Here is a 57034-nt window from a genome sequence, read left to right on the forward strand (position 1 = left end):
GTGCAAAGATAAAATAATTTTTTCATATTAGATACCCCACAATCATGAAGAGTGCAGCTAAAACGGCGAAAATTCCCAAAGTAGTGAATCCTAGTTTTTTATAACTAATAGGTAAAATCCCATTCACTTTACCCGTTTGTCCATTCATCGCATAATAGAAGACTTTTTTTGACTGGTCGTTGCTACGATAAGTGACTAACCAAACAGGAAGTAAAACGTATGCATTATTTTCTTTAGTCAGTTGGAAATTTTGATGACCTCTTCTAAAACTAGTGTAGCCACTAACAGAGTTACTTAGTAAATTTTCACCATAATCTGCTAATTCATTATGCACAGCAGTTTGAATGTTTGAATAGTCAATATCACGTTTTTCTGCCTGAAAGCCGGCCAGGTATTGATTTTTAAATTCTACCGCTTTTTCTAGTTGAAAAGGTTGGACGCCTTCAACCATTTTTTGCTGTGTATTTTTAGATAAGGCATTTTTAATTAGCTCTTTAAAAGATAATTTCCCCTTACGCAGGACATCGTATTGTTTGGTTTCAGTATATTCCAAGTCACCTACACGCCATACTCGAATGGATGTCGCCGTTCCTGATAACTCACCATCTGCTTCAGCATCAACAGCCCAATAAGGGAAATAAACACCTGTTAATTTTTCGACTTGAGCTTTGTTGAAAAAGTCTCGTGGAACAAACCATTTTTTTTGTGCCCATTTCAAGAAATTTTCTGTCGCAACTTCTTTTTCTATGGCAAAAGGTAAAACTTTATTGGGTAAAAATTTTCCACTCAAACGGCCAGAAAGAACGACCGGGTTATGGCAAAAATAACAATAGGTTGCCGCAGTCGTCGAATCAGTCACAATTTCTGCTCCACAACTGGGGCAGAGAAATAAATCCATGGTATTCTCATCGGTAGTTTCGGCTTCTTCTTCAATAGTTTCAGTCACATCGGCGGTATCTTGAAGGCGAGCTTCTTTTTGACTAGCTTCAAAAGCAGTTACTTCTTCTTCTGTGAAGACGCTTAAACAATAGGGACAGTGGAACTTTTGATCGCTAGGATCAAAAGTTAAGGCACCGTCACAGTTGGGACATTTATGTGTAATTACTTCCATACCAACAACCTCCTAAATTTAGATTGGTACTCCTTGGAATGGTTTGCCACATTCTGGACAGAATTTTGGTACACCGTTTGATAAATCAACCACTGCATCACAAGACGCACATTTCATTTTAACGCTCGCTACCTTAGCTTCAGGTTTTGCAGTCCCACAGTTGCTACAGAATTTCCCTGTGTTTTCGGTGCCACAGTCTGGACAAGTCCAAGTGTTTTCTTGTTTAGCCGCTTGTTGTTGCATTTGTTGTTGATTTGTTTGCGAAGCTTGGTTAAAGAAACCACCAGCTGCATTCATACCTACACCCATCCCCATGAAGCTTTGTGCTGCTCCGCCAGGATTATTGCCGGCTGCTTCCATGCCTTTCGCAATTGAGCCTTGGACAAAACCTTCACGAATATTAGCATCACCTAACATAGCGCCTTGGTTACGCATATTGATTAATTTAACTGAATCATCCGTGTAAGAAATACTTGAGACTGCTACAGCAACAATCTCCATGCCACGTAAATCACGCCAGCTATCATCTAGAACATCACTCATATATTTGCTTAGTTCCATACTTTTAGATGGTACATAAGAAATACGTTCGCCATCAGCAGACATTTTGTTAATCGTTGCTTGTAAAGCTGTTAAAAATTCAGCTAGATATTGCTCATTAATATCATCAATTTCGACTTGTGTTTTATTACGAGGAATCGCATTTGTATAAAATAAAATTGGATCACTTACTTTAATAGAATAGGTTCCATGTGTTCGTAAAAATAACTCTGCATTATAAAAATTATCAAAATAATTTAACGGAGAAGAAGTACCAAAACGAATGCCTTTAATTTCTTGTAAATTAATATAGAAAACTTGTTGCTTTTGTGGCGTAACGCCACCGAACTTGAAGCGATCAAAAGTTTCTGCAATCGCTGCTTTTAAGGAGCCGTTAAACATGGATGGCGCAGAATTGTTTTGTACTGTGTAATAGCCTTCTTCTGCTGTATAATCGATAATTTTTCCACCATCAACTAAAAGCATCATCATATTTGGATACACATGTACAACCGAACCATCTGTAATCACGTCATCGGTTCCTTTACGGTTTGAGCCACGCTTGTTGTCTTTTCTAACTTTAACACCTTTTGTCATGACGGTTGTGTCACCCATATTATCTGGTTCGATAATCTCTAGCCATTGGTCAGCAAGACCGCCACCAATTGTACTTGTTGCTGCTTTAATTAATCCCATGATGTTTCCTCCTTTAGTGAGTTGAAAATTAGTATTAAACAACTATAACCAAATTATACCACAAGACGAATTATTTCTTGTATCCGTCGTAAGTCGTAAAAAAGTTAATAAGAGTTCTTTCGAGTTGGTAGTTTTTTTTGCAAAAGTTTCGTATAATGATAGATAGCGAATTTTGAAAAGAGGTGGGCAAGTTTGGCTTATCAAGCACTTTATCGCGTCTGGCGTTCGCAACGCTTTGACGATGTTGTCGGGCAACAAGCGATTACCCAAACATTGAAAAATGCGATTATCCAAAATCAGATTTCTCACGCCTATTTATTTACGGGCCCACGAGGAACGGGAAAGACCAGTGCCGCAAAAATTCTTGCTAAAGCAGTCAATTGTCCGCACAGTCAAGACGGTGAGCCATGTAATGAATGCGAGATGTGCCGTTCGATTACAGCGGGTAGTCAAGAGGATGTCATTGAAATTGATGCTGCCAGTAATAACGGCGTAGAAGAGATTCGCTTTATTCGTGATCGAGCAAATTATGCACCGACACAGGCAAAATATAAAGTGTATATCATCGATGAAGTCCATATGCTTTCCACGGGTGCGTTTAATGCGTTATTAAAAACTTTGGAAGAACCACGAAAAAATGTGATTTTTATCTTAGCAACAACTGAACCGCATAAAATTCCGGCAACGATTATCTCGCGAACGCAGCGTTTTGATTTTAAGCGTATTCGCACAGAAGACATCGTTGAGCATTTAGTCCATATTTTAGCTGAGAGCAACATCGACTACGAAGAACAAGCCTTGCAAGTGATCGCTCGTTCGGCAGAAGGTGGTATGCGGGATGCTTTAAGTATTTTAGACCAAGCAATTTCTTTTAGTGATGGTAAAATTACGATGGAAAATGCGATGGAAGTAACGGGAAGTTTAACTTTTGAAATGATGGATCAGTTTATTCAAAACTGTGCGCAAAAAAATGTAGCGGGCGCTTTAGAAATGCTAGGAGAGATGTTGGCTTCTGGAAAAGAAGCACGACGCTTATTGGAGAATCTCTTAGTCTACTGTCGCGATTTATTAATCTATCAACAAGCACCACAATTGTTAAAGGAAAAGTCTGGTTATCTAACTGAAGCATTTCAACAGCTTGCAAAACAAGTAACACCATCACACTTGTATCAATGGATTGATGTTTTGAATGACACACAAAATGATGTGCGTTTTACAACTAATCCTACAATTTATTTGGAAGTGGCGACAGTCAAATTAGCAAATGGTGGTACCCAAGCACTCACAGCAACTTCTGAAACGGTCGTTGATAGTCAGGAAATTCAACAGTTAAAAAAAGAATTACAAAATTTACGTCAAGAATTGCAACAAATCAAACAAAATGGTGTGACGACACAATCAGAAACACCAAAAGCACCTAAACGAAAACCACAAGCGAGTGGGTATCGTATTCCCAAAGAACGAGTCTTTCATGTATTAAAAGAAGCGACCAAGCAAAATTTAGTGAATGTTAAGATGGTTTGGGAAGATTTGTTATCAAGCTTAACGATTACACAAAAAGCTATTTTGCGTGCCAGTGAACCTAAAGCGGCTAGTCCAAATGGTTTAGTGATTGCATTCGATTATGAAATTATTTGCCAAAAAGCGGCGAATGATCCAGAATTTGGTTTAGCGGTACATAATAATTTGAGTCGAATGATTCCGGATTATGCACCTGATCCAATCTTTATTACAATTGATAGTTGGCCGGAGCTACGTCAAGAATTTCTATCGAGTAATCACGAAATTGAAGTAGAAGAAGTCTTTGAAGAGGCCGGTGAAGTTTCTTTATTACCAGAAGAACCGGAAGATGAAACACTGGTTACCAAAGCGCAAGAGTTATTTGGTGATTTAGCAACAATTGAAGAAAATTAAATTAGAAATGGAGCGATGAACAATGATGCGAGGCATGGGAAATATGCAAGGCATGATGAAACAAGTACAAAAAATGCAAAAGAAAATGGCAGAAGAGCAAGAAGTATTAAATGCCAAAGAATTTAAAGGTGAATCAACTAACGGATATGTAAAAGCTACAGCAACGGGTGACCGTAAAATTACAGATATCGTGATTGATCCTGCTGTCATTGATGCAGATGATGCAGAGATGTTACAAGATTTAGTTGTGATGGCAGTTAATGATGTATTAAGTAAAGTAGAAAAAGAGACCGAAGCGACTATCGGTAAATATACCAAAGGAATCCCAGGATTCTAATAAAAAGGAGTCTTGACTTGTGCAATATCCGGAACCAATTGCAAGATTAATTGCTAGTTATATGAATTTACCAGGGATTGGTCAGAAAACGGCAACTCGTTTGGCTTTTCATACGATTGATATGAAAGATGAAGTAGTTAACGAATTTGCCAAATCATTATTAAGTGTCAAGCGTGATTTGACCTTTTGTAGTGTATGTGGGAATATTACAGAAGAAGATCCTTGTAGCATTTGTTCGGATACAACGCGTGATCGTAGCACGATTTTAGTTGTTGAAGAACCAAAAGATGTGATGGCTTTGGAGAAAATGCGCGAGTATCGAGGTCTATATCATGTTTTACATGGTGTTCTTTCTCCAATGGAAGGGACTGGACCAGAAGACATCAACATTCCCAGCTTGATTCAACGCTTGCATAACGATGAGGTGACTGAAGTTATCTTAGCAACGAATGCGACGACTGAAGGAGAAGCAACTGCGATGTATCTTTCTCGTTTAATCAAACCAGCTGGTATCAAAGTAACACGCCTAGCACATGGGCTATCCGTGGGTAGTGACATTGAATATGCAGACGAAGTAACTTTATTAAAAGCAGTCGAAGGCAGAAGAGAACTATAAAAATGTTTATTCAGAAAATGAATTGATGGAGGAAACCCTAGTGAATGGATTATTCATAACAATTGAAGGACCAGATGGCGCAGGTAAAACAAGTGTCATCAATGAACTGTACCCTCGTCTACAGTTAATAGCTAAAAAAGGAATCGTAAAAACCAGAGAACCTGGAGGCGTGCTGATTTCAGAAAAAATTCGTCACATCATCTTAAATCCAGAGCACGACGAAATGGATGAACGAACAGAAGCATTGCTTTATGCAGCTGCTCGTCGTCAACATTTAGTTGAAGTAGTTTTACCTGCGTTAAATGCTGGTAAAATTGTCATCTGTGATCGTTTTGTGGATAGTTCATTAGCTTATCAAGGAGCAGGGCGTCGTATTGGCATGGAAGAAATTGCTGCGATTAATGAATTTGCAACAGAAGGAACCACGCCTGATTTTACGCTTTATTTAGATATTGATTCTGATTCAGGCTTAAGAAGAATTCAACAAAATAGAGCCGATCAGATTGACCGATTGGACTCTGAAGGGTTAGAATTTCATCAAAGGGTGCGTCACGCATATTTAAAACTAGCTGAAGAAAATCCATTCCGCATTCATCGAGTGGACGCACGTATGAGTTTACCTGACGTGGTAGAAGCTAGTTATTCTGCTATCGTTGAAGCTTACCCACAATATTTTTAATTATCAAAACTAAGGAGATGAGAACATGAAACTAATTATGGCAATTGTTCAAGACAAAGACAGCAACCGTTTAGCAAACGAATTTATTGATGCAAATATTCGTGCAACAAAACTATCTTCAACAGGTGGTTTTTTGAAAGCTGGAAATAGTACCTTTATTATTGGGATTGAAGATGAACGTGTAGATGAAGCATTGGAATTGATCAAGAAAACATGCCAATCAAGAAAACAATATGTATCAACACCTATGTCTTTAGATGTTTCATTGGATGGGCAAGTTCCTTATCCAGTTGAAGTAGAAGTTGGTGGCTCAACCGTATTTGTTTTACCAGTTGAAGGTTTTCATCAATATTAAGGAGGGTTAGTATGGAGGAAGGCAAGTTTTTAGCCGAATACCAACCTCTTGTCTACTCTCAAATGAAAAAAAATGTTGAGCATGAGCGTCTGGCTCATGCTTATCTTTTTGAAGGGGACAATGGGACTGGCAAACATGAAATGAGTACCTGGTTAGCAAAATATATTTTCTGTGAACAGAAACAAGAAAATGAACCTTGTAATCAATGTATTAATTGTTTGCGAATTGAACTGTCTGAACATCCCAATGTGCAGACAATAACCCCTGATGGTCAGAGTATTAAAGTCGATCAAATTCGTAAGCTTCAAGCAGAGTTTTCTAAGAGTGGATTTGAGCAGCGTCAGCAAGTATTCATTATTCAACAAGCAGAAAAAATGAATGCTAGTGCAGCGAATAGTTTACTCAAATTTTTGGAAGAACCTCCAGGAAGTTTCTTAGCCATTTTAGAAACGGATAGTTTAGGAAGAATCTTGCCAACGATTCAATCGCGTTGTCAAGTGATTCATTTTTCACCATTACCAAAAGGAAAATTACGTGAAAAATTACAAAATGATGGGATTGGTCAACAGACGGCAGAACTTCTTGCAAGTCTTACAAATAGTTATGACAAAGCAGTTGAAATCTCCCAAGATGAATGGTTTAATGGTGCTAAGGACATTGTTTCAACTTGGTTTGGCTATTTGCGAAAGAAGGATCCTCAGAGTTTTATTTTTGTTCAAAAAAAATTATTGGCAATTGCGAAAGAAAAAAGTCAACAACGTCAAATCTTAGCGATAGTGTTATTTTATTTTCAACGTGAGCGCAATCAATTTTTAACGCAAGAGCTTCAAACAGAAGGATTAAATCGTGAACTTGAGTTGATTCTACAAGCTCAACAAAAATTAGAAGCAAATGTTTCTTTTCAAGGTGTCGCTGAACAGTTGGCCTTGCGAATCATTACCTGAAATAAGTCCATAAGAAAGGAGGAGACACATGGTTAAAGTAGTGGGTGTTCGTTACCGACAAGCTGGACGAATCTATTATTTTTCTCCTGGTGAAACTGAATTTTTATATAATGATAAGGTCTTGGTGGAATCCCAGCAAGCAAAATATATAGCAACTGTTGCTATCCCCAATAAAGAGATGGCTGCAGAAGATTTGCCGGATGACATTAAACCAATCATCCATAAAGCAACAGATTCTGAGTTGCAACAAGATGAAAAAAACAAACAAGATGCAAAAGAAGCATTACGAGTTGGTAAAAACAAAATCCGTGAGCATGAATTAGAGATGAAATTGGTCGATGTGGAATATACATTTGATCGTAGTAAAATGATTTTCCAATTTACTGCTGATGGGCGAATTGATTTTAGAGAATTGGTCAAAGATTTAGCTGCCATCTTCCGTACACGAATTGAGTTACGTCAAATTGGGGTTCGTGATGAAGCAAAAATCTTAGGCGGGATTGGTCCATGTGGTCGTCAATTGTGTTGTTCAACTTTTTTAGGCGACTTTGTACCTGTATCAATTAAAATGGCAAAAGATCAAGGATTATCGTTAAATCCAACGAAGATTTCTGGCTTATGTGGTCGTTTAATGTGTTGTTTAAATTATGAAAATGATGAGTATGAAGCAGCGAAAAAAGAATTACCTGATTTTGGTACTGAAATTGTGACTCCCGACGGCAAAGGTCGTGTGGTCGGTTTAAATTTATTAAGTCGTATCATTAAAGTGCGATTATTCGGTAAAGAAACGCCTGTGGAATATGATTATGAAGAGATAAAAGAAGTTGCCAAAGCAGGTGAAGCTAATGTCAATGGATAAGCGTTCGATATATGATGGATTGAATGAGTTTGAAAGTGATTTGCAAAGTTTATTGACAAATCTTGCGGAAATGAAGGATTCACTACAAGAAGTTGTGGAAAAGAATACCACGCTTGAACTAGAAAATCAACGTTTACGTGAGCATATTCGTGAATTAAATCAAGCCAATGAACAGCCTTCAGGCAAGGCAAAACAAGAAAATTCATCTGCATTATCAAAATCGCGCATGAATTTAGAAAAAATTTACGAAGAAGGATTTCATGTTTGTTATGATTTATACGGATCAAGACGCGAACATGATGAACCATGTGCATTTTGTTTAGAAGTAATTTATCGCGAAAGTGGCAGGTAAGATAAAAGACTGGCAGAATTTTTTGCTCAGTCTTTTTATTTTAAGGAGGGAACAAGTTGAAGAAACAGCGCAGTTTTAAAGATAAAACGTTTGGCATCCTTTATTTAGTTCCGACACCAATTGGGAATTTAGAAGATATGACATTTCGTAGTGTAAGAATATTACAAGAAGTTGATCTAATTGCTAGTGAAGATACGCGAAATACCCAAAAATTATTGAATCATTTTGAAATTACCGTGCCGCAAAAGAGTTTACATGAACATAATTATAAAGAACGCGTGCCGCAATTGGTTGAGTTTTTAAAAGAGGGAAAATCCATTGCACAAGTCAGTGATGCAGGCATGCCTTCCATCAGTGATCCTGGTCACGAGTTAGTTCTCGCATGTATTAGTGAAGATATTTCAGTGGTCTCGTTGCCAGGGCCAACTGCTGGATTAACAGCTTTAATCGCTTCTGGATTGACCCCACAGCCAAATTATTTTTATGGTTTTTTAAGACGCAAGAAAAAAGAGCAAGTAGCAGAATTACAAGCACTTGCTTACCAAAAAGCAACGATGATTTTTTATGAGTCACCCTATCGTTTAGGTGCAACCATCGAAAACATGATGGAAGTTTTTGGTTCAGATCGTCAAGCGGTGGTTTGTCGTGAATTGACTAAAATTCATGAAGAATATTTACGAGGAACCTTAGCAGAACTAAAAGAATATCTTGAGCAGACAACTGTCAAAGGAGAATGTTGTTTGCTGGTTGCTGGAGCAAAAGACGAAGAGCCGACAGAAGTAATTATTGGCACAATTGTCGAGCAAGTGGCAGCACTAATTGCTGATGGTATCAAACCAAATGTCGCAATTAAAGAAGTTGCCAAGAAAAATGGATTAAAAAAACAAGTCGTATACAATGAATATCATGGATTAAACGAAGAACTGTGATATACGCCTAGCTAACAATAAAATATCCGAGCTATATAGAGTTTGCATTGTGGTCAAGCAGGTCTTTGACACAAAGTTACCAGAAATTGCAATTTGCACTCTAAACAGCTTGGGTATTTTTATTTGTGTCACTCGTTCTTAGCTTTTTATTAAAAATCCATAGGAGGATATTTGCAGGGGAATGTTCGTTCGTATATAATGGAAGAGAGGTGAGCCTAATGACCGGATTGCAGTTTCCATTAAAAAATGATACGTCCCGTAAGATTATACATATTGATATGGATGCTTTTTTTGCATCCGTCGAAGAGCGTGATCAGCCAGAGCTTGCTAAGCATCCATTAGTGATTGCTCGTCATCCAAGTGATACGGGAGGACGTGGTGTTGTTACGACGGCGAACTATCTAGCACGTCAGTATGGAATTCATTCAGCAATGAGCGCCCAAAAAGCTTATGAGTTGTGTCCACATGCACTATTTGTTCCCGGAAATCATCAAAAATATCGAGAGATTTCCCAGCAAGTCCGAGCGATTTTTTATCGTTATACGGATTTGGTCGAAGTTGTTTCGATTGATGAAGCTTACTTAGATGTCACTGAAAATAAAATTCAGAGTACATCTGCTATTAAAATCGCTAAATTGATTCAGTATGATATTTGGCAAGAAGTTCAGCTCACGTGTTCAGCAGGAGTCAGTTACAATAAATTTTTAGCTAAACTAGCTTCAGATTATGAAAAACCACGTGGATTGACAGTTGTGATGCCTAAAGATGCCGTTGCTTTCTTAAAAAAACTACCGATTGAAAAATTTCATGGGGTAGGGAAGAAGACGGTTCCCAAAATGTATGAATTAGGCATTTTTACAGGAGCAGATTTGTATGAACGCAGTGAAACAGAGTTGATGCAACATTTTGGCAAAATGGGGTATTCGTTGTATCGTAAAGTCCGTGGTATTCATAATGCCCCCGTCAATATTTCGCGTGAACGAAAATCTGTAGGGAAAGAAAACACATATGGACAACCTTTAGCTACAGAAGATGAGTGTTTAGCTCAATTACGCCAATTATCGAATGCAGTAGCTGAAGCATTAAAAAAAGAGCAAAAACATGGCAAGACGGTTGTTGTAAAAATTCGTTATGCAGACTACACCACGATTACTAAGCGGGTCACCTTGCGTGAATATGTTTATCGCAAAGAAGAGATTTTTTCACAAGCTAGTTTAATTTGGGAAGAGATTCTAGGTGTTGAAAAAGGTATCCGTTTATTAGGTGTGACTGTCACCAATTTGGATCCATTAACTTATGAAAATATCGTTTTACCTCTGTGGGAAACTGGGAATCCTTATGAAAAAAGCAAGCACTAAATGAGCGCTTGCTTTTTGATTTGTTCATATTGTTGTTCTGCATCGATACATTTTTCCCAAATAACTGCTTTGCCAGCAGCTAATGATTTTGGAACATCAAGGATGCGCTGATTGCTACTGCCACGAAATTGTAAATTGAGGTTACGTTTACTTAATTCAAAACGACCGTCAACCAAAATATCGATTTGATGCAATAACGCCAACTTATCGTCGGTTTCTTGCAATAGTTCTTCAAAGGTATATCCTGACCAACTCCAAATATCTTTTTTTGTTCCGAATGTTTTTCGAATCCGATGAACCAATTGAAGACAAACGGCAGTATTTAAAAATGGTTCACCACCTAATAAAGTGAGCCCTTGTACATAGTCATGAGAGAGGTCCTCAATAATTTGATTTTCTAATTCTAAGGTATAGGGGATGCCGTAACGAAAGTTTTGAATTGCTTTATTGAAGCAGCCCTCACAAGCAAAAAGACAACCACTCACATATAAACTATTACGAACTCCTTCACCATCGACAAAATTAAAAGGTTTATAATCAGCGATACGCTGTTGACTGTATGCTTCGCTACGCCATTCTTTTGGTTGTGGATTTCTCATTATATCACGTCCTTATTTCATGTGTTTAACCCGTGCCGAAATCTCTTTGTGACGTCCATGTACCATAGGGCGTGCTTGTGGATTACCTAGATAACCACATGTTCGTTTAACGACATCGCAAGTTTTTGGATCATTATTTCCACATTGTGGGCATTGGAAACCACGCTCTGTTGGTTCAAAATCTCCTTCATATCCACATTCATAGCAATGATCAATCGGAGTGTTTGTTCCTAGATACCCAACACGGTCATAAGAATAATCCCAGACTGCTTCTAACGCTTTTGGATTTTGCTGTAGCATTGGGTATTCACAGTAATGGATGAAGCCACCACTACAGTAGTGTGGATAATCTTTTTCGAAGTCTAGCTTTTCAAAAGGTGTTGGATTTTTACGAACATCGTAGTGAAAGCTATTTGTATAATATTCTTTGTCAGTAATATTTTCAATTACGCCAAATTTTTCAGTATCTAGATGACAGAAACGATCGGTCAAACTTTCACTTGGTGTAGAATAAACACTAAAATGATAACCATATTTTTCTCCCCAGTCATCTGCATGGTTTTTTAGAGTACGTAAAATTGCTAAAGTGAATTCTTTGGCTTGTTGATTAGATTCCCAGTCGCCATTATAAAATGCTGCAGCAACTTCGTATAATCCGATATATCCTAGAGAAACGGTCGCCCGACGGTGATTAAACAATTCATCGACTGAATCGTTGGGTGCTAGTTTTTTTCCAAAAGCACCATGCATGTATAATATAGGTGCATTCGTTGGTGTAGCTTCTTTGCAACGTTCAATTCGGTATACAAGAGCATCTTTTACAATTTGTAGACGTTCTTCCAGAATTTGCCAGAACCTTTCTTGACTGTGTTGTGCCTCGATGGCAATTCTTGGTAAATTCAAGGTGACAACTCCTAGGTTCATACGTCCAACATTAACTTCTTGTCCATTCGCATCTTTCCATCCTTGTAGGAAAGAACGACAGCCCATAGGCACTTTAAAACTCCCCGTTAATTCCACGATTTTATCGTAATTTAAAATATCAGGGTACATCCGTTTAGTTGCACATTCTAACGCCAATTGCTTGATATCGTAATTAGGATCTTGTGGTTGAAGATTCACGCCTTTTTTGATGGAGAAAATTAACTTAGGGAAAATAGCTGTTCGATGCTCGCTACCTAAACCATTTATGCGATTTTGTAAAATGGCTCGTTGAATTTCTCGTTCAAACCAATTTTCCCCTAATCCAAAACCAAGAGAAGTAAAAGGCGTTTGTCCATTTGATGTAAATAGTGTATTGATTTCATATTCTAAACTTTGCATGGCATCAAAAATATCTTTTTTAGTCTTTTTACGAGCAAAAGCTGTTTGGCGCTCCTCCCCTTCAATCCATTCTTGTGCATCTGCTAAATGTTTTTCATAGTTTTTCTTAGCAAAAGGAGCTAAAAGCTCATCAACTCGATCAGCAGAACAACCACCATATTGACTTGAGGCAACGTTAGCAATAATTTGTGAGATTTGGGCTGTCGCTGTTTGAATCGATTTAGGAGCTTCCACTTCAGCATTGCCCATTTTGAAACCTTCATTTAACATTTTTTTAAAGTCAATCAAGCAGCAATTAGTCATTGGTGAATAGGGGTGATAATCTAAGTCATGATAATGAATATCCCCTTTTTGATGTGCATTGGCTACATGAGGCGGTAACATTTTTAATCCGATTGATTTTCCCACGATTCCGGCAGTTAAATCACGTTGAGTGTTAAAAACATTACTGTCTTTATTGGCATTTTCATTGACGATACTCTGTTCCTTGTTCATTAATTTTTCAATAGTAAAGTTAATATCTGTTGCCTGGCTCCGTTCGAAATCACGTTGGGTGCGATAATGGATATATTCTTCAGCAAGAGCATAGTCATGTTGTTGTAAAAGTATATGTTCAACGATATTTTGAATCTCATAAATTTTAACAGTTTTTTGAAAACGTGCATCGATTTCATGGTTAATTTTAGTTACAAGATAATGTAATTGTTGATGATCCATGGGTGATAGTTTTCCTTGTACTTGTTGTTTCGCTTTAATCAAGGCATTGTAAATCTTTTGGTCATCAAAAGGAACTGTTCTGCCATCACGCTTTATGACTGTTATCTTAATTTTGTGCGTTGATGAGAAAGATTGTTCATCTTTTAATTTAGTTGCCATCATGCTGGTTCACTCCTTTGTTTGGTTCTTCTCTATCATAAAATAAAAAAAGTAGAATTTCAACTACATATAGTGTTTCAGTTTGTTTTATACGCTATATGTAGTATTGTTCAAAAGGCGATAAGGGTGATGATAACAAGCTTTTTCATTGTTTTGTTTTACACAAAATGTATAAAATTTTCTTTGTAGATTTTAGAGAATTAATTGAAAATATGCTAAGATACAAGAAAGAAAAGAGGCGAGGATCGTGAAAAAAATAATTGATGTCAAACATTTAACAAAAACTTATGGCACTCGTTTTAATCAAACGAAGGTGTTAGATAATTTATCTTTCAGTGTTGATCAAGGAGAATTTGTTGGTATTATGGGTCCAAGTGGAGCTGGCAAAACAACTTTGATGAATATTTTATCTTCGATTAGTCTACCAACGATGGGATCGGTATATATTGACGGCAAAGATATAACTCGAATGAAAGAAAATGAACTAAGTGATTTTCGTCGACAAAAAATAGGCTTTATTTTTCAAGACTTTAATTTATTGGACACACTCACAAGTAAAGACAATATTTTATTGCCTTTAGCAATTGATAAATTACCTATCAAAGAAATGGAAAAACGCGTACAAGATGTTGCTAATTTATTAGGTATTTCGTATTTGTTAAATCGTTATCCGGATGAGCTATCAATTGGTCAAAAACAACGAGTAGCCGCTGCAAGAGCGATTGTTGCACAACCATCTGTTATTTTTGCAGATGAGCCAACAGGATCATTAGATTCTAAATCAGCAACAGAATTGCTTCGTTATTTAAGTGAAGTCAATTTACACAATGATACCACCATACTCATGGTGACGCATGATCCATTTACAGCTAGTTATTGCAATCGCATTTTATTTATTAAGGACGGGGTATTTTTTGCAGAAGTCGTTCGTCGTGGGACGCGTAAAGAGTTTTTTGAAAAAGTAATTGATATGCAGGCGACAATTGGGGGAGGTGGTCGGCGGAATGCTCTTTAAAATTATTTGGCGTAGTTTTTTACGTCAAACACGGAACTACATTGTTTATTTTTTATCTATGACGACTGCCGTAATGATTTTTTATTCGTTTAGTGCAATGACATACGACCAGCCTTTAACCTTACGTGCTCGCCAAGATATTCAAATTGAAGGAGTCTTGACACTGGGAAATGTGTTTGTTGCCATGGTTGTTTTATTTTTTATGTTAGGTGCAAATCAGTTTTTTATCCAGCAACGACAAAAAGAGATAGGTTTGTATCAATTGTTTGGGTTAAGAAAATCACGGATTATCTTTCAATTTTTAATGGAAGTTATCGTTTTAAATGTTTTTTCTTTAGTTATAGGAATGATTATGGGGATTATCTTTTCAAAATTTTTCGCTATGATTTTAATTAAAGCGATGGATTTAAATATTGAAAGTCGCTTTTTTATTTCTTGGGCATCAGTTTTAACAACGGTAATAATGTTTCTCGTTGCTATTGGTTTAATTTCTTTACAGAATATGTGGTTAATTTGGCAAAAGCAGTTGATTGATTTATTTCAACCGAAAAGTGTGGTGTCTAGTCGGCGTTTAACAGTTCGATGGAGTACTTATTGTATTGGAATTTTTAGCATCTTATTGATTGGCATTGGTTATTACATTGCTGTGAATTTTACCGGCGTATTAAATGGTTATATTCAACAAACAGAAGACTTTTCTTCTGTTTTATGGGTACCACTATTGATTCTCTCTCTTTGCGTGTTTGGGACATATTTATTTTTTGCATATGGTATTCAAGCATTATTATATTTGTCAACAAAATGGCGCAGGATTAGCTATCGTCAGTTACGGTTTTTTACGTTGAATCATACACGTCATTTATTATCAAAAAGTTGGCGCACACTTTCACTGATTTCAGTTATTGTAGGAATTGCTATTTCGTTAATTGGTGGCGCTATTGGTATCTTTGCAATGTCCTATCGCTATACAGATTTAAGTCAACCGGTTGATTTTCAAATCACTGCTGAAGAATCCACTCATCTAGAAGAATTACTTCAACAAAGTGGTGGGGAAATTACTCAAAAACTTACAATTCCATTAAAAGCGCTAGGTACTCATTCATTACAACCTGTGCAATTTCTAGATGATGAAACATATGAAGATATTGCTATTTTTGATTTGATATCGGAACAAACGTATCATGACATTCGTACGATGATTCCTCATTTACCTCCAGTCACTTTAGAAAAAAATGAGGAGGCGGTAATGCTGGTTTTGAATCCAGCCATATTGAACAACCGCCAGCTTACAAAAGCTGAACAAGAAATTTCTTTACCAGATGGGAGGAACGTTCATCTTACGCAACGCTTTTCGAATTTAATTGGGGATCGTCTGTTGCGATATGGTTCAAACTTATTAGTAGTAACGGATACGCTCTACCAGCAAGCAAAAGGTGTTGAGTATCAATTAGTTTACTTAAATGCGACAGGGTACAATGAAGAGCAGTTTCAAAAAACCTATGTTTCCCAATTGCCAACAGATTGGAATCATGAGGTTAGCTACCATTATGAATATACGAATGGTCAATTAAAAGGCGAAATCAAACCTGTCGATGCTGAGAGTTCACCAGAGAATGCCAATGATCAACGTGTGAGTCGTTTAAATCAAACGAGTCGCTATCCTAATGTACGTTCTGATCGACGACAAGGTGGAATTTTCTTGTATGTAACACTTTTTGTTGGAATGATTGTGCTAATTACCACAGTGAGCACATTAATGGTACGCCAATTTTTTGAAGCGGGGCGTGAAAAACAAAATTACCAACTATTACAGCGAATTGGGATTCCCAAAAAATCTTTGCATCGGGCAGTTTATCAACAAAATGCCTGGATTTTCTTTCCAACGATGTTACTTGCAACGAGTCATGGTTCATTTGCCATTTATATGTTGACTCAACTAGTGCAGGATGCTAATTATTGGGTGGCTTATCTTTTTTGCTTCATTACAATATTTATTTTTACATCAGCTTATTTTTTAACGACAAATTTTTATTTGCGGATTGTAGAGGAGTAAATGATGACCAATCAAAAAAACACACAACTTTATTCAATTGGTGCCTTTTCCCAGTTAGTTAATTTGAGTATCGATACGTTGCGCTATTATGAAAAAGCCGGCTTAATTATGCCGGCTCGTAATCAACAAAATCAACGAGTTTATACTGAAACTGATGTTAATTGGATTGCTTTTATTTTGCGTTTGAAGAAAACAGGCATGTCTATTAACGAAATTAAAAGCTATGCTAAGCTACGTTATCAGGGCGATCGAACAATTCATCAAAGGTTTGAATTATTGTATCAACAACAAAAAGCATTAGAAAAACAACGACAAGAGATTGATGAGCATTTAATCTTTCTTGCAGAAAAAATGAAGACGTATAAAAAAATGATTGACATGGAGTGAACTCCAGCATGTATCCTTCGAGTATGAAGGAGGAGATATCATTGGAAAAATACCATGTCATTACAGGTGCTAGTTCGGGAATCGGTGCTGCTATAGCAATGGCTTTTGCTCAAAGAGGGAAACATGTCATTTTGATTGCACGTCGCCAAGAAAAATTAAATGATCTCAAACAACAGATTCAACAACAATACCCAGCAGTGGAGGTAATCATACAACCATTTGATTTAACTCGGATGTCACAACTCGAAGATCTGTTTCAGCAATTAACACGCTACAACATAGAAACTTGGATTAATAATGCAGGTTTTGGTTATTATACAAAAATTGAGGAACAGTCAGTTGTTCACACAACTAAGTTGCTCCGGCTAAATATTGAAGCACTCACGATTCTCTCTCTACTGTATGTACAAAAATACCACGATCAACCCAATACACAACTGATTAATATTTCATCGGCGGGTGGTTATACGATGGTTCCTAAAGCAGTCACTTATTGTGCATCAAAATTTTATGTGAGTGCTTTTACAGAAGGATTGGCCTTAGAATTACGAGGATTAGGTTCACCCTTGCAAGTCAAAGTATTAGCTCCTGCCGCAACTAAAACGGAATTTGGAAGAGTGGCTAATAACGTCGCTACTTATGACTATGACCAAGCATTTACTCGATATCATGACGCAGACGAGATGGCTCAGTTCTTAATGCAACTCTATGACAGTGACTGTATGGTAGGGTCAATTGACCGAGAAAACTTTACCTTTTTACTAAGCGATCATAAGTTTTCTTATGCAGGTGGAAGTAAAAATAATCAACAGTTAAAATGAGAAAAATAGTGAGAAAAAATTAATTTAGACCTAACCAACCTCCGCTGTTCTTTCATTAATTGCGTGCTATACTTAATTTGTAGTCTAAAAAAAGGAGCGTATGTGATGTTAGAAAAAAAAGATGAACAATTATTGATTGATTTAACTTCTGCTCGTGGTGTACCTGGCAACGAAGAAGAAGTTCGTGAGGTCTTTAAAGCGTATGCCAAAGATTTTGCCGAAGATATTTTTTTTGATGGCTTAGGTAGTGTTATTGCCAAACATTCTGGAAAAGGCGGCGGTCCTAAAGTCTTTATTTCTGGACATATGGATGAAGTTGGTTTTATGGTCACCAAAATTACTGAAAAAGGATTTATTGAGTTTCAAACATTAGGTGGCTGGTGGGGCCAAGTTATGCTCGCACAACAAGTTGAAATTAAAACACAAAGCGGCAAATTAATTCATGGGGTTATTGGTTCAAAACCACCACATGTATTATCAATGGAAGCACGTAAAAAACCATATGATGTGAAAGATATGTTTATTGATATTGGTGCATCAAGTGAAGAAGAAGCGAAGTCTTGGGGAATTCGACCAGGCGACATGATTACACCATATATCGAATACAAACGTATGAATGATAGCAAATTTTTATTAGCCAAAGCGTGGGATAATCGTGTAGGAACGGCTGTTTCTTTACGAGTTCTAGAAAACTTAGCTAATGAAGGGCATCCCAACTGCTTGTTTGCTGGAAGTGATGTGATGGAAGAAGTTGGTTTACGTGGTGCACGTACAAGTACGCATTTAGTTAATCCAGATATTGCGATTGCTCTAGATACTGGTACTGCTGGTGATACACCAGGCATGACACCAAAAGAAGCAGATTCTGTTCTTGGTAAAGGACCACAAGTTTTAATTTTTGATGCTTCGATGGTTCCACATAAAAAACTATTGAATTTTGTTATTAATGTTGCAGAAGAATTAGACATACCTTTCCAATATACCGTGATTGCTGGTGGTGGAACAGATGCAGGGCAAATGCATTTAACAAGAGATGGAATTCCATCGATTGCAATTACTGTCCCAGTGCGTTACCTACATTCACATACATCAATCATTCATGAAGATGACTACTTAAATACTGTAAAATTAGTGACAGAAGTGGTTCGTCGCTTAGATGATAAAAAAGTAAGTGAATTAAGAAGTTATTAGCATAAAAATAGTAGCAACCTTCTAAATGGAGATTGCTACTATTTTTTCGTGTCATGCAACTCTCTATCCGAAAAGAGCGGGTTTGTAGCTGCTAAAAGAGATAGTTATAGGTAGTCAGCATGTGACGAATGAAAAGTTGCGACCTTCTATTAAGGGGACAAGCGTAAAAGCGTATCTTCTTAACGCCAACCAAAAGCGTCAGTGGGAGCATTTAAATAGTCTAACCAATGCTTGTTTTCTAATGCAAAGAGGGATAAAGATAATCCTTCAGTATTATAAGCGGTCAGGTAATTTCCCACTTGTTTATAATCAATTAAAACATCCTCAATTTCTAGTAATTGCTGAACGTCATTCATGAATACATTTAGTTCAAATAACGGTGTTCCACCCAAGCCGTTCACCAACACCGCAACATGCGCTAACTCTTTTTTATTAAATTGCTTAATTAATTTATTGACTAGTTCGATTGCAATTCTTTCCGAAGATTTCATTTTTTCTATACGGTACCCAGGCTCGCCATGAATTCCAATACCAAAATACATTTCATCTTCTGCTAATGTATAGCTAGATTCGTTGGCATGAAAAGTAGCAGCGGATGAAAAAGCAACACCTAGCGTTTTAATTTTAGAAATAATTTCATTCCCCAAAAGTTGAAGCTGTTTTAAATCAAGTCCTTGATTGGCGGCTGCTCCCAGTATTTTATGAACTAATACAGTCCCAGCGACACCACGTCTTCTTTTTTCAAAGCTATGACTTTCAATGGAACAATCATCAGAGACAATCACATGTGCAACTTTGAGCCCTTTTTGATGTGCTAGCTTTTCAGCTTCAAGAAAACTAGCTAAATCTCTTTCAAAATTTTTAATAATCAATAGCGTACCGTTTGGGTTGTATGTTTGCTCAATCGCTTGAAGGATTTCTTTACTAGTTGGTGGAACAAATATTGGCCCCATGACTGCACAATCTAACATATTTTCTCCAATGTAACCAATATGTGCGGGTTCATGACCACTACCACCACCACTAATTAAAGTAACTTTTTCTTCAGTAAGCTTCTTTTTTATAAAGATGCCAGTATCTGGCAAATGTTTTAGGGTATTATTATGTGAAAAAGCAATACCCGATAGAAATTGTTGTTGTACTAGCTTACTCGAATTAATCAATGTTTTCATGTATATCCCTCTTATCTTTTTCTTCTATTCATATTATACGTTGTCTTTTTACTTAAAACAATTATCAAACAGTAACGGACACATTTCCTTATTTGTCCGTTGAATTTGTTTGCAATATCCATTATTGTAAACGTGTACAAAAAAACAGATGGAGGGAATACAGTGAAAAAAATAATTAATCAGCCTCAAAATGTTGTGTCGGAAATGGTAAATGGTTTGGTTCGAGCAAATGAAAAATTAGTAGAAATCGTCCCCGATACTTTTGTAGTCAAACAAAAAAATATACCAAATCAAGTTGCTTTAGTCAGCGGTGGTGGTAGTGGTCATGAACCTGCACATGCTGGATTTGTTGGTGATGGAATGTTACAAGCTGCTGTCTGTGGACAAGTATTTACTTCACCAACACCCGATCAGATTTACGAAGGAATGAAAGCGGTTGAACAAGGTGCCGGTGTTGTTTTAATTGTAAAGAACTACTCTGGTGATATCATGAATTTTGATATGGCAAAAGATTTAGCTGAAATGGAAGGGATTACTGTTGGCACGGTCATTGTTGATGATGATATTGCAGTGGAAAATAGCACATACACTCAAGGTAAGCGTGGTGTTGCTGGGACTGTACTTGTCCATAAAATATTGGGAGCTGCAGCACGTAAAGGGGCTTCAGTAGAAGAATTAGTTGCTCTAGGAAATAAAGTTGTTCAAAATTTGAAGACAATCAGTGTTGGTTTGACTGGTGCGACAGTTCCTGAAGTTGGTAAACCAGGTTTTACCTTAGCAGAAGATGAAATTGAGTTTGGTGTAGGTATTCATGGCGAGCCCGGTTACAAACGTGAAAAAATGAGTACATCTAAAGAGATGGCACAAGGGTTAATTGAAAAATTAAAAAATGATTTACAATGGCAAACTGGTGAGCGTTACGCTATTTTAGTGAATGGTTTAGGTGGAACACCACTGATGGAGCAATATATTTTTTACAATGATGCAGTAGAAATTTTAGAAAATGAAGGTATTGAGATTGTTTATTCCAAAGTAGGGAACTTTATGACATCTCTTGAGATGGCAGGATTGTCACTTACTTTATTAAAATTAGAAGATGACTGGAACACAGAACTAGAAGAGTCTGTTGTAACTCCAGCCTGGTAAGGAGAAAAAAATGTTTACAAAAGAGAATTGTTTAGAAGCAATGCAAAAATTTAGTGAGAAAATTGAAGAAAACAAAGATTACTTAAGTGAGTTAGATACGCCTATTGGAGATGGCGATCATGGAAATAATATGTCACGTGGCATGATGGCAGTTATGGAAAGCTTAAAAGAAAAGCAACCAAATTCAGTTCAAGACGTTTTTAAATTAACAGCAATGGCGTTAATTAGTAAAGTAGGCGGGGCATCAGGCCCATTGTATGGGACAGCTATGCTAGAAATAGCAAAAGCAGCAGCATCTTCGACTGACGTTCTACCATTGTTAGAAGCAGGTTTGGCAGGTATTAAGAAGCGTGGGAATAGTGATCTTGGCGAAAAAACAATGATTGATCTTTGGCAGCCAGCAATTGAAGCGATTAAAGAAGACCAGTTAACAGAAGAACAACTGTCAGTTTTAGTAACTAATACGAAAGAATTAGTAGCAACTAAAGGTCGAGCTTCTTATGTAGGTGAACGTTCAGTAGGACATATTGATCCAGGTGCGATGTCTAGTAAATATCTTTTTGAAGCGTTGATGGAAGCAGGTGTAATTAGTGAGTAAAACAGGAATTTTGGTTATCTCTCATGTGAAAGAAATTGGTGAGGGGATTTACCGTTTAATTCAGGAAGTAGCAAAAGATGTACCAGTAACTGTAGCAGCTGGTTTAGAAGCTGGTGAAGTAGGAACTTCTTTTGAAAGAATCATGGAAGCCATTGATCGTAATGAAGCAGATAGTTTACTTGCATTTTATGATTTAGGAAGCGCTAAAATGAATTTAGAAATGGCAATGGATATCACAGAAAAAGAAGTGGAATTGTTTGATACGGCATTAATAGAAAGCGCTTATACAGCAGCAGCATTACTACAAGTAGATACAGAGTTAGCATTAATTAAGGAACAATTAGCACCTTTAAAAATAAAATAATTATTTGATAGATTGGAGAAAAAAAAGATGAGAAAAGCATTTATTAGTCCAACAAAATATGTTCAAGGTGAAGATGAGTTATTAAATTTAGGGTACTTTGTAAAAACATTTGGAGAAAAAGCATTACTAATTGCGCATAAAGATGATGTAGAACGGGTAAAGGATAAATTGGAAAAGACGGCTGCTACTTTTGGTATCTCATTTGTAGAAAGTGGTTTTCGAGGAGAAGCTTCTCGAATTGAAGTCGCTCGTTTGCAAGCTTTAGCTGCAGAGCATCATTGTGATTGTATTGTAGGTTTAGGTGGCGGAAAAGCGATTGATACATCCAAGTGTGTGGCAGAAGGTCATAACTTAATTATTGTACCAACAATTGTAGCTACTGACGCACCGACAAGTCACTCTGCTGTTTTATATACAGAAGATGGCGAGTTTGATGACTATGCTTACTTTGTACAAAGTCCAAGTGTTGTATTAATTGATACAGTTGTAATTGCTAATGCGCCTACTCGTTTCTTAATCTCTGGTATTGGTGATGCATTGTCCACTTACTTTGAAGCACGAGCTACACGCAATTCTTACTCTCGAGTAAATGCAAGTCTTCCTTGTGGCGCAAGAGAGGGTGTTTGTCCCCCAGCAATTGGAACTAATGCGGCTTTTGCTATGGCGAAATTATGCTATGATACAATTTTGGAAGATGGCTTAAAAGCTAAAGAAGCATCAGATAATAATGTAGTTACTCCAGCCTTAGAGAATGTTATTGAAGCAAATATTCTCTTGTCAGGTTTAGGATTTGAAAGTGCTGGCTTGGCAGCTATTCATGCTATTCATGATGGATTGACTGTTTTACATGATGCACATGGAGCTACGCATGGCGAAAAAGTTGCCTTTAGTACTATTTGTCAGCTTGTATTAGAAAACGCACCAAAAAGTGAATTATATGAAGTGTTAGACTTTGCTGTATCCATTGGCCTTCCTGTTTGCTTAGAGGATTTAGGTGTCAAAACAATTACTGAGGAAGAATTAACAGAAGTAGCAGAAAAATCTTGTATACCTGAAGAGTCTATCCATTCGATGCCGTTTCCAGTAACTGTAGATCAAGTGAAATCAGCGATTATCGTAGCAGACAAAATTGGAGCAGCTTATAAAAATAAATAAAGGAACTACTTAGCGAGCAATCTCTGTGTTGACTAGAATGGCTAATTGCATTTGATGGGCAAAATCGGTTGCTGATAGGGGACAGCCATCAAGAATCCAATTGGTTGTCATTATCATATAAGCATTTGCATAAAAATCTTCTAAAAAGAGTTGTTCTTGCTCGCTAAGTGATTGATTCTGTAGTTTCATTGTAAGTGCTCGATTGATTAAGTGTTTCAGATGTTGCGTGTAGTATTCATGAAAAGAATTTTGTCCTTTGAAGGATAGAATATTACTGTAAAATAGCTGATTTTCTTCAAAATAAATGAATAAATCTTCTAGGATGGTTTGCCAAGTTTCATATTCTAGATTGTCTTCAATTTTTTCAATAGCTTCTTGTTGGAAAATCCAATCGGCTAGTTCATACTTATCTGCAAAATGGTCATAATACGTTTGACGACGCATATTGACTGCTTTCATAATTTTAGAGATAGTAACTTTATCAAATCCAATATCTACTACTAATTTTTTAAAAGCTTTTGCGATTTTCTTTTTTGTAATCAATGATTCCATCATATTTACACCTACATCTGTTTATTATCTATATTATAACAAAAAAAGATTTCGTTTTCATATTGAAAAAAGAATGAAACCAATTATTTCTTTGTAAATAATTGGTTTCATTTTTTAATACATAGTGAGTTGTTTTTCTCTTAAACTACTTTCTGTCTACTGGATAATAATTAGACATGTTTTATCCAAAGTAGAGTCTAACAAATAGCAAAATCAAGTAGCCTTAACCCAATGATAAAATTGTTTTTAAGAGCTACTAGATTATTTATGAATAAATCAGTAAGGTTTTGCGGTGAGTCGTTAGAAGGTAAGCTATTATGACGATTCTTTCGAAAAATAACTTGATTTATTTGCGTGTCATTAGTGGAACGTTTACACTAAGAATAAAAGTAAGGAGGAATTTTTATGAAACTAACAGTTTTAGGTTGCCTTGGCGCATATCCTTATAAAGGTGAAGGTACAACGAGTTTCCTATTGCAATCAGAGGGCTATAATTTATTACTTGATGCAGGAAGTGCGACATTGATTCAATTGGAAAAAGTGCTTAATCCATTAGATTTAGACGCAGTAATTCTTAGCCATTATCATCCAGATCATGTAGCTGATTTAGGGGTACTACAACATTACTGGCAGTTATTCCCCAAAAAAACTGAACGCCCAATTCTACCAATTTACGGTCATGGCGAAGATGCAGAACAATTTGCTCGTTTAACCTTGCCAAATGTCTCTGAAGGGCATGATTATCTAGAAGTAGAACAGTTGAACTTAGGTCCTTTTTCTGTTACATTTATGAAGACGATTCATCCTGTTGTTTGTTACGCAATGCGATTTGTAGAGAATAGTACAGGTAAAATATTTGTATTTACTGGTGACTCTGGTTATTTAGAAAGCTTTGTTGATTTTGCGAAAAATGCCGATTTATTTTTAGCAGATACGTACCTATTTGAAGGCAATGAAAATCATATTGCGCATTTCACTTCTAAAGAAGCTGGAGAAATTTCACGTCAAGCAGGTGTCAAAAAATTAGTTTTAACTCACTTACCTCAATTCGGTGATTTAGAACAACTACGTACCGAAGCAAGTGTAGCAGCACAGCATGAAGTGCCTGTCGAATTAGCAAAAATTGGGAAAACTTTTGAAATTTAGGAGGAACGAAACATGATTTTTGTACCGAATGATTTAAGAGATCCGCGAGTAAACTTAGCGATTGAAACTTTCTTATTACAAGAAATGGCTGTTGATGAGCCGATTTTACTTTTTTATATTAATGAACCTTCAATTATTATTGGCCGTAATCAAAACACGATTGAAGAAATCAACAAAGAATATGTGGATGAAAAAGGAATTCATGTTGTTCGTCGCTTTAGTGGTGGTGGAGCCGTTTATCATGACGAAGGAAATTTGAACTTCAGTTTTATTATGCCGGATGATGGCAACTCATTCCGTGATTTTGAAAAAGTAACAAAGCCAATTATTCAAGCACTGCATGACATGGGTGTTGAAGGGGCACAATTAAAAGGCCGCAATGATTTAGTCATTGATGACATGAAGTTTTCAGGGAATGCAATGTATGCCACTAATGGACGTATGTTTGCGCATGGAACAATCATGTTTGATAGTGATGTAAATGAAGTGGTGAACTCATTGAAAGTTCGTAAAGATAAAATTGAATCAAAAGGTATCAAGTCGATTCGTTCACGCGTAACGAATATCAAACCATTCTTGCCAAAAGAAAATCAAGAAATGACTACAGAAGAGTTTAGTCAAGAAATCTTATTGAAAATCTTTGGTGTGGACTCAGTAGATGAAATCAAAACGTATACCTTAACAGATGATGACTGGAAAAAAGTCAAAGCAATCTCTGAAAAATATTATGCAAATTGGGACTGGAACTATGGAAAATCACCAGCTTTCGATATTGAACGTCGCAAACGATTCCCGATTGGTTCAATTGAAGTCCGTTTAAATGTTGTAGAAGGTAAAATTACCGATGCAAAAATCTACGGTGATTTCTTCGGCTTAGGGGAAGTAAAAGATGTAGAAGATGCTTTGGTAGGGACAAAATACGAAAAGAATGCCTTAAAAGAAGTCGTAGATGCTATTGATGTGAAAAAATATTTTGGAAATATTGAAACAAACGATTTATTTGAATTAATTTATTAATGTTGGAAATCTGCAAAAACAAATTGTTATTGCAGATTTTTTCTATAGGAGGGAACTTCAATGGTAAAAATCAATCAACAATCTGTTTTTCCAATTGGTTTAGGAACTTGGCATATGGGAGATAATCCTCAAAAGAGAGCCCAAGAAATTCAAGCGTTACGCACCGGGATAGAACATGGTGCGACAGTGATTGATACTGCTGAGATGTACGGTGAAGGAAATGCGGAACGTTTAGTTGGGGAAGCAATTCGACCTTATCATCGTGAAAATCTATATTTAATTTCGAAAGTGTACCCATGGAATGCTTCTTTTGAACAACTACCGATTAGTTTAGAAAATAGTTTACAACGCTTAGAGACAGATTATCTAGATATGTACTTATTACATTGGCGGGGGAATATTCCCTTATCTGAAACTGTTGAAGCGTTGGAGCAAGCAAAACAAAGTGGAAAAATTCGTGCATGGGGTGTTTCTAATTTTGATGTAGCAGATATGCAAGAGTTAATGAATGTAGCCAATGGACAAAACTGTCAAACAAATCAAGTTTTATATAATTTGAGTGAGCGTGGAATTGAATTTGACTTAGTTCCTTATATGCACCAACAGCAATTACCATTGATTGCTTATTCACCAATTGCCCAAGGGGATAGTTTGGGGGCGCAATTAACAAAACAACCTATTTTGCAAGAAATTGCTCGTCAACATCAAGCAGATATTTTTCAAATTCTCTTGGCCTGGTGTATTCGTAATGGACAAACGCTAGTCATCCCTCAGTCCAGTAGTGCAGCCCATACGATTAGTAATATTCAAGCAGGGCATCTTCAATTAACTGAGGAAGAATTGGCATTAATTGATGCGTTGTATCCAGCGCCAACAAATAAACAGCCTTTAGCTATATTATAAGAAAGACCTTTCAACCGTCTCATGAAGATGGTTTGAAAGGTTTTTTTATGGGAAAAAATTTTTTTCAGAGAGTTAAGCTAACTTTAAGCTAAGCGATATATAGTAAATACAGTACTAAAAACGAAGACATTACAGAAATAGGAGGGAATCATGATGAAGGCAAAGAAACGTTCTGCTTTGAAATTAATCTTTGTAACAGCCCTCGCGTTTTCGACTATGGGCTTACTCGCAACAACGAAAATGATGCGTCATAATTTATAGAAGATAAGGAGAAACGAGTATGAATAAACGTAAAAAAGGATTAACCGCAGCTACCTTAGCACTGGCAGTAACGGTGATTGCCGCTTGCAGTCAAACAGAAAGTAGTCAAGCAGAGACTGCGGCATTAGAAACAAATACCAGTGTCGTAGCTACAACAGCAACCTCTACTGCAACAACAGAAACACTCGTACAAACTGAAACAAGTGACAATACTGATGTCGATTGGGATGCTTTGGACACGACGGAAGTTGACTTAAGTGATGAAGGATTAAACATTACCGAAGCTGGTACGTATATTTTAAGTGGTGAAACAACTGGTCAAGTGACCGTTAATACAGAAGGCAATGTACGAATTATTTTAAGCAATGCAACCATTACAAGCAGCGAAGGCGCAGCTATCTCAATTGAAAATGCAGAAAAAACAGTTTTAGAATTAGCAGATGGAACAACCAATACAGTTGAAGATGCTGCGACACGTAGTGATGAAGAAATTGATGGAGCAATCTACTCATCAGACGATTTGATAATTACTGGTCAAGGAACATTGAACGTAACAGCTAATTTTGAAGACGGAATTGTAGGTAAAGATGACTTATGGATTGAATCGGGCACGATGAATGTTACGAGCGTAGATGGTGGCATTCGAGGCAAAGATTCCTTAAACATTTCTGGAGGAGCCTTGACTATTGATGCAGGTGGCGATGGTATTAAATCAAGTAATGACACAGATTTAGGAAAAGGTCAGTTAACCATTAGTGGTGGTGAAATCACCATTAATTCAGGCGATGATGCGGTTAAAGCAGAACAAAATATCTGGATTACAGGCGGAACTTTAGATGTTGAAACTAGTGTAGAAGCTATTGAAGCACCTGTGATTGTTATTGATGATGGGGAAGTGACGCTCTACGCAACAGATGATGGCATCAACGCTTCTGCTTCTGAGATTATCACAACTGATTTAAGTTTAACTATTAATGGTGGTAATGTGACGGTAGAAGTTGGCCCGGGAGATACGGATGCGTTAGACAGTAATGGCGATTTGACCATTGCTGGCGGTGTGGTGACTTTAACTGCCCAATCTGCGGTCGACTATGATGGTATAGGTAGCTTTACTGGAGGAACCTTAATTGTGAATGGTGAAACGTTAACAGATTTACCAGCAGGTGGCATGATGGGTGGCCCTGGAGGAAATATGGGTGGCGGACCTGGCGGCAATGGCAATCCGTAATCTAAAAAGAAATTGGAAAACCTATAGATAGTCTTAATGAATAAAAATAGCGAGTCAAATTCTTTTTCAAGAGGTTGACTTGTTATTTTTTTGGGTTTGTTCGGTTTTTAGTGTGGATAACGACGACTTAAGTTCATAAGGATTATTGGAAGCTTATTTTTATTATCAAAAGAGACAAATGATTTAGAGCTGACTAAATAATCGGCTATGTCTTTATTTTTAGTGTAGTCAATGGAAACGTCATAATCTTTAGAGAAAACCTCTTTCAAAGGATTGTTATTCTAACCAATGGCTAAGAAAACATTAAACTGTTATTGATTCTAGTACTGACAGTTAATACGAAATATCTTTTCTTCATGAATAGCTCTTCTTCAATTAATAATAAAATAATCCACTTTGTTTTGGGAGTCGTTTCATTACTGATTTAAATAGTAGCACATGAAGAGCAATTAGCTGCTAATGATTACATTTTAGCTACATAAAATAGTGTTCTGTGGATGGCATCAAAATAAAAGCATGAAAACCCCATCCGCTGATCCAGTTTTTTACCATAAAAATTAATCTGTCATACTAGATTTTTTTCTGGTATTTTTTAGAAAAAATAGTATAATTAAGCTTATTAATTATTTCAATAAGCTTAAAAAGAAAGGGAAGAGAATGAGTCCACAATTAGCTAAGGAAAATTTTTTTGTTGTAGTTTTAAATCAAATAAAAAATGAAAAAGCTCAAACAAAAGCTGAAGCACAATTACAGCAGCTACTTTTAGAAATTGGTGAAGAATTACTACAAGAAGGAACACTCAATGAACTCTTAGTCGAAAAAACAAATCAAGTGTTACAAAAGCGCCACTACTTTGATTTATGTGTGCAGTTAGCTGCAGGTGAGTTAGTCGTTACTTCGCAATTTTCACCTTCTTTAAGTAAGTTTGATCGCAACTATATTGAAGCTATCGTGAGTGTTTTAGAGGCACTGGAGCAAGGGGCAATTGAAATTAAACGTTGTGAGCAATGCAACGATTGGTTTCTGCCTTATAAGCGAGCGAAAGTTTCTAAATTTTGTAGTAAAAAATGTCGCAACCGTACCAATTACCTCATCAATAAGGAGAAAATCAATGACCATTATTAAATCAGAACGTGAAATAGAATTAATGCGTAAAGCTGGAAAAATTGTTGCCGAATGTCATCAATTAGTTAGTGAGGTTATACGTCCTGGAATAACCACTTTAGAAATTGATAAATTAGTTGAAAAAACAATTCGTGAGAAGGGAGCAATTCCTAGCTTTATCAATCATCATGACTTCTCCTATTCGATTTGTTCTGCACCAAATGACGTTATTTGTCACGGATTTCCAGATAATCAAGCATTAAAAGATGGCGATGTGATTACGATTGATATTGGTGCTTGTTATCAAGGCTATCATGGTGATTCTGGCTGGACATATGCAGTGGGAACGGTGAGTGAAGAAATTCAAACAATGATGAAACATTGTGAAAAAAGTCTCTACTTAGGTATTCAAGAAGCGTTAGCAGGACAACGGGTTGGGGATATTGGTTCTGTTATTGATAGTTACGCAAGAGAACACAATTATGGCAATGTTTATGATTTTACGGGTCATGGTGTTGGACGAGAGATTTGGGAAGAACCCACTATACCGCATTATGGCATTCGGAATAAAGGGGCTCGCTTGAAAAAAGGCATGGTAATTGCCATCGAACCGATGTTTACTTTAGGTAAAACGGCAAATTATACTGAAGAAGATGGTTGGACCGTTCGAACAGTAGACCATTCGATTTGTGTACAATATGAACATACAATTGCTATTACAGAAAATGGACCAGAAATTCTGACAAAATTATAAAAAAGAAGCAAAATCAAAACTGATTTTGCTTCCTTTTTATTAATAAGCTCGAGCAATCCACACTGTGTGTTTTGCAGGTTTGCCACTTATAATATCAACTGTTTTTTCCATAGGTACTTCAAATGGAATATTACGTGTTGTAAAACCTGTTTCTTCTTTGATTTTTGCTTCTGTTTCTTCTGTTCCATCCCAACCGATTAGGACAAAGCCAGTTACTTTATCTTCTGCTTTGCATTTTTCAATGTGTGCTTTTAAGTCATCTAATGTTTCAATATCATAATGCTCATTTTCTTTATTACGTGCACGAGCGGCTTCTAATAAACGTTTTGGCATAATCGCTAATTGTTCTTTCACATAATCTGTTAAATCTTCAAAGCTGATTTTTTCTTTATCTGAAAGATCACGAATTTTGACCATTACATGACCATTTTCTAAATCACGAGGACCACATTCGATACGGATACAAGCGCCTTTTAATTCCCATTCGTTGAATTTATAACCTGGTGAATTATCGCTGTCATCTAAACGCACGCGGAAACCTTCTGCTTTAAATGTTGCAAAAATTTCGTCTAGTTTTTCCATGATTGCTGGATTTTTCTTCCAAGGGCCAACTGGCATTAACACAATTTGTGTTGGCGCAATCGTTGATGGGAAAACTAAGCCATTTTCATCACCATGAGTCATGATTAATGAGCCTAACAAACGTGTTGAAACACCCCATGAAGTCGTGTGGGCGTGAACGTGTTTATTTTCTTTATTTAAATAAGTAATATCAAAAGCCTCAGCGAACTTAGTTCCCATATAATGAGAAGTACCTGCTTGAACTGCTTTTCCATCTTTCATCATTGCTTCAATTGAATAAGTTTCTTCTGCGCCTGCGAAACGTTCAGAAGGTGTTTTTTCGCCTTTATATACAGGAATTGCTAGAAATTCTTCACATAAACGAGCGTATTCATCTAAAATGCGTAAGGTACGTTTGCGAGCATCTTCTGCATCCACATGGGCGGTATGTCCTTCTTGCCATAAAAATTCAGAAGTACGTAAAAATGGTAAAGTTTTCTTTTCCCAGCGGAAGACGTTAGCCCATTGATTAATTTCGTAAGGTAAATCACGATAAGAATTAATCCAATCAGAAAAAGCAGTCCCAATCATTGTTTCAGAAGTTGGACGTAATGCTAAAGGCTCTTCTAATTTTTCGTCACCAACTTCAGTAACCCATGGAAGTTCTGGAGCGAATCCTTCAATATGATCGGCTTCTTTCATAAAAAAGCTTTTTGGGATTAACATAGGAAAATAGGCATTGCGAATTCCTTCGCTACGTAAAAACTTATTGAATTCTTCTTGAATATGTTCCCATAATTCAAAACCGTCTGGACGGAAGATGATTGATCCTCTAACAGGTGAATAAGACATTAGTTCTGCTTGTTGAACGGTTTGTAAATACCATTCTGTAAAGTCATTTTTTTGTTCTGGCATTTTATTTCCTCCTATTGTTTAAATGTACGATTGTTTTGGTTAAGCGCATTTTTTATAATGGGCAAAGATTTTGGTCCCACACCATGGATAGCTAATACTTGTTTTTCAGTTAAGTTAGCTAATTTATCAAAGCTATTGATTTTTTCGTGTAAAAGTGCGTTTCGTGCCGGATTAGAAAGTTTTTGCAGAAATTCTTCGTAAGTCATTTACTAACCACCTTTAATTTTTTGCAATAAAAAAAGCATTCTCATCCCTAGAAAAAGGACGAAATGCTGAAAATTCGCGGTACCACCTTCATTGAATAGAATGAATCTATCCCACTTGTAACGAAGATAAGGGTTCTAGCCCGATTGTTTTCACAATCATTTCCATTGGTAGGTTCGCAAAAATAGGGGTATCGAGGTTCCAGCCTTGCCCCGACTCTCTAAAACATATTTTTGTTATTAATCCAAATCCTGTCTATAGACTAATAGGAATTGCCAAAAAAAGCAAGTAGAAGTTTTTGATGAGAAAAGATTGCAGGTTGTCTCTGAAATTCGTATAATGAAAAACAGTGAATAAGTAGGAGTGTAAAACATGAGAAACGAAATGATGCATCGACCAGTTGTGAAACCTGAACTTGTTGAATTTTTGCGTAATGAACAAAAACAATTGTCGGGTCAATTAGGTCAAATTGAAAAAGAAGCGAATGAAAATGAAGTGCCTATTATCCCGCATGAAACAGTGGTATTCATGCAATTTTTATTAGGTCAAATTCGACCTAAACAAGTGTTGGAAATCGGTACAGCACTTGGTTTTTCTTCCAGTCTAATGGCACAATATGTTGGAGAAGACGGACATGTCACAACGATTGATCGTTTTGATGTCATGATTCGTAAAGCGAAAAAAACTTACGAGCGTCTGGGATTGCAAGATAAAGTAACGCTACTAGAAGGTCAAGCGGCAGATATCTTGCCTGAGTTAACTGGCCAATATGATTTTATTTTTATGGATAGTGCCAAATCAAAATATATTGAATTTTTACCAGAATGTTTACGTTTGCTGAAAAAAGGTGGCGTATTGATGGTAGATGATGTTTTTCAAGGAGGGACAGTCTTAGATCCAATTGAAGAAATTCCTCGCAATCGTCGTACGATTCATCGTAAACTAAAACGATTTTTAGAGGTCATTACTACGCATCCAGATTTAACGACTAGCTTAGTACCGTTGGGAGACGGAATTGCATTAATTACCAAGGAAGCTGATGAAGTTGTGATTGAGTCTGTAGAATAAGCTGTTTTTTTAAGGTGTCTTTTTTGACACCTTAAAAAACAATAGAAAAACAATTGACATTTGTAGGGAATTTCCATATAATAATTTTTGTTGCTAAAACATCTGTCATAGTAGCTCAGCTGGATAGAGCATCCGCCTTCTAAGCGGACGGTCGGGGGTTCGAATCCCTCCTGTGACGCTAATCAAGCCTTAGAAACGTTGGTTTCTAAGGCTTTTTTTATGTGTCTTGAAAACCCCTGGCTATGCCGGGGGTTCTAAAGAGCTTCTAGCGAGGTATTAAAAAAGCCTCCCAAAGATGATAAGATGAAATTGGTTTCCCGACCACCACATCAATCAACTTAGGAGGTGCCTTCTATGAAAAAGGCTAATGAAAGTTTATCACACACTACATGGAAATGTAAGTACCATATTGTATTTGCACCAAAGTACAGACGACAAATTATTTATGGGAAATATAAGAAAAGTATTGGAGAAATCATCCGCACGTTATGTGAGAGAAAAGGTGTGGAAATTATCGAAGCGAATGCCTGTAGAGACCATATTCACCTACTCGTAAGTATTCCACCGAAATATAGCGTATCAGGATTTGTGGGATATCTAAAAGGAAAGAGTAGCTTAATGATTTTCGATAGACATGCGAATCTGAAATATCGATACGGTAATCGAAAGTTTTGGTGTAGAGGCTATTATGTTGATACGGTAGGACGAAATAAAAAACAGATAGAAGAATATATTCGAAATCAAGTACAAGAGGATTATGCAGCAGATCAATTAACGTTGTTTGAAGAGTATGATCCATTCACGGGAAAGCAAAATAAGAAGAAGTAAAAGAGATTCATTAAGAATCGGTGAGTAAAAGTGGTGCAAGCGGGAAACCCTTCAGAAAGCCTTTTAGGCTGTGGCCGGTAAAAGAGGCTTTCAGCCGAAGAACAAACCTCCAGTTCACACTGGAGGTTTTGATTTATATTTTGTGCCAAATAGGTCTTAACTATTCGTAGATACTTTCTAAAACAGCTGATACTTTAGGTTTTAATTTTTGTTTCATTTCATCAAGGATATGTGAGTACACTTCCTGAGTAATTGAAACATCTTTGTGTCCTAAGTGAGAAGAAATATACATAATATCTATCCCTTGATATAAGAGGACAGATGCATTTGTGTGCCTAAGACCATGAAAAGTAAACAATGACAAGCTAAGCCAACTAAACAGTCTAACGGCTTTAGAAAACAACCTATACACAAAGAACCTTCTCCAGATTGGGTTAATAATCCTCCAGAGGAAATGGGAGATCCTTAAATGCTATCGGCAGTACAGAAGAGACAGCAAGGATACGCAATAAAACAACAAGCAGAAAGAGAGGCTAGAGAAAATGACGAAAATGGAAACATTGATTAAAAGCGCAAGGTACTACGAAAAATTAACACGTCAATACAACCCTGTTTTAGCAAGGTTCCATAAAAGTGACATACCTAATAGAATTCGCTTATTGATTTACAGGGTTTATATTAATAACATAATAATTTTACAAAAGATTAAACGGTTTTTATAGGTTACTCACAATTAATCTATAAAAAGAGAGGAGTGCATCCTTTCATCGTTAGGTTTCTTCTTTAGAGACGTCCGTTTGGGCGTCTCTTTGATATTGCTTTTTTATTAAATAATACTTATTATCTTAATAAAAAGGAGATGTCTGTAGTATGAACAAGAGTTTAAAAATTTTAATGGTAGGCATATGTGGAGGAATAATAGGTAGTATAATTATATTATTTACTATAGATAAGGGACAAGATTCATCAATCGTTGCTGAATGGTTTAGTGCAATAGGCACGGTAGGAGCTGTTTGGTTTTCGTTGTGGACAGTATCTAAAGAAGAGAAAGTAAACATGTCTTACTATATGAATTATCCCGATTTAGAAAAACTTAGCACTGAAACTATGATGTCATGGCCTTTAAGTAATAGTTTCAATCGTGAAGAACGCTTATGTATTCTTTGTGTTGCTAATAAATCTACAGTGAATGTTCAATTAAAGATAAGCATCAGAATTATTGATACGGAAAAGAAACTCGAAGTGAATAGAGAATCATTTTATAATCAGTTTGACGAAAAAATATTTAAAGAGTTTGACTATTATGAAGACATCGAAACAGGCTATAGAAATATTTCTTCAGGAACGGTCATCCCGCTAATTATCTTTAATAGCGAGATAATGCATACTTTATCTAATATAAATAACTACGAAATTCAATTGAACATGGATTATTTAGATAAAGGATATGAAATAGTAAATATCTCTTCTAGAACAGGAGATTTAGTAATATTACATGGAAAACATACAGATGTTGATTACGGAGAACAGTTAATTAATTTGAACGTCTAGGTAATTTCAGTTTTTATTCTATCCGAATCTACAAAACAAACTCAAATAAAAATAGCAAGCGAGGTGGTATGTTATAAAGTATGGATAAACGAGAACAAGCAAAGAAAATGCACGAAAAAAACATGAAATATAAAGATATATCGGAAAAATTAGATGTTCCGGTTAATACGATTCAATCTTGGAAAAAACGTCAAAAATAGCAACGAGGTGGTGCACCACAAAACAACAGCAATGCCAAAGGTAACAAAGGTGACAAAGCTCCGCCAAACAACAAAAACGCCCTCAAAACAAGCGAACATGAAACGATTTTCTCTGATACATTATCTACTGCGGAAATGGATTTTTACTCAACAATGAATGAAGATCCATTTTTTGTTATGTCTGAAGAGATTCGCCTTCTCAAAATTAGACAGCTGCGAATGATGCAACGTATCAAAAGCATTGATGAAGGGATGACTGAATCAGAATTTGAATATTTGCAAGAGTTGCGTGGTCGAACAAAATTGCTTGAATCGACTAGGAAAAGCAAGGCTGACCTCGAATTAGTCATGACGGAAGTCAAAGAAAAAGCGACACATAAAATCGATGACGTTCTTCGCATTGAAGACGCGTTGACGAGGGGCAGTAACGCGCTTCAGAAGGCGATTAAACAACTAAACGAGTTGTCTATCGCAGAGCAATGTTAGAGATAATGAGGGCGCAGACAACGAAAGCGTTAATCAATAAGGACGGCGATGAGACAGATGGCGGAATAGTTATCAATATCATTGACGACATTGGGTGATTGTTATGGCTAAAGTTATCACTCAAAAAATGTAAATTTGAGTGATGTCATTGCCCCTTCGTTGTATGACTTTCACCGAGCTGTCAAAGACGGTATTCATTCTTCATATTGGCTAAAAGGTGGACGTGGTTCTACCAAATCGTCAGCAATGTCGGCACTGCCTCACCTGCAAAAAAACAATGTCATTTATTTTGCAGATGGTGAACGATATGCGTCAGCATATTTATTTGTTGATGACATATCAATTTGGCAATCGGTCGAATTTTCAAACGGAGCATTTCACGTAGGCGATGGTGATGGTCGTTACGGTATTCATAATCAAAATTCTATCGGAATTGAAATGTGTTTGCCAAACGGGAGTGTAACATCTAAGACAGAACAAAATACGATTGAGTTAGCAAAATATATTATGCAAAAATTTAACATTCCAATTACTAAAGTGGTGCGACATTACGATGTTTCACGAAAAAATTGTCCTGCACAATTTAACTTAGATAAAAAATGGACGCGTTGGATTAATTTTAAATCCAAATTGTTAGGTGCTGCGCCATCTGTACCAAGCGCACCTTCTCAATCACAATCAACAAAATACAAAGAAGAATCGTTTAGCACGCCACAAGTTACGGACGTAGTTTTAAATCTACGAGCGCAACCTGACACAGCTAGTAAAGTGGTAGGGCAGTTGCAACCAGGGACTAAATTCACGCCGACAAAATTTGTTCGCAATGGCGAAAAAGTAGTCGATTATACAACATGGTGCAAACATCTTAATGGCGGATAGGCATCAATGGCATATACGACATCTTACAAAGAGCTTGTTAAACCTAAGTGTAAGGAGGATAATTTACCTAATTTCGGACGATATATTTGTCCAGAAAACATGAATATCAGAAGCGGTCCTGGTACAAACTATGGTATCGTTGGATCATACGGTAAAGGCGATGGGTTCAATTATTTGAAAAAAGTAACTGCTAACGGTTATGTATGGTTGGATTATAAATCGCACAGTGGTCATGATCGATATGTCGCAGTAGTCTAAAATTCAACCGTGTTTTGTTTATAACTTTAGCCACGCAGAACGTCGTGGCTATACATAGAAATACCACATGCTTGGTAGAGAAATTTGATTGATATTAAGAATATTTTGATTAAAATATAATTATAAAAAACTAACTAAAATATAATTTTTAGTTGATGATACTGGAAAATAAGTATATATAGATGATTTTATATAATCTAATTCTATATATAGTATGTTTGGTGTATTGAAGGGTTAACATTCTACGAATTGTTTATTTGACATTTAAAGTCTTGTTTATTATATTTAAGTTAATCTTAATGAAGAGCTACTAGGTAGCTGACTAGAGGCCTTAACCATAGGTCTCTTTTTTTTTAAAGGAGTTTAATTATGACGGAAAAAGAATTTAAACTTATCGATGAACAAATCAAATTATTGAAAAAAAGAAATTTAAAAATTAAGAATGCAGTTGAGTGTAAAAATCAACTGCATATGTATGGTTATTATGAAATAATAAACGGTTATAAATTTTTTCTGATAGATGAAGAAAAGACCTCTGACAGAGGTGAGGATTGGTACAAGGAAGACTCTTATTATGAGCAAATATTCGCTAGATTTCAGTTAGATAAGAAAATCAGAAATTCTATATTAAATGCTACCCTTGAGATAGAATGTTCGTTAAGAAGTGCATTATCATATGTAGTCGCTCGAAATTTTGGACACAAAGAAGAAGACTATTTAATAAAGACTCATTACAATAAAGGAAAATCTACGAAGGATGCTTACGGCAATATAAAATATTTTAAAATTGATCAACTTTTTACTAAATATGAAAATATATTGAAAGATGATGTACAGCCAATAAAACATTATCGAGAATGTCATGAGAATGTTCCTCCTTGGATATTATTAAAAGGAGCTACCTTTGGAAATTTAGTTAATTTCTTAAAATTACAAAAAGCTGATTTGAAGAATGAAGTTTTAAGTATATTAAGTGGGAGAAGTAAAGACGAGTTCCAGAATAACCCACAACTAAAATCATTTTATATAGACATGTTATTTTTATGTCATAAATTTAGAAATAGAGCAGCCCATACAGGACGAATGTATAACTACTATTCTAAAGATTGCGAAGTACAGTATTTTAGAGAGTTTCATACAGAAATGGGAATAAGTAGAACAGCATACCGAAATACTGAACAGGGAAAATCCGATTTATGTACATTGTATTATGGTTTGAAAACATTTAAAAATACACATGCATTTTTTGAGTTAGATTTCTCATTAAATTGGAATATATCACGTCATTTGGAAGAATTCCCAGAAGATGAGAGGATGTTATTGACTGGTATGGGATTCCCTGATGATTTTGAAATTAAAGATTTAAAAAGTAAATAGATTGATAAATTCAGTAAATGCATAATTTGTAAAGTCCATCCACACTAGGATAGGGCTTTTTCTATATTACAACTAGTTTGATAGCGGTCATCATTCAATTGTCAGTGATTAGTTGAACCCGAGACGAACTTTAACAAAATAAAACCTCTTATAATACCAAACAACTGCTATTTTATTTGTTAGCAGTTGTTTTGTGTATCACAGAGACTAAACTAATAGTTTCCATAAAATCGTAATGAAAAAAGTAACGCTGTGTCTATCCATTACGAATCAGTTCAAGCAAAGTAATTTACAGATTAATTCTTTTTATATATATTTGACTAGTCAACAGTTGATTAGTCAAATATAGAAGGAGGCTAATATGAATCTTAGGGAAATCAGTAAACTATTTTACCAATTAAAGCTTGCAAATCAGGAAATGACAGCTAAATTTGAAAAAGAAACAGGCTTTAGTATTACTCGTTATGAGTTAATGATGTTTTTAAAAGAAAATGGGCAATGTTCCCAAACGACTTTACAAAAAGAATTGAAGATTGATCGTGCTGCAGTGACTAGACATCTGAAGATATTAGAAGATAAAAATTATGTCACTCGTGAAAGAAATCAACAAAATAATCGTGAAATCTTTGTAAAAATTACTACTAAAGCTTTTAACGAGTTAGAAACATGTGAGAAAAAATATAGTTCTTCTGAAAAACAAATAAATTTAACCCTCAACGAAGAGGAAGAAGAACTTCTATTAAACTTATTAATAAAATTAGTGAATTGAAAGAGGTCAAAAGATATGTCAAAAAATTTAATTAACAACAACTTTTCAGAAGTTGCTTTCGATAGAAAATCGGTACGTGTATATGATGAAAACTATAAAATTTCTCATGAAGAAATGCTTGAAATGATTCACGAAGCAACACTTGCACCCTCATCAGTAAATATGCAACCATGGCGTTTTGTGGTAGTTGAAAGTGATGACGAAAAAGCAAAGTTAAAACCATTAATTCGTTTTAACACACGTCAAAATGACACATCTTCTGCGATGATTTTAATTTTTGGTGATATGGAATGTTATGAAAGAGGCGAAGAAATTTATGATCAAGCAGTAGCAGAAGGTGGGATGCCGCCTGAAGTTAGAGACCAGCAATTAGAAGCGATTATCCCGTATTATAAAAACTTTACTAGAGAAAAAATGAATGATGTGGTAAAAATTGATTCAAGTTTGGCTGCCATGCAATTGATGTTAGTTGCTCGTGCACATGGTTATGAAACCAATCCAATTGGAGGTTTTGAAGAGGATCAATTAGCAGAAGCATTTGGTTTAGATAAAAGTCGATATGTTCCAGTAATGATTGTGTCAATTGGTAAAGCAAAAGAAACAGGATATTCATCTGTTCGATTACCTGCAGAAAAAATTACAGAATTTAAATAAAAGTGGGCAATTAAAAATAACCTTCCAAGGAGGAGAACAATGTCACTTATTTCAACCATATTAGTTATTTTTGTCGCCTTAGAATTTTTCTATATTATGTATTTGGAAACTTTCGCTACAACCTCAGCTGCAACGAGTCGTGTATTTAATATGACGAAGGAAAGTTTAGCAGATAAATCATTAAATACCTTGTTTAAAAATCAAGGTGTTTACAATGGATTGATTGGTGTCGGATTATTGTATAGTATATTCTTTGCTACTGCATCGCTGGAAATCAGTCGTTTAATTCTGCTATATATTATTTTCGTTGCTTTATATGGAAGTTTTACGAGCGATAAAAAAATTATTTTCACGCAAGGTGGTTTAGCTATTCTTGCTTTAGTGTCAACTTTCTTTTAATTATTTAGAAGAATCCTAGTCTGCAAAGTGTTGTGACCCCAAAAAGTTAGACTTTTTAGGAGTGGAGAATTCCACTCCTTTTTTACTGTTCTAAAATGAATAATTAAGTGATAAACTATGCTGCTTTTCGAAATTGAACAGGGCTTTTCCAGTTTAATTTCTTTTTCATTCGTTTATTATTGTAGTAGTAAATATAACGATCAATAGCTATTTTAAGTTCATCAAAGCTACGATAAATCTCACCGTGAAAAATTTCTTGTTTTAAAAGACTAAAAAAATTTTCCATTGGAGAGTTATCTAAACAATTTCCTTTACGGGACATACTTTGAAAGATTTTGTGTTCCTTTAACTTATTACGGTATATTTTCATTTGATAGGCCCATCCTTGATCTGAATGAAAAGTTCTGCGAAAAGGACAATCATTAGTTATTTGAATAGCTTCTTCTAAACCTTCCATAATCGCGAGTGCATTAGGCTTTTCTGAAACTCTGTACGATAAAATTTCACTGTTGTATAAATCCATAAACGGATCTAAATAAAGCTTTTTCTGACGAATAACACCTTTAGTATCTGATTCAAAATACTTAAACTCTGTTGTATCAGTAGTAATTTTTTGATGACAGATAGTAGTGTAGAAACGTCGATGAAAACGATTTTTCGCAATTGTACCGACCTTACCTCGGTAAGAACTATATTTTCGTGACTTTCTAGTGTAAGATGTTACTTCGATTCCTAATTTTTTTATCAAACGTTGTACTTTCTTTTTATTAACGTGGAAGCCTCTATTTTTTAGCTCTCTTGTCATTCGAAGACAGCCGTAATCCTTATGTTCCTTACGAATCTCCAACATTTGATTTTCTATTTCTTGATCTGGATTTACACGGTTAAAACGTTTCTGCCAGTACATATAGGTTGCTTTAGGAAATTTCAAGACTTCAAGAAGCTCAACTAATTTGAATGATCCTCGGAGGCTGTCGATGATTCGTGCGATTGATTCTTGTGTCTTTGTTGGGCTTCCTGTTTTCGCAGCTTCCTCAATTCTTTTAAAAAGGCATTCTCTATTTGTAGTGAACGTATTTGTTTCTCTAATACTTTGATGCGTTCAGATTCATCAGTCGTTATTTTTGTCGTTGTATTCTTTCTATTTTCTTTTTTCTTAGCCATATTAGAAGGACGTCCTTTCGGGTTTGAAAGTCCCTGAACATCACTGTCACGAAACTTACGTACCCAAGAAGCGATCAGTGGAGGATTATTAATGCCTAGAGCATTAGCTACCTCACGATAGGACATTTCACTCGTTTGATACAACTCTATCGCATTTAACTTAAATTGAACAGAATATTTTTTATTTTGACGTTTTCTACAAAGTCCTTCTTCTCCAAATTCTTTATACGTATTCACCCACTTTCGTAGTTGATAAGTATCAGTTATGTCATATTTTTTTGATAAATATAGATAACCTCCTTTTCCATCAAGGTATTCTTGAACGAGTTTATATTTAAATTCAAAACTATATTTTGCCATAGAAATAGCGACCTCCAAAAGTTAGATTTTTTGGTCTAACTTTTTGGGGTCGCTACAAAGACCAGGATTCTTCTTTTTTAGCTTAGAATATTTGTTATAATAGTGATAAATAAACGAAGAGGTGAATATATGTGTAAACTTTCGGATGTTTTATTAGTGATTGATCTTCAAAATGGTGTTTGTCAGCATAGTTATCAACTACAAAAGTTAACATTATTAGTTAATCAACGAATTAATGAATACAATAAAGCTAATCGAGCGGTTATTTTTATTCAGCATTGTGATTCAGAGTTGATTTATCAAGAGAAAAATTGGGAAATCATTCCTCAAATAAACCAACCAGAAGGGGCTTATTTTGTTCAGAAAAAACATGCTAGTGCATTTTATAAAACAGATTTACAGCAGGTACTGACAAAAATTGATGTAGAATCAATCGAAATATGTGGTGCACAGACAGAATATTGTGTGGATGCAACGATTAAAGTTGCCCATAGTTTGGGTTACAAGCTAACTATGCTTCCTAACGCAACAACGACAATGGATAATAGGTATATGTCAGCGGCAAAGACTATTCAATTTTATGAAAATATTTGGGACCAACGTTTTTTAGACTTTATAGAAAGGAGGACTTCATATGGAGAATGAAAAGAGAATTTTATTAAAAGAAATCAACCTATTAGAAAATAAAAAGTTGATTTGGGGATTAAACATCGCCGGAATAATGTTGTTTTTCATTTTCTTTTTTATATTTTCTAAATTGGATTTTTTATATTCTGCCTCGCTCTATCAAACATTTGATTTTTGGACATTGATCTTGGGACTTGTTCTTTTTGTGGTTTTAATTATTATTCATGAGCTGATCCATGCTCTTTGTTTCAAAACTTTTCAGCCAACAAAAAAGGTGAAATTTGGTTTTAAAAATGGGATGGCTTATGCGACAAGTCCTCATTCGTATTATAAAAAACACCAATTTATTATCATTTGTTTAGCGCCTTTTATTATTATTACAGCAGGACTAATTGTTTTTTATCTATTGAATATTTTGCCAGCGAGTATGTTTGCTTTTTTAGTTGCCTTGCATGGAGCGGGATGTGTTGGTGATTTTTATCTCACCTATTTAATTTTGCTAGCTCCCAAAAACATCTGGATAGAAGATACAGAACAAGGAATTAATTTTTACTATTAGACTGTCTGAGCAGTCTTTTTTTTATACGTCACTTCATTGGTATTCCCTTCCAATATCGGTTATAATCAAAATGTTACGATGTGTAACAGATAAAAAAACTGTTATAATTTTGGAGGGGAAATATGAAGAAATGGTTAGTGGTATCAGCGCTTTTTACAGCAGTATTAGCATTATCGTCGTGTGGAACAAAGAAGAATGAGGGGCAAGATGAGAGTTGGGAAAAAGTTGAAGAAGCAGGTAAGTTAACTGTATCAACTTCGGGAACGCTTTTTCCATCTTCTTATTATAATGATAACAATCAATTGGTTGGTTATGATGTTGATTTGGCAAAAGAAGTAGCGAAGCGCTTAGATGTCGATATTGAATTCAAAGAATATAATGTTGATGGTCAAATTGCTGCATTGCAACGAGGAGAAGCTGATTTTGCTGCAAATGATTTTGGCTTATCGGGCGATCGTAAAGATAAATTTAGTTTAAGTACACCTATCAAATATTCATTTACAAGTATGATTGTACGTGAAAGTGATGATTCAGGGATTCATTCACTAGAAGATTTAAAAGGTAAAAAAGCAGCAGGTGAACCGAACACTAGTTACATGAAGTTAGCAGAAAGTTATGGTGCTGAGTTAGTTGTTTACGATAATGCAACGAACGATCAATATTTAACCGATGTCGCAAATGGTCGGACAGATGTCATTATTAACGATTATTATTTACAAAAAATGTCGGTAGGGGCTTTACCCGATATTCCAGTTAAAATTTTAGAGGATGTTTATTTTGATTTAGATCATACTGGGTTTTTATTTGTCAAAGAAAACAATGAATTACGCAAAAAAGTAGATACAGCATTAAAAGAAATGAAGGAAGATGGCGCGCTTGCTAAAATTTCAGAAGGCTATTTCCAAACAGATGTCTCTGAAAAACCCAAAGAAGATTTGCTCGAAAGTAAAAAGGTCGAGTAATGTATATTCCAACCTTTGATTTTCAATTGATGTGGGAATCGCTCCCTTTTATTTTAGGAGGCCTATCTTATACAATTGGGATTGCGTTCGCTTCGTTTTTCTTTGGAAATCTTTTGGGAATCTTATTCACAACTCTGAGCTTTCTTCCAAATCGTTGGTTGAATCGTGTCATTCGAGTGGTTATTTCTTTTCTACGAGGCGTGCCAGCGCTAGTCATTTTGTTTTTATTATATTTTGGCTTGCCCTATCAATTAGATGCGCTGACAGCGACAATTGTTTGTTTTAGTTTAACAAGTAGTGCCTTTATTGGGGAGATTTATCGAGGGTCAATTGCCGGAGTGGATCGTGGACAGTGGGATGCAGCTTATGCGTTAGGGTTTTCATTTCCCAAAGTTATGCGTTCGATTATTTTGCCGCAAGCGTTTCGTATTTCTATCCCCGCACTAAGTAATGTGGCGATGGATTTAGTTAAAGGAACATCTTTAGCTGCAATGATCACGATTCCAGATATTTTTCAAAAAGCTAAAATTGTTGGCGGACGAACATTTGATTATATGTCGATGTATGTATTAGTTGCGATTATTTATTGGTGTATTTGTTTACTTATTGAATATGTACAAAAGTATTTAGAAGATTATTACCTACGTCGTTATGGGACCATAAAATGAGTATGGGTCTGTGACATAAGGAAAAAAGACGAAAATATCTGAACAAAATAGCATGACTTACGCCAAATCAAGGCGAAATTGCGACGAGGAGTAACCTTCTATTGTGCGGATAGTTTGTCAATCAACTTATGTCACAGACCATTTTTGTACATAAACTTGAAGACGACCTTAAAAAATAAAAAATCTATAGGCTGTTATTCATGTAATCAATGAACCATCAGAGATAGATTCTCAATCAGAATAATAGAGCTTCTTTCATTGTCCTAATTAAGAAGAGTTTTTTGAAAAATCCTACATTCGTTGATTTTTTTACAAACAGTATACTTTCGTCTTGTCTGTCATTTGTGATAAGATGATAAAGTTTCCAAATGAATTAAAGGAGTTTTCTAATGTTGTTTCAAATTAAAAAAAATGAATGGTTGGGCAATGAGCGTAATGACTTATTTGCTGGTTTAGTCTCTTCAGTAGCGATTCTACCAGAAGTTATTGGTTTTTCAATTATTGCTGGTGTGCCACCCATTGCCGCATTATTTGCTTCAGCAGTTACGCTTTTAGTAATCACATTTACTGGTGGTCGGCCAGCAATGGTTTCAGCTGCTGCTGGTTCAATGGCGTTAGTCATTGCTGGTTTAGTACAAGCGCATGGGTTGAATTATATGATTGCTGCAACGATTCTAACAGGAATTTTACAAATGATTTTTGGGTTTCTAGGTATTCATAAATTAATGCGTTTTATTTCTAAAACAGTGATGTTTGGTTTTGTTAATGCATTAGCTATTTTGATTTTTATGGCGCAGGTTCAACAATTACCCAATCAAACATGGGAATCCTATGTAATGGTTATTGTTAGTATAGCCTTGATTTATCTGATTCCGCGTTTTACAACGATTGTGCCGTCTGCATTAATTGTTATTGTTGTGATGACAATCATTGCTTTTATGTTTAAAGGACATCTACAAACAGTAGGTGACTTAGGCGCGATGAATGATATTACACCGACGTTGGCATTGCCAGCTGTTCCGCTAACGTTGAAGACATTATGGATTATCTTACCAACATCACTAGCATTAGCTATGATTGGTTTGATTGAATCGTTATTAACGATACCAATTGTAGATGAGATGACAGACAGTCAAGGTGACAGTCAACGTGAAGTTAAGGCGCAAGGCTTAGCCAATATTGTGACAGGTTTCTTTGGTGGTCAAGCTGGTTGTGCAATGATTGGTCAAGCGGTTATTAATGTGAAATCTGGGGGACGTAAGCGTTTCTCAACATTTATTTCAGGTATGACTTTACTATTATTTATCTTTGCGATGAGAGATTTAATGGTAGGGATTCCGACGGCTGCTTTGATAGGGATTATGATGACTGTTGCTGTCGATACCTTTGATTGGGAAAGTCTTCGTCTATTCAAAAATCGACAATTTAAAGAAAGTTTTATCTTGCTTCTTACAGTTGCTGTGATTGTTTATACTCATAATCTAGCAATTGGGATTATCTTAGGCGTGATTTTAACTGGTCTAACGCATCATCATTTTTTTGTAAAAGTTAGTGACAGCTCTCAACGTTAGAGCTGTTTTTTTGCGCATTAAAGCGGTCTGTATTGCCAAATATCAGAAATTGTGTATAATTTTACAAAAAGGAGCGTGATGCAAATGGCGAAGAAAGTGAAAGTAATTGAAAGTTTATGTCAAGCTGGTTATGAAAGTGGTTATGCAAAAAATAAAAATTATGAATTTAAACGTGAGGATAATGTGGTTACTTTATTCTCTAAAGAGAACATTTTATGTCGATTTGTTATTACCGGTTATCGTCAAGGACAAGTCGTGGAAGTCAATGTTTCGAATCGTCATGAAGCAAATGCTGTGACAACATTCGTTCAATATTTTGGATCAGAAGCTGAGTTTGAAGCAGAAAAAAAACCAGCAAAAAAATAAAATTACGATAGATAACTTTAGGTAAATGACTAAAGCTATCTATTTTTTATTTTATGACGAAATATTCAGAAAATTAAAACAAAAGTATTGACTTATTTTTTCTTTTTCGGTATCTTTTTATCAAGAACTTATTAATTAGGTGGTTATTATGAAAAATACAATAGTAATTTCAACAACTACATTTTTATTATTATTATAGTCCAGGACTCTTTTCTAATTTACATTTAAGAAGAGTCCTATTCGCATTGCATAAAGGAAATCCTTTGTGGAGTGCTTTTTTTATTAGTAAGAAATTATGCGTATTGATCATCCTACAAAAACGATGGAAAAAAGAGAGGTAGAAGTGCAATGAGAAAGATACAATTTTTTGATACAACCCTACGAGATGGTGAACAAACACCTGGAGTAAATTTTAATACTAATGAAAAGGTTCAAATTGCTCTTCAACTTGAAAAATGGGGAATTGATACAATTGAAGCAGGATTTCCTATTGCGTCACCAGGTGATTTTGAAGCGGTTCAAGCGATTGCTAAAGCAGCAACAAAAATGACGGTTGCTGGTTTAGCTCGTTGTCAGAAAAAAGATATTGATCGTGCTTATGAAGCGCTAAAAGAAGCTAGATATTCACAACTCCATGTTTTTTTAGCAACGAGTGATGTTCATATGCAATATAAGTTAAAAATGTCACGTGAAGAGGTTTTGGCTTCAATTAAAGAACATGTGAGCTATGGGAAAGCGCGTTTTGATAAAGTTCAGTTTTCTCCAGAAGATGCGACAAGAACAGATAAAGAATTTTTATTAAAAGCTGTACAAACAGCTATTGACGCAGGGGCAACGATTATTAACGTACCTGATACAGTAGGCTATTCCAATCCCACTGAATATGGAGCTTTATTTGCTTATTTAATTGAAAATATCCAAAGTGAAGAAGAAATTATTTTCTCTTCACATTGTCATGATGATTTGGGGATGGCGACAGCCAATGCCTTGGCAGCGATCGAAAATGGTGCTAAGCGTGTGGAAGGAACTGTTAATGGAATTGGTGAACGGGCTGGAAATACTGCTTTAGAAGAAGTTGCCGTCGCATTGCACATTCGTAAAGATTTTTATGAATGTGAATCAAATATTGCCTTGAGTGAAACCAAACGTACCAGTGACATTGTTGCTCGACTTTCTGGTTTTGCTATTCCTAAAAATAAAGCAGTGATTGGTGGAAATGCTTATGCTCATGAATCGGGTATTCATCAAGATGGTGTTTTAAAAAACCCAGAAACTTATGAGATTATTACACCACAATTGGTAGGTGTCCATACAAATTCGTTGCCTTTAGGAAAATTATCTGGTCGTCACGCTTTTGTTACGAAAATGGCTGAATTAGGTTATGAATTATCTGACGAAGAAGTAAAAAATCTCTTCAAAAAATTCAAAGAATTAGCTGATAAGAAAAAACAAATTACTGATGAAGATTTAATTGCGCTTCAAGCAGATGAAATTCGTCGTAGTGAAGAGACATACCAACTAAAAACGGTTCAATTACAATATGTATCAAATGGTTATCAAGGTGCAGTTATTTCTATTGAAGATGACAACCAAGAAGTTCATACTGCTTCTGCAATTGGCGCCGGAAGTATTCAGGCGATTTATAATTCCATTGATCAAATTTTTAATCAACATCCGCGTTTAGTAGACTATGACATTACCGCGTTAACCAGTGGTGAAGATGCTCAAGCGGAAGTTCATGTATCAATTGAATGTGAAGAAACGAAAGAACGAATTAATGGAATTGGTGTAGATTTTGACGTATTACAAGCTTCTGCTAAAGCCTATACTCAGGCAAGCGCTATTCTTAAAGAAAAAGGGGAACGCAAATGAAAAAAAAGATTGTCGTTTTAGCAGGTGATGGCATTGGACCAGAAATTATGGCAAGTGGTATCGCTGTATTAAAAAAAGCTGTAGAGCACTCGAAAGTCACTTTTGAATTTGAAGAATGTCCTTTTGGAGGGGCTGGAATTGATGCTAAAGGGGAGCCGTTACCAAAAGAAACTTTGCAAGCTTGTCAACAAGCTGATGCTATTTTATTAGGAGCGATTGGTGGTCCTAAATGGGAAAAAGCTGAAAAAACGCCAGAACAAGGCTTGCTAGCGTTGCGTAAAGCATTAAATTTATTTGCGAATATTCGTCCAATTTCCGTGCCAAATGCCTTGCTACCACTTTCGCCTATTAAAGAACATATTGTAAAAGGCACAGACTTCGTAGTTGTTCGTGAATTAACTAGTGGAATATATTTTGGGGAGCCACGTCACTTGGGTGATAACGAAGCATTCGATACCAATCGTTACCAAGCCGTTGAAATCCGCCGTATTATCCGTAAAGCATTTGAAATTGCCCGAGGACGACGTAAACAGGTGTTGTCGGTGGATAAAGCGAATGTTTTAGCGACTAGCAAACTATGGCGTAAAATTGCTGAAGAAGTTGCTCAAGAATATCCTGATTGTACGTTAGAGCACCAATATGTTGATTCGGCAGCGATGCGAATTGTGCAAAACCCTACTGCTTTTGACGTCATTGTAACAGAAAATCTGTTTGGGGATATTTTGAGTGATGAAGCATCTGTTTTACCAGGGTCATTAGGCGTTTTACCAAGTGCTAGTCACGGTGAATCAGGCGTTTCTTTATATGAACCAATTCATGGATCAGCACCTGATATTGCTGGCAAAAATATTGCCAATCCTGTTTCAATGATTTTGTCTGCTAGCTTGATGTTACGCCAGTCATTTGATATGAATGAGGAAGCAGATCGTATGCAAAGAGCTTGCTTTGAGGCGATGGAAGAAGGCATTTTAACAAAAGATTTAGGTGGAAATACAACAACTACAGCGTTCACACAAGCGATTCTAGAAAAACTAACGTAAATTGTGAAATCAAAAAATTAAAGGAGGCTTTCACATGGGAAAAACACTATTTGATAAAGTCTGGGAACGTCATGTCGTCAGTGGTGAAGAAGGAGAAGCGCAACTCCTTTATATTGATTTACAAATGATTCATGAGGTGACATCGCCTCAAGCGTTTGAAGGATTGCGTGAAGCTGGTCGTCAAGTCCGCCGTCCAGATAAGACCTTTGGGACAATGGACCATAATGTGCCGACAAAAGATATTTTTAATATTACTGATTTAATTTCAAAAAAACAAATTGATACATTAAGAAGAAATTGTGAAGAATTTGGCATTACGCTTTGTGATAATGGTTCTGCTCGTCAAGGAATCGTGCATATGGTAGGCCCTGAAGTTGGATTAACGCAACCAGGTAAAACGATTGTGTGTGGGGATTCCCATACGGCGACACATGGCGCATTTGGCGCAATTGCTTTTGGGATTGGAACGAGTGAGGTAGAACATGTTCTAGCAACACAAACTATTTGGCAAAAGAAACCTAAGCGCTTAGGGATTCATGTGACAGGAGAATTACAACCAGGCGTTTATGCCAAAGATATTATTCTGGCCTTAATCGCGACATACGGTGTTGATTTTGGAGTTGGATATGCAGCTGAGTTTTATGGAGAAACCATTAAAAATCTAACGATGGAAGAACGTATGACTATTTGTAACATGTCGATTGAAGGTGGAGCAAAAATGGGGATGATGGCGCCTGATGAGAAGACCTTTGAATATGTTCGTGGCAGAGAATATGCACCTGTAGATATGGAAGCTGCGATTGCAGATTGGAAAACGTTATATACGGATGAAGATGCTGAATTTGATCGAGTTATCGAGTTGGATGCAAATATATTGGAACCATATATTACTTGGGGAACGAATCCCGAAATGGGCGTTTCTATTAATACGCCATTCCCGGAAATTAAAGATCACAATGATCGCTTAGCTTATGAATACATGGATCTACATCCTGGTCAGAAAGCAGCAGATATCAATATCGAGTATGTCTTTATCGGTTCTTGTACAAATGGTCGACTGTCTGATTTACAAGAAGCTGCTAAAATCTTAAAAGGTAAAAAAATCAAAGAGGGTGTAACTGGAATTGTGGTTCCTGGTTCACGTCCTGTTCGTCACGCAGCGGAAAAAATCGGTTTAGATAAAGTGTTTACCGAAGCAGGGTTTGAATGGCGCGAGCCTGGATGTTCGATGTGTCTGGGAATGAATCCAGATAAAGTTCCAGAGTTTGTTCATTGTGCATCAACCTCTAATCGTAATTTTGTTGGTCGACAAGGTAGAAACTCGCGTACGCATTTGTGTAGTCCAGCAATGGCCGCAGCTGCAGCCATTAATGGTCGCTTTATTGATGTACGAGAAATTATGGGAGGGGAATAAGAATGGAGCTTTTTACAGTCTATGAAGGGAAAACAGTTCCTTTTATGAATGATAATTTGGACACCGATCAAATTTTACCAAAAACGTATCTAAAATTAATTGAAAAAACTGGCTTTGGAGAATTTTTATTCGATGATTGGCGCTACATCAAAGGAAGAAAACCAAATCCCGATTTTATCCTAAACTTTCCAGAATACAGCGAAGCTTCTATTTTAATTTCTGGTGATAACTTTGGTGGTGGTTCTTCTAGAGAGCATGCAGTTTGGGCAATCTCAAACTATGGCTTTCGTGCAGTCATTGCGGGTAGTTTTGGAGATATTTTTTATATGAATTCTTTGAAAAATGGTTTGTTACCAATTTCTTTACCGCGACCAGCGCTAGAACAACTTGCTGCTCTTGATCCGACTGACAAAGTGACGATTGATTTACCAAATCAAAAAGTGGTTTCTGGTGAAAATGAATATACTTTTGATATCGATTCGACTTGGAAACATAAGATGTTAAACGGATTAGATGAGATTGGTATTACACTAAAAGAAGAAGCTGCGATTACCGCTTATGAGAAGACTATTCCTGCTTACAGACAATAGGAAAATATTTTGTAAGAATTTCAAAACTTTTCATTGACGAGAGAATCATTTTTTGATAAAGTAGTATTGTTGTAATTGTGGACTCCACAGCTACAACCGCACAGAACAAGTTATTAAGTACAATTTGTCGCTTGGGATGGCGAGTCTAAGTATATTACAAGGAGGTGCTGTATAGCATGTACGCAATTATTAAAACTGGTGGTAAACAAGTAAAAGTTGAAGTTGGTCAAGCAATCTACGTTGAAAAATTAGACGTTGAAGCGGGACAAAAAGTAACTTTTGACGAAGTAATCTTAGTGGGTGGCGAATCTACAAAAGTTGGAGCTCCAACTGTAGCAGGTGCAACTGTTGAAGGAACTGTTGAAAAACACGGTAAACAAAAGAAAGTTGTTACTTACAAATATAAACCTAAAAAACACACTCACCGTAAACAAGGTCACCGTCAACCTTACACAAAAGTTGTTATTGAAGCAATTAACGCATAATTCTTACAAAAAAGTAGGGTAAGCTATGATTAAAGGAACATTTAAACGCAATGCTTCTGGTAGAATCGTTTCATACGAAATTACAGGACATGCGAATGCTGGAGAATACGGGAATGATATTGTTTGTGCCGCTGTTTCAGCTTTAGCGATTAGCGCTGTGAATGGTATTGAAGCCCTTGCAGGCATTCAACCCATCCTTGATGTTAATCATGAAGAAGGTGGCTACTTATATGTAGAAGTACCTATTGATATGACGCAGGAACAATTGAATATCGTGCAAATTCTATTGGAGAATTTGCTATTAGGACTCCAAGCTGTTCAAGAAGAGAATAGCGAATATATCCAAATTAACACACAATTATAACCACAGGAGGTGCATCTCATGTTGATGAAAATGAATTTACAATTATTCGCCCACAAAAAAGGTGGAGGTTCTACATCTAACGGACGTGACTCTGAATCTAAACGTTTAGGCGCTAAACGTGCAGACGGTCAAACTGTTACAGGTGGTTCAATCCTTTATCGCCAACGCGGTACTAAAATCTATCCAGGCGTAAACGTAGGTATTGGTGGAGACGATACTTTATTTGCTAAAGTTGACGGCGTAGTACGTTTTGAACGTAAAGGTCGCGACAAAAAACAAGTATCTGTATACCCAGTAGCTCAAGAAGCTTAATTAGATATTTTTAGCTAGAAACTTTTCGAAGTTTCTAGCTTTTTTTATGTGTCTTGAAAACCCCTGGCTATGCCGGGGGTTCTAAAGAGCTTCTAGCGAGGTATTAAAAAAGCCTCCCAAAGATGATAAGATGAAATTGGTTTCCCGACCACCACATCAATCAACTTAGGAGGTGCCTTCTATGAAAAAGGCTAATGAAAGTTTATCACACACTACATGGAAATGTAAGTACCATATTGTATTTGCACCAAAGTACAGACGACAAATTATTTATGGGAAATATAAGAAAAGTATTGGAGAAATCATCCGCACGTTATGTGAGAGAAAAGGTGTGGAAATTATCGAAGCGAATGCCTGTAGAGACCATATTCACCTACTCGTAAGTATTCCACCGAAATATAGCGTATCAGGATTTGTGGGATATCTAAAAGGAAAGAGTAGCTTAATGATTTTCGATAGACATGCGAATCTGAAATATCGATACGGTAATCGAAAGTTTTGGTGTAGAGGCTATTATGTTGATACGGTAGGACGAAATAAAAAACAGATAGAAGAATATATTCGAAATCAAGTACAAGAGGATTATGCAGCAGATCAATTAACGTTGTTTGAAGAGTATGATCCATTCACGGGAAAGCAAAATAAGAAGAAGTAAAAGAGATTCATTAAGAATCGGTGAGTAAAAGTGGTGCAAGCGGGAAACCCTTCAGAAAGCCTTTTAGGCTGTGGCCGGTAAAAGAGGCTTTCAGCCGAAGAACAAACCTCCAGTTCACACTGGAGGTTTTGATTGATTTCTAGAATTAATCAAATAGTCCCTTTTTATTTGTTAAAAAAAACGACACATAGTATAGTAAAGGTGAAAAGGGAGTACCCACTTTTCAAAACCCAAGTTCATAAAAAGGACGTGAAGTTATGGAAAACGTATACCGAAGTAACTTATGTAAAAGGAAATTAAACAAACTGTTGATGAGCATGGGGCTAGTTAAAAAACCGCCAGATAATTGGATTAAGCTTTCTGATCCCCGAGATAATCGGAGAAAGGATGGATGATCCACTATCTCGTAACTATGCGTCAAATAGTAAGTAGAATTGCTAAAGCAGAGCCCGTTTTTAAACGGGTTTTTTTATGTCTCGAATTATCAAATTGACTGCAAGGTTATATTGAAAAAAATTTCATAGAGCTTTTTTCAACGGAATTATTTTCTAAGATGTAAATTAAGCTCTTAATATTTTTGTTAATGGCAATATCAATTAGCAGTTGGGGGACATTGCGTTGGATTGTCAACTAGTTTGTATAAGCAGTGGAAAAAAATCCCGACTGCTTTTGTTTATTCACGCATTTTTTTTAACTTTCGTGTAAAATAAATCTAATAAGAATGAAAGGAATGGTTTGGTGAGTAAATTAGTGACAATCACGGGAATCGGTCATCTTTCTGCACTTCCTGATACAGTATCTGTCATTTTACAAATAGTAACTGTCCATGTTGAATACGCACAAGCTATGCAATTAGCGAAGCAAAAAATTACTCAATTGGAAACTGTTATTACGGCACATGACTTTTCTGTTGAGGAGCTAAAAACGCAATCTTTCTCAATCGATACCAAAGAAAAAAGTGAATTCAAAGAAGAAGTTTGGCAGACGGAATCTGTTGGTTATGAAGTAAGTCAAACGGTATCGTTGCAATTTCCGTTTGTGCAGGAACGTTTAGAAGAATTGTTAACGAGTATTTCTGAAACTGAGGTGCAACCGGTGATTTCGCTTCAGTTTACTGTGAGTAATCGTTTGGAATTGCAAAAAAAATTATTAATCAATGCGACAACTGATGCTTGCAGAAGCTTCAAACTTAGCGTTAGGCGATTTAGTTCGAATTGAAAATAGCTCAACAGAGCAACGCCCATTTCTTTCGCCAATGGTTTTTCAGACGTCAATGAGTCGTCAAACAGTCATGCCGGCTGTTTATCCAGCGATGATTGAAGAAACAGTATCTGTAACATTCTGTTGGAAATTAAAAAATAAATAGGAGGTACTAATGATGACGAAAGCCTTGTTAATTGTAAATCCCAGCTCAGGTGGAGAAAAAGCAAAAAAATATGAAAATCAAGCAACTGAAAAATTAAAAACACTATTTGATGAAGTGCTTGTAAAACATACTGAAAAGGCAGGCGATGCAATCGATTTTGCCAAAGAAGCTACGCAAGAAAAAATTGACAGTGTATTTGCGATGGGGGGCGATGGGACTGTTAATGAAGCGATTAGCGGATTGGCAGAAGCAGAATATCGTCCGAAATTTGGCTTCTTTCCGTTAGGTACAGTCAATGATCTAGCGCGTGCGTTGAATTTACCTTTAGATCCAGAAGAAGCAATTAGCAAGTTGGATATTAAGCGTACAAAATTATTGGACATTGGTAAATTAAATGATCAATATTTTATGAATGTGGTAGCGATTGGAACAATTCCTGAATCAATTAATGATGTAGATGTTGAAGATAAAACAAAATTTGGTAAGTTAGCCTATTTTATTTCGGGAATTAAAAATGTGATTGGCACCGAATCGTATGACTTTACATTAACAATTGACGGAGAAACACAAAAAGTTACAAGTACCACTATTATTATTGGTTTAACCAATTCAGTGGGGGGCTTTGAGCAATTATTATCTGATGCACAAGTTGATGATGGTAAACTGCATCTATTGTATCTGAAGGACGAAAGTTTGTTAGATACGGTAAAAAGCTTGCCAGATTTATTAGCTGGTGTCAAAGAAACTACCGATAATGTCGGTTATATGACTTTTACGAAAGGAACGATAGCCGTAGAAGGAAAAACACTTGGAACCAATGTAGATGGTGATGAAGGGCCAGAGTTACCGATTGATGTGGAGTTGTTACCGGCGCATCTAACAGTTTATGGAGGAGAAGAGAATGACTGATGTTTTTATACGAACTGCGACTGTTTCTGATGCGTCAGAACTATTGACTATTTATACACCCTATGTAGAAACAACGACAATTACTTTTGAATACACAGTACCAACTGTTGAAGATTTTTCGCAACGGATTCGACAAACACTTGAAAGCTATCCTTATCTAGTGGCGGAAACGGCGGAAGGAGAGCTTTTAGGTTACGCTTATGCCGGTGCATATAAAACTCGAGCTGCTTACGATTGGGCAGTTGAAACCACTGTTTACGTGAAAGAAAATTGTTCAACTAAAGGGATTGGGACGAAATTGTATCAAGCGTTAGAAGAATCGCTGATCCGACAAAATGTTGTTCAGTTGTTAGCTTGTATCACTGCTGGAAACCAAAAAAGTGAACATTTTCATCAAAAATTGGGTTATCGTCATGTTGGATTATATACTCAAGTTGGTTTTAAGTTTAATCAATGGTGTGATGTTGTATGGATGCAAAAAACACTGACAGAGCCAACAATTCCACCGCAAGTATTTATTCCATTCTCAAAAGTTGCTGAAAAAGAGTCTGTGACAGCAGAAGACTGACAGTGAAATATCCGAACAGTAGAAGATTGCTCTGGCGTAATCATTCTATTTTGTTCGGATATTTTCGTCTTTTTTTCTATATTACAGACCTTTTTAGTGTGATTGGTAATTCGTGGTGAGACCGTTTATAATGGAAAGAAGAAGTTTGATGAAGAGGTGAGATGTTTGAGTAAGCGTATGGAAAGAATTTATCAATATATTGTGGATCGAGAGAATGAATCGCCTGATGTAGAAAAAATTGCTGTTACTACTGCTGAAATTGCGGAAGCTCTTCAAATTCAACGTAGCAATGTAAGTAAGGATTTGAACCAGCTTGTGCGTGAAGGTCGTTTACTTAAGTTGGATGGACGTCCAGTTGGTTACACATTAGCAGCAACAATTCATAATGTGCAAGAAAAATATGTACCGAGTTACAAAGAAAATCGCCAGCCGCGTGAAAAAAGAAAGCCTCAGCGCATTTCACAGTTTTTACCAGCTAATGATATTTTTGCTCGAATTATTGGGATGAATGGTAGTATGAAAAATGCGGGTGAACAAGCTAAAGCGGCAATTTTGTACCCACCTCGAGGATTAAATTGTTTGATTACCGGACCAACTGGCTCAGGGAAAACTTTTTTTGCGCATGCAATGTTTCAATTTGCTAAAGCGAATCAAGTGATTGCGGAAGAAAAAGAAATG

Annotated in this window: 64 protein-coding genes, 1 tRNA gene, 2 pseudogenes and 1 other annotated feature (2 of these 68 running past the window's edge); of the genes and pseudogenes, 56 read left to right on the forward strand and 11 right to left on the reverse strand. The window is 36.1% G+C overall.

What is annotated here, in order from left to right:
• The 3 genes in view from AC4BC5_RS10450 to AC4BC5_RS10460 are tightly spaced (at most 18 nt apart) and all read right to left on the reverse strand, a layout consistent with a single transcriptional unit that may run on beyond the window.
• Window positions 1-26, reverse strand: the beginning of a protein-coding gene (locus tag AC4BC5_RS10450) for a TPM domain-containing protein (protein ID WP_490495335.1). 781 nt of this gene lie to the left of the window's left edge; the window shows 26 of its 807 coding nt (coding positions 1-26); it begins with the start codon at window positions 24-26; the stop codon falls past the left edge of the window.
• Entirely contained in the window at window positions 23-1111 is a 1089-nt protein-coding gene (locus AC4BC5_RS10455) for a TFIIB-type zinc ribbon-containing protein (protein WP_490495336.1), read from the reverse strand. Before AC4BC5_RS10455 ends, AC4BC5_RS10450 begins: the two co-directional genes overlap by 4 nt.
• Before the next feature lie 18 nt (window positions 1112-1129).
• Window positions 1130-2347, reverse strand: coding sequence for an SPFH domain-containing protein (locus AC4BC5_RS10460; RefSeq protein WP_490495337.1), 1218 nt, complete (start codon window positions 2345-2347; stop codon window positions 1130-1132).
• Between the two features lie 192 nt (window positions 2348-2539).
• Here AC4BC5_RS10460 and dnaX point away from each other — a divergent pair, with 192 nt between their 5' ends.
• The 10 genes from dnaX (at window position 2540) to dinB (ending at window position 10690) form a co-directional block, all read left to right on the forward strand.
• Window positions 2540-4261 (forward strand): DNA polymerase III subunit gamma/tau, encoded by a 1722-nt coding sequence (dnaX, locus tag AC4BC5_RS10465; protein WP_490495338.1) that lies wholly within the window; start codon window positions 2540-2542, stop codon window positions 4259-4261.
• A gap of 22 nt (window positions 4262-4283) precedes the next feature.
• Window positions 4284-4598 carry a YbaB/EbfC family nucleoid-associated protein gene (locus AC4BC5_RS10470; RefSeq protein ID WP_490495339.1) on the forward strand — a complete coding sequence of 105 codons (315 nt, stop codon included), beginning with the start codon at window positions 4284-4286 and terminating at the stop codon, window positions 4596-4598.
• A 19-nt stretch (window positions 4599-4617) separates the two neighbouring features.
• Window positions 4618-5214, forward strand: a complete 597-nt coding sequence (gene recR, locus AC4BC5_RS10475) for a recombination mediator RecR (RefSeq protein ID WP_207941647.1) — start codon at window positions 4618-4620, stop codon at window positions 5212-5214.
• 40 nt (window positions 5215-5254) lie between these two features.
• Complete coding sequence (gene tmk / locus AC4BC5_RS10480; RefSeq protein ID WP_490495340.1) at window positions 5255-5893, forward strand: dTMP kinase; 639 nt, start codon at window positions 5255-5257, stop codon at window positions 5891-5893.
• A 25-nt stretch (window positions 5894-5918) separates the two neighbouring features.
• A complete protein-coding gene (gene darA, locus AC4BC5_RS10485) occupies window positions 5919-6248 on the forward strand; it encodes a cyclic di-AMP receptor DarA (protein ID WP_207941649.1) in 330 nt (109 codons plus the stop codon).
• An 11-nt stretch (window positions 6249-6259) separates the two neighbouring features.
• Window positions 6260-7192 (forward strand): DNA polymerase III subunit delta', encoded by a 933-nt coding sequence (gene holB, locus AC4BC5_RS10490; protein ID WP_490495341.1) that lies wholly within the window; start codon window positions 6260-6262, stop codon window positions 7190-7192.
• A gap of 28 nt (window positions 7193-7220) precedes the next feature.
• Window positions 7221-8051, forward strand: coding sequence for a PSP1 domain-containing protein (locus AC4BC5_RS10495; protein WP_490495342.1), 831 nt, complete (start codon window positions 7221-7223; stop codon window positions 8049-8051).
• Window positions 8044-8403, forward strand: coding sequence for a DNA replication initiation control protein YabA (locus AC4BC5_RS10500; protein ID WP_490497539.1), 360 nt, complete (start codon window positions 8044-8046; stop codon window positions 8401-8403). The genes AC4BC5_RS10495 and AC4BC5_RS10500 overlap by 8 nt, the downstream gene beginning before the upstream one ends.
• A 56-nt stretch (window positions 8404-8459) precedes the next feature.
• Window positions 8460-9332, forward strand: a complete 873-nt coding sequence (gene rsmI, locus AC4BC5_RS10505) for a 16S rRNA (cytidine(1402)-2'-O)-methyltransferase (RefSeq protein ID WP_490495343.1) — start codon at window positions 8460-8462, stop codon at window positions 9330-9332.
• 218 nt (window positions 9333-9550) lie between these two features.
• Complete coding sequence (gene dinB, locus AC4BC5_RS10510; protein ID WP_490495344.1) at window positions 9551-10690, forward strand: DNA polymerase IV; 1140 nt, start codon at window positions 9551-9553, stop codon at window positions 10688-10690.
• Here dinB and nrdG read toward each other — a convergent pair.
• Together nrdG and nrdD are read right to left on the reverse strand one after the other, a co-directional pair.
• Entirely contained in the window at window positions 10687-11289 is a 603-nt protein-coding gene (gene nrdG, locus AC4BC5_RS10515) for an anaerobic ribonucleoside-triphosphate reductase activating protein (protein WP_490495345.1), read from the reverse strand. The two genes, dinB and nrdG, sit on opposite strands and share 4 nt — an antisense overlap.
• A gap of 12 nt (window positions 11290-11301) precedes the next feature.
• Window positions 11302-13491 carry an anaerobic ribonucleoside-triphosphate reductase gene (nrdD, locus tag AC4BC5_RS10520; protein WP_490495346.1) on the reverse strand — a complete coding sequence of 730 codons (2190 nt, stop codon included), beginning with the start codon at window positions 13489-13491 and terminating at the stop codon, window positions 11302-11304.
• Between the two features lie 244 nt (window positions 13492-13735).
• On the opposite strand from nrdD, the gene AC4BC5_RS10525 reads away from it, so the two are divergent.
• From AC4BC5_RS10525 to AC4BC5_RS10545, 5 genes are all read left to right on the forward strand, one after another.
• Complete coding sequence (locus AC4BC5_RS10525) at window positions 13736-14503, forward strand: ABC transporter ATP-binding protein (RefSeq protein ID WP_490495347.1); 768 nt, start codon at window positions 13736-13738, stop codon at window positions 14501-14503.
• Window positions 14493-16556 (forward strand): FtsX-like permease family protein, encoded by a 2064-nt coding sequence (locus AC4BC5_RS10530; protein WP_490495348.1) that lies wholly within the window; start codon window positions 14493-14495, stop codon window positions 16554-16556. Before AC4BC5_RS10525 ends, AC4BC5_RS10530 begins: the two co-directional genes overlap by 11 nt.
• A 3-nt stretch (window positions 16557-16559) precedes the next feature.
• Window positions 16560-16943, forward strand: a complete 384-nt coding sequence (locus AC4BC5_RS10535; RefSeq protein WP_490497540.1) for a MerR family transcriptional regulator — start codon at window positions 16560-16562, stop codon at window positions 16941-16943.
• Window positions 16944-16984: 41 nt separating this feature from the next.
• Window positions 16985-17764 carry an SDR family NAD(P)-dependent oxidoreductase gene (locus AC4BC5_RS10540; protein WP_490495349.1) on the forward strand — a complete coding sequence of 260 codons (780 nt, stop codon included), beginning with the start codon at window positions 16985-16987 and terminating at the stop codon, window positions 17762-17764.
• Window positions 17765-17869: 105 nt separating this feature from the next.
• Window positions 17870-18955, forward strand: a complete 1086-nt coding sequence (locus tag AC4BC5_RS10545; RefSeq protein ID WP_490495350.1) for a M42 family metallopeptidase — start codon at window positions 17870-17872, stop codon at window positions 18953-18955.
• A gap of 179 nt (window positions 18956-19134) precedes the next feature.
• Here AC4BC5_RS10545 and AC4BC5_RS10550 read toward each other — a convergent pair whose 3' ends face one another.
• Window positions 19135-20127, reverse strand: a complete 993-nt coding sequence (locus tag AC4BC5_RS10550; RefSeq protein ID WP_490495351.1) for a dihydroxyacetone kinase subunit DhaK — start codon at window positions 20125-20127, stop codon at window positions 19135-19137.
• A gap of 162 nt (window positions 20128-20289) precedes the next feature.
• Between AC4BC5_RS10550 and dhaK the strand changes: the two genes are divergently transcribed.
• From dhaK to AC4BC5_RS10570, 4 genes are read left to right on the forward strand one after another with little or no spacing between them, the layout of a single operon-like run.
• Complete coding sequence (gene dhaK, locus AC4BC5_RS10555; RefSeq protein ID WP_490495352.1) at window positions 20290-21273, forward strand: dihydroxyacetone kinase subunit DhaK; 984 nt, start codon at window positions 20290-20292, stop codon at window positions 21271-21273.
• A gap of 10 nt (window positions 21274-21283) precedes the next feature.
• Window positions 21284-21871: a dihydroxyacetone kinase subunit DhaL gene (gene dhaL / locus AC4BC5_RS10560; protein ID WP_490495353.1), complete on the forward strand. Its 588-nt coding sequence runs from the start codon at window positions 21284-21286 to the stop codon at window positions 21869-21871.
• Entirely contained in the window at window positions 21864-22235 is a 372-nt protein-coding gene (gene dhaM / locus AC4BC5_RS10565) for a dihydroxyacetone kinase phosphoryl donor subunit DhaM (RefSeq protein ID WP_490495354.1), read from the forward strand. The genes dhaL and dhaM overlap by 8 nt, the downstream gene beginning before the upstream one ends.
• A 27-nt stretch (window positions 22236-22262) precedes the next feature.
• A complete protein-coding gene (locus AC4BC5_RS10570) occupies window positions 22263-23390 on the forward strand; it encodes a glycerol dehydrogenase (RefSeq protein WP_490495355.1) in 1128 nt (375 codons plus the stop codon).
• 9 nt (window positions 23391-23399) lie between these two features.
• On the opposite strand, the gene dhaS is transcribed toward AC4BC5_RS10570, so the two are convergent.
• Window positions 23400-23945 (reverse strand): dihydroxyacetone kinase transcriptional activator DhaS, encoded by a 546-nt coding sequence (dhaS, locus tag AC4BC5_RS10575; protein WP_490495356.1) that lies wholly within the window; start codon window positions 23943-23945, stop codon window positions 23400-23402.
• 402 nt (window positions 23946-24347) lie between these two features.
• On the opposite strand from dhaS, the gene AC4BC5_RS10580 reads away from it, so the two are divergent.
• From AC4BC5_RS10580 to map, 6 genes are all read left to right on the forward strand, one after another.
• A complete protein-coding gene (locus AC4BC5_RS10580; protein ID WP_490495357.1) occupies window positions 24348-25088 on the forward strand; it encodes an MBL fold metallo-hydrolase in 741 nt (246 codons plus the stop codon).
• A 12-nt stretch (window positions 25089-25100) separates the two neighbouring features.
• Window positions 25101-26105 carry a lipoate--protein ligase gene (gene lplA / locus AC4BC5_RS10585; protein ID WP_490495358.1) on the forward strand — a complete coding sequence of 335 codons (1005 nt, stop codon included), beginning with the start codon at window positions 25101-25103 and terminating at the stop codon, window positions 26103-26105.
• Between the two features lie 60 nt (window positions 26106-26165).
• Window positions 26166-27008 (forward strand): aldo/keto reductase, encoded by an 843-nt coding sequence (locus tag AC4BC5_RS10590; RefSeq protein ID WP_490495359.1) that lies wholly within the window; start codon window positions 26166-26168, stop codon window positions 27006-27008.
• Window positions 27009-27288: 280 nt separating this feature from the next.
• Window positions 27289-28497, forward strand: a complete 1209-nt coding sequence (locus AC4BC5_RS10595) for a carbohydrate-binding domain-containing protein (protein WP_490495360.1) — start codon at window positions 27289-27291, stop codon at window positions 28495-28497.
• Between the two features lie 657 nt (window positions 28498-29154).
• Window positions 29155-29622: a hypothetical protein gene (locus tag AC4BC5_RS10600; protein WP_490495361.1), complete on the forward strand. Its 468-nt coding sequence runs from the start codon at window positions 29155-29157 to the stop codon at window positions 29620-29622.
• On the forward strand, window positions 29609-30355 hold the full coding sequence (map, locus tag AC4BC5_RS10605; protein ID WP_490495362.1) for a type I methionyl aminopeptidase: 747 nt from the start codon (window positions 29609-29611) through the stop codon (window positions 30353-30355). Before AC4BC5_RS10600 ends, map begins: the two co-directional genes overlap by 14 nt.
• 39 nt (window positions 30356-30394) lie before the next feature.
• Here map and proS read toward each other — a convergent pair whose 3' ends face one another.
• Both proS and AC4BC5_RS10615 read right to left on the reverse strand, forming a co-directional pair.
• Window positions 30395-31831, reverse strand: a complete 1437-nt coding sequence (gene proS / locus AC4BC5_RS10610; protein WP_490495363.1) for a proline--tRNA ligase — start codon at window positions 31829-31831, stop codon at window positions 30395-30397.
• An 11-nt stretch (window positions 31832-31842) separates the two neighbouring features.
• Window positions 31843-32037, reverse strand: coding sequence for a DNA-directed RNA polymerase subunit alpha C-terminal domain-containing protein (locus AC4BC5_RS10615; RefSeq protein ID WP_490495364.1), 195 nt, complete (start codon window positions 32035-32037; stop codon window positions 31843-31845).
• 370 nt (window positions 32038-32407) lie between these two features.
• On the opposite strand from AC4BC5_RS10615, the gene AC4BC5_RS10620 reads away from it, so the two are divergent.
• From AC4BC5_RS10620 to tnpA (AC4BC5_RS10630), 3 genes are all read left to right on the forward strand, one after another.
• The gene (locus AC4BC5_RS10620; protein ID WP_490495365.1) at window positions 32408-33103 is read left to right on the forward strand and encodes an O-methyltransferase; all 696 of its coding nucleotides are present in this window, start codon (window positions 32408-32410) and stop codon (window positions 33101-33103) included.
• A 104-nt stretch (window positions 33104-33207) separates the two neighbouring features.
• A tRNA-Arg gene (locus AC4BC5_RS10625) sits at window positions 33208-33281 on the forward strand.
• Window positions 33282-33457: 176 nt separating this feature from the next.
• The gene (gene tnpA, locus AC4BC5_RS10630; protein ID WP_490495366.1) at window positions 33458-33931 is read left to right on the forward strand and encodes an IS200/IS605 family transposase; all 474 of its coding nucleotides are present in this window, start codon (window positions 33458-33460) and stop codon (window positions 33929-33931) included.
• A 160-nt stretch (window positions 33932-34091) separates the two neighbouring features.
• On the opposite strand, the gene AC4BC5_RS10635 is transcribed toward tnpA (AC4BC5_RS10630), so the two are convergent.
• Window positions 34092-34343 carry a tyrosine-type recombinase/integrase gene (locus AC4BC5_RS10635; protein WP_490495367.1) on the reverse strand — a complete coding sequence of 84 codons (252 nt, stop codon included), beginning with the start codon at window positions 34341-34343 and terminating at the stop codon, window positions 34092-34094.
• Window positions 34344-34801: 458 nt separating this feature from the next.
• Here AC4BC5_RS10635 and AC4BC5_RS10640 point away from each other — a divergent pair, with 458 nt between their 5' ends.
• The 9 genes and pseudogenes from AC4BC5_RS10640 to AC4BC5_RS10680 all read left to right on the forward strand — a co-directional run bounded on the left by AC4BC5_RS10640 (window position 34802) and on the right by AC4BC5_RS10680 (window position 40504).
• Window positions 34802-35482, forward strand: a complete 681-nt coding sequence (locus AC4BC5_RS10640; protein WP_490495368.1) for a hypothetical protein — start codon at window positions 34802-34804, stop codon at window positions 35480-35482.
• Window positions 35483-35562: 80 nt separating this feature from the next.
• Window positions 35563-35682, forward strand: a complete 120-nt coding sequence (locus AC4BC5_RS10645) for a helix-turn-helix domain-containing protein (protein WP_490495369.1) — start codon at window positions 35563-35565, stop codon at window positions 35680-35682.
• A 63-nt stretch (window positions 35683-35745) separates the two neighbouring features.
• Window positions 35746-36168 (forward strand): annotated as a pseudogene (locus AC4BC5_RS10650) (phage terminase small subunit); the annotation flags it as partial.
• 135 nt (window positions 36169-36303) lie between these two features.
• A complete protein-coding gene (locus tag AC4BC5_RS10655; RefSeq protein ID WP_490495370.1) occupies window positions 36304-37047 on the forward strand; it encodes an N-acetylmuramoyl-L-alanine amidase in 744 nt (247 codons plus the stop codon).
• A gap of 6 nt (window positions 37048-37053) precedes the next feature.
• Entirely contained in the window at window positions 37054-37305 is a 252-nt protein-coding gene (locus AC4BC5_RS10660) for an SH3 domain-containing protein (protein ID WP_490495371.1), read from the forward strand.
• 369 nt (window positions 37306-37674) lie between these two features.
• Window positions 37675-38682, forward strand: a complete 1008-nt coding sequence (locus tag AC4BC5_RS10665) for an Abi family protein (protein WP_490495372.1) — start codon at window positions 37675-37677, stop codon at window positions 38680-38682.
• A gap of 361 nt (window positions 38683-39043) precedes the next feature.
• Window positions 39044-39451 (forward strand): MarR family winged helix-turn-helix transcriptional regulator, encoded by a 408-nt coding sequence (locus AC4BC5_RS10670; protein WP_490495373.1) that lies wholly within the window; start codon window positions 39044-39046, stop codon window positions 39449-39451.
• A gap of 15 nt (window positions 39452-39466) precedes the next feature.
• Entirely contained in the window at window positions 39467-40105 is a 639-nt protein-coding gene (locus AC4BC5_RS10675; protein WP_490495374.1) for a nitroreductase family protein, read from the forward strand.
• A 39-nt stretch (window positions 40106-40144) separates the two neighbouring features.
• A complete protein-coding gene (locus tag AC4BC5_RS10680) occupies window positions 40145-40504 on the forward strand; it encodes a DUF1304 domain-containing protein (protein WP_490495375.1) in 360 nt (119 codons plus the stop codon).
• A gap of 115 nt (window positions 40505-40619) precedes the next feature.
• Here AC4BC5_RS10680 and AC4BC5_RS10685 read toward each other — a convergent pair.
• A pseudogene (locus AC4BC5_RS10685) lies at window positions 40620-42028 on the reverse strand (IS3 family transposase).
• Between the two features lie 129 nt (window positions 42029-42157).
• Between AC4BC5_RS10685 and AC4BC5_RS10690 the strand changes: the two are divergent.
• The 19 genes from AC4BC5_RS10690 to AC4BC5_RS10780 form a co-directional block, all read left to right on the forward strand.
• Window positions 42158-42673 (forward strand): cysteine hydrolase family protein, encoded by a 516-nt coding sequence (locus tag AC4BC5_RS10690; protein ID WP_490495376.1) that lies wholly within the window; start codon window positions 42158-42160, stop codon window positions 42671-42673.
• Window positions 42663-43214 carry a DUF3267 domain-containing protein gene (locus AC4BC5_RS10695; protein WP_490495377.1) on the forward strand — a complete coding sequence of 184 codons (552 nt, stop codon included), beginning with the start codon at window positions 42663-42665 and terminating at the stop codon, window positions 43212-43214. The genes AC4BC5_RS10690 and AC4BC5_RS10695 overlap by 11 nt, the downstream gene beginning before the upstream one ends.
• A gap of 122 nt (window positions 43215-43336) precedes the next feature.
• Window positions 43337-44176, forward strand: coding sequence for a transporter substrate-binding domain-containing protein (locus AC4BC5_RS10700; RefSeq protein ID WP_490495378.1), 840 nt, complete (start codon window positions 43337-43339; stop codon window positions 44174-44176).
• Window positions 44176-44844, forward strand: a complete 669-nt coding sequence (locus AC4BC5_RS10705; RefSeq protein ID WP_490495379.1) for an amino acid ABC transporter permease — start codon at window positions 44176-44178, stop codon at window positions 44842-44844. Before AC4BC5_RS10700 ends, AC4BC5_RS10705 begins: the two co-directional genes overlap by 1 nt.
• A 389-nt stretch (window positions 44845-45233) precedes the next feature.
• On the forward strand, window positions 45234-46415 hold the full coding sequence (locus AC4BC5_RS10710; protein WP_490495380.1) for a SulP family inorganic anion transporter: 1182 nt from the start codon (window positions 45234-45236) through the stop codon (window positions 46413-46415).
• An 84-nt stretch (window positions 46416-46499) separates the two neighbouring features.
• Complete coding sequence (locus AC4BC5_RS10715) at window positions 46500-46781, forward strand: hypothetical protein (RefSeq protein ID WP_490495381.1); 282 nt, start codon at window positions 46500-46502, stop codon at window positions 46779-46781.
• Window positions 46782-47129: 348 nt separating this feature from the next.
• Window positions 47130-48653, forward strand: a complete 1524-nt coding sequence (locus AC4BC5_RS10720; RefSeq protein ID WP_490495382.1) for a 2-isopropylmalate synthase — start codon at window positions 47130-47132, stop codon at window positions 48651-48653.
• On the forward strand, window positions 48650-49693 hold the full coding sequence (gene leuB / locus AC4BC5_RS10725; protein WP_490495383.1) for a 3-isopropylmalate dehydrogenase: 1044 nt from the start codon (window positions 48650-48652) through the stop codon (window positions 49691-49693). Before AC4BC5_RS10720 ends, leuB begins: the two co-directional genes overlap by 4 nt.
• 34 nt (window positions 49694-49727) lie before the next feature.
• Window positions 49728-51107, forward strand: coding sequence for a 3-isopropylmalate dehydratase large subunit (gene leuC / locus AC4BC5_RS10730; protein WP_490495384.1), 1380 nt, complete (start codon window positions 49728-49730; stop codon window positions 51105-51107).
• Window positions 51108-51109: 2 nt separating this feature from the next.
• Window positions 51110-51697 (forward strand): 3-isopropylmalate dehydratase small subunit, encoded by a 588-nt coding sequence (leuD, locus tag AC4BC5_RS10735; protein ID WP_490495385.1) that lies wholly within the window; start codon window positions 51110-51112, stop codon window positions 51695-51697.
• 84 nt (window positions 51698-51781) lie between these two features.
• Window positions 51782-51854: a sequence feature (ribosomal protein L21 leader region), on the forward strand.
• 19 nt (window positions 51855-51873) lie between these two features.
• A complete protein-coding gene (gene rplU, locus AC4BC5_RS10740) occupies window positions 51874-52182 on the forward strand; it encodes a 50S ribosomal protein L21 (RefSeq protein ID WP_016175703.1) in 309 nt (102 codons plus the stop codon).
• 25 nt (window positions 52183-52207) lie between these two features.
• A complete protein-coding gene (locus AC4BC5_RS10745; RefSeq protein ID WP_490495386.1) occupies window positions 52208-52546 on the forward strand; it encodes a ribosomal-processing cysteine protease Prp in 339 nt (112 codons plus the stop codon).
• 18 nt (window positions 52547-52564) lie between these two features.
• The gene (rpmA, locus tag AC4BC5_RS10750; RefSeq protein ID WP_016175701.1) at window positions 52565-52858 is read left to right on the forward strand and encodes a 50S ribosomal protein L27; all 294 of its coding nucleotides are present in this window, start codon (window positions 52565-52567) and stop codon (window positions 52856-52858) included.
• Window positions 52859-53039: 181 nt separating this feature from the next.
• A complete protein-coding gene (gene tnpA, locus AC4BC5_RS10755) occupies window positions 53040-53513 on the forward strand; it encodes an IS200/IS605 family transposase (protein WP_490495366.1) in 474 nt (157 codons plus the stop codon).
• Between the two features lie 738 nt (window positions 53514-54251).
• Window positions 54252-54731 carry an SIMPL domain-containing protein gene (locus AC4BC5_RS10760; RefSeq protein WP_490495387.1) on the forward strand — a complete coding sequence of 160 codons (480 nt, stop codon included), beginning with the start codon at window positions 54252-54254 and terminating at the stop codon, window positions 54729-54731.
• Complete coding sequence (locus AC4BC5_RS10765; RefSeq protein ID WP_490495388.1) at window positions 54682-54879, forward strand: hypothetical protein; 198 nt, start codon at window positions 54682-54684, stop codon at window positions 54877-54879. Before AC4BC5_RS10760 ends, AC4BC5_RS10765 begins: the two co-directional genes overlap by 50 nt.
• 12 nt (window positions 54880-54891) lie before the next feature.
• The gene (locus AC4BC5_RS10770) at window positions 54892-55788 is read left to right on the forward strand and encodes a diacylglycerol/lipid kinase family protein (RefSeq protein WP_490497541.1); all 897 of its coding nucleotides are present in this window, start codon (window positions 54892-54894) and stop codon (window positions 55786-55788) included.
• Window positions 55781-56356 (forward strand): GNAT family N-acetyltransferase, encoded by a 576-nt coding sequence (locus AC4BC5_RS10775; RefSeq protein WP_490495389.1) that lies wholly within the window; start codon window positions 55781-55783, stop codon window positions 56354-56356. Before AC4BC5_RS10770 ends, AC4BC5_RS10775 begins: the two co-directional genes overlap by 8 nt.
• Before the next feature lie 165 nt (window positions 56357-56521).
• A protein-coding gene (locus AC4BC5_RS10780; RefSeq protein WP_490495390.1) for a sigma-54-dependent transcriptional regulator crosses the window boundary here: on the forward strand, window positions 56522-57034 show its start. The gene runs 2307 nt beyond the window's last position; 513 of the gene's 2820 nt are visible here — the first part of the coding sequence; its start codon is at window positions 56522-56524; its stop codon lies beyond the right edge, outside the window.

It is taken from the genome of Enterococcus sp. AMC2644, from assembly GCF_058216475.1.

What these genes read in the sequence shown, in the direction of transcription:
- AC4BC5_RS10455 (WP_490495336.1), bottom strand. Translation starts at nt 1,111, where the DNA reads ATGGAAGTAATTACACATAAATGTCCCAACTGTGACGGTGCCTTAACT.
- AC4BC5_RS10460 (WP_490495337.1), bottom strand. Translation starts at nt 2,347, where the DNA reads ATGGGATTAATTAAAGCAGCAACAAGTACAATTGGTGGCGGTCTTGCT.
- AC4BC5_RS10470 (WP_490495339.1), top strand. Translation starts at nt 4,284, where the DNA reads ATGATGCGAGGCATGGGAAATATGCAAGGCATGATGAAACAAGTACAA.
- darA (WP_207941649.1), top strand. Translation starts at nt 5,919, where the DNA reads ATGAAACTAATTATGGCAATTGTTCAAGACAAAGACAGCAACCGTTTA.
- holB (WP_490495341.1), top strand. Translation starts at nt 6,260, where the DNA reads ATGGAGGAAGGCAAGTTTTTAGCCGAATACCAACCTCTTGTCTACTCT.
- AC4BC5_RS10495 (WP_490495342.1), top strand. Translation starts at nt 7,221, where the DNA reads ATGGTTAAAGTAGTGGGTGTTCGTTACCGACAAGCTGGACGAATCTAT.
- AC4BC5_RS10500 (WP_490497539.1), top strand. Translation starts at nt 8,044, where the DNA reads ATGGATAAGCGTTCGATATATGATGGATTGAATGAGTTTGAAAGTGAT.
- dinB (WP_490495344.1), top strand. Translation starts at nt 9,551, where the DNA reads ATGACCGGATTGCAGTTTCCATTAAAAAATGATACGTCCCGTAAGATT.
- nrdG (WP_490495345.1), bottom strand. Translation starts at nt 11,289, where the DNA reads ATGAGAAATCCACAACCAAAAGAATGGCGTAGCGAAGCATACAGTCAA.
- nrdD (WP_490495346.1), bottom strand. Translation starts at nt 13,491, where the DNA reads ATGATGGCAACTAAATTAAAAGATGAACAATCTTTCTCATCAACGCAC.
- AC4BC5_RS10530 (WP_490495348.1), top strand. Translation starts at nt 14,493, where the DNA reads ATGCTCTTTAAAATTATTTGGCGTAGTTTTTTACGTCAAACACGGAAC.
- AC4BC5_RS10535 (WP_490497540.1), top strand. Translation starts at nt 16,560, where the DNA reads ATGACCAATCAAAAAAACACACAACTTTATTCAATTGGTGCCTTTTCC.
- AC4BC5_RS10545 (WP_490495350.1), top strand. Translation starts at nt 17,870, where the DNA reads ATGTTAGAAAAAAAAGATGAACAATTATTGATTGATTTAACTTCTGCT.
- AC4BC5_RS10550 (WP_490495351.1), bottom strand. Translation starts at nt 20,127, where the DNA reads ATGAAAACATTGATTAATTCGAGTAAGCTAGTACAACAACAATTTCTA.
- dhaL (WP_490495353.1), top strand. Translation starts at nt 21,284, where the DNA reads ATGTTTACAAAAGAGAATTGTTTAGAAGCAATGCAAAAATTTAGTGAG.
- AC4BC5_RS10570 (WP_490495355.1), top strand. Translation starts at nt 22,263, where the DNA reads ATGAGAAAAGCATTTATTAGTCCAACAAAATATGTTCAAGGTGAAGAT.
- dhaS (WP_490495356.1), bottom strand. Translation starts at nt 23,945, where the DNA reads ATGATGGAATCATTGATTACAAAAAAGAAAATCGCAAAAGCTTTTAAA.
- AC4BC5_RS10580 (WP_490495357.1), top strand. Translation starts at nt 24,348, where the DNA reads ATGAAACTAACAGTTTTAGGTTGCCTTGGCGCATATCCTTATAAAGGT.
- lplA (WP_490495358.1), top strand. Translation starts at nt 25,101, where the DNA reads ATGATTTTTGTACCGAATGATTTAAGAGATCCGCGAGTAAACTTAGCG.
- AC4BC5_RS10590 (WP_490495359.1), top strand. Translation starts at nt 26,166, where the DNA reads ATGGTAAAAATCAATCAACAATCTGTTTTTCCAATTGGTTTAGGAACT.
- AC4BC5_RS10595 (WP_490495360.1), top strand. Translation starts at nt 27,289, where the DNA reads ATGAATAAACGTAAAAAAGGATTAACCGCAGCTACCTTAGCACTGGCA.
- AC4BC5_RS10600 (WP_490495361.1), top strand. Translation starts at nt 29,155, where the DNA reads ATGAGTCCACAATTAGCTAAGGAAAATTTTTTTGTTGTAGTTTTAAAT.
- map (WP_490495362.1), top strand. Translation starts at nt 29,609, where the DNA reads ATGACCATTATTAAATCAGAACGTGAAATAGAATTAATGCGTAAAGCT.
- proS (WP_490495363.1), bottom strand. Translation starts at nt 31,831, where the DNA reads ATGCCAGAACAAAAAAATGACTTTACAGAATGGTATTTACAAACCGTT.
- AC4BC5_RS10615 (WP_490495364.1), bottom strand. Translation starts at nt 32,037, where the DNA reads ATGACTTACGAAGAATTTCTGCAAAAACTTTCTAATCCGGCACGAAAC.
- AC4BC5_RS10620 (WP_490495365.1), top strand. Translation starts at nt 32,408, where the DNA reads ATGAGAAACGAAATGATGCATCGACCAGTTGTGAAACCTGAACTTGTT.
- tnpA (WP_490495366.1), top strand. Translation starts at nt 33,458, where the DNA reads ATGAAAAAGGCTAATGAAAGTTTATCACACACTACATGGAAATGTAAG.
- AC4BC5_RS10640 (WP_490495368.1), top strand. Translation starts at nt 34,802, where the DNA reads ATGAACAAGAGTTTAAAAATTTTAATGGTAGGCATATGTGGAGGAATA.
- AC4BC5_RS10645 (WP_490495369.1), top strand. Translation starts at nt 35,563, where the DNA reads ATGGATAAACGAGAACAAGCAAAGAAAATGCACGAAAAAAACATGAAA.
- AC4BC5_RS10660 (WP_490495371.1), top strand. Translation starts at nt 37,054, where the DNA reads ATGGCATATACGACATCTTACAAAGAGCTTGTTAAACCTAAGTGTAAG.
- AC4BC5_RS10665 (WP_490495372.1), top strand. Translation starts at nt 37,675, where the DNA reads ATGACGGAAAAAGAATTTAAACTTATCGATGAACAAATCAAATTATTG.
- AC4BC5_RS10670 (WP_490495373.1), top strand. Translation starts at nt 39,044, where the DNA reads ATGAATCTTAGGGAAATCAGTAAACTATTTTACCAATTAAAGCTTGCA.
- AC4BC5_RS10675 (WP_490495374.1), top strand. Translation starts at nt 39,467, where the DNA reads ATGTCAAAAAATTTAATTAACAACAACTTTTCAGAAGTTGCTTTCGAT.
- AC4BC5_RS10680 (WP_490495375.1), top strand. Translation starts at nt 40,145, where the DNA reads ATGTCACTTATTTCAACCATATTAGTTATTTTTGTCGCCTTAGAATTT.
- AC4BC5_RS10690 (WP_490495376.1), top strand. Translation starts at nt 42,158, where the DNA reads ATGTGTAAACTTTCGGATGTTTTATTAGTGATTGATCTTCAAAATGGT.
- AC4BC5_RS10695 (WP_490495377.1), top strand. Translation starts at nt 42,663, where the DNA reads ATGGAGAATGAAAAGAGAATTTTATTAAAAGAAATCAACCTATTAGAA.
- AC4BC5_RS10700 (WP_490495378.1), top strand. Translation starts at nt 43,337, where the DNA reads ATGAAGAAATGGTTAGTGGTATCAGCGCTTTTTACAGCAGTATTAGCA.
- AC4BC5_RS10705 (WP_490495379.1), top strand. Translation starts at nt 44,176, where the DNA reads ATGTATATTCCAACCTTTGATTTTCAATTGATGTGGGAATCGCTCCCT.
- AC4BC5_RS10710 (WP_490495380.1), top strand. Translation starts at nt 45,234, where the DNA reads ATGTTGTTTCAAATTAAAAAAAATGAATGGTTGGGCAATGAGCGTAAT.
- AC4BC5_RS10715 (WP_490495381.1), top strand. Translation starts at nt 46,500, where the DNA reads ATGGCGAAGAAAGTGAAAGTAATTGAAAGTTTATGTCAAGCTGGTTAT.
- AC4BC5_RS10720 (WP_490495382.1), top strand. Translation starts at nt 47,130, where the DNA reads ATGAGAAAGATACAATTTTTTGATACAACCCTACGAGATGGTGAACAA.
- leuB (WP_490495383.1), top strand. Translation starts at nt 48,650, where the DNA reads ATGAAAAAAAAGATTGTCGTTTTAGCAGGTGATGGCATTGGACCAGAA.
- leuC (WP_490495384.1), top strand. Translation starts at nt 49,728, where the DNA reads ATGGGAAAAACACTATTTGATAAAGTCTGGGAACGTCATGTCGTCAGT.
- leuD (WP_490495385.1), top strand. Translation starts at nt 51,110, where the DNA reads ATGGAGCTTTTTACAGTCTATGAAGGGAAAACAGTTCCTTTTATGAAT.
- rplU (WP_016175703.1), top strand. Translation starts at nt 51,874, where the DNA reads ATGTACGCAATTATTAAAACTGGTGGTAAACAAGTAAAAGTTGAAGTT.
- AC4BC5_RS10745 (WP_490495386.1), top strand. Translation starts at nt 52,208, where the DNA reads ATGATTAAAGGAACATTTAAACGCAATGCTTCTGGTAGAATCGTTTCA.
- rpmA (WP_016175701.1), top strand. Translation starts at nt 52,565, where the DNA reads ATGTTGATGAAAATGAATTTACAATTATTCGCCCACAAAAAAGGTGGA.
- tnpA (WP_490495366.1), top strand. Translation starts at nt 53,040, where the DNA reads ATGAAAAAGGCTAATGAAAGTTTATCACACACTACATGGAAATGTAAG.
- AC4BC5_RS10765 (WP_490495388.1), top strand. Translation starts at nt 54,682, where the DNA reads ATGCTTGCAGAAGCTTCAAACTTAGCGTTAGGCGATTTAGTTCGAATT.
- AC4BC5_RS10770 (WP_490497541.1), top strand. Translation starts at nt 54,892, where the DNA reads ATGACGAAAGCCTTGTTAATTGTAAATCCCAGCTCAGGTGGAGAAAAA.
- AC4BC5_RS10775 (WP_490495389.1), top strand. Translation starts at nt 55,781, where the DNA reads ATGACTGATGTTTTTATACGAACTGCGACTGTTTCTGATGCGTCAGAA.